Origin of the sequence: Kineococcus auxinigenes (assembly GCF_050871525.1) — a bacterium.
Taxonomy (GTDB): Bacteria; Actinomycetota; Actinomycetes; order Actinomycetales; family Kineococcaceae; genus Kineococcus.
Map to the genome: position 1 here is coordinate 1 of NZ_JBKBCT010000027.1, position 45,144 is coordinate 45,144.

The window sequence follows — 45,144 nt, forward strand, 5'->3', positions numbered from 1 at the left end:
CAACGACCGGCAGACGCGTCAGGCAATTGACTTGCTTAGTTTGACCTCTGATCTCGAAACCCCCACCCCCCTGGCGAGGAGGATGGAGGAACAACACCAAAGGAATCCCCAACAACCCACCCACAACGGGTGAGCTGCCACGGGGTTGATTGATTTGGCATCAACACTTGGCACACTGTTGAGTTCTCAAGAACCGGACGCACCCCGTACCCAACCCCCTCACGAGGACCAGCTAAACAGGGGCAACTTTCCCACTGTAACCAGGAACCAGGCCAACCTGCAACCCATTCCCGATCAAGCTTGCCGCACCACCCACCCGCAGCAGACCCCCGCGGCCTCCCGGCCCCGGCGGCCGCCCCGTCCGGGCGACGAGAAGAACAGTACGCCGCCCCGGGCCCGACCACCAAATCCACGTCGGGCCCGAGACGGACCCCCTACTGCTGCAACGGAAGTGCTACTGCCGCTAGGGACTTCCGACCGCGGCGCAGCACGGCGTAGCGCCCGTGCAGCAGCGGAGCGCCAGCCGTGGCGTCGGCCAAGGTGGCGTCCGTGTCGACGACCTTGGTGTTGTTCACGTACGCGCCACCCTCGGCGATGGTGCGCCGCGCGGCGCTGCGGCTGGGCGCCAGGCCGGTCTCAGCGAGCAGCTGCGCCACCGGCACGTCCAGGGACTCGGGCGTCGCGGTGGGCAGCTCCTCCAGGGCGCCGGCCAGGGTGCGCTCGTCGATGCCGGCCAGGTCGGCGTGCCCGCTGCCCCCGAAGAGGGCGGCGGACGCCTGCTCGACTGCCTCGGCGGCCTGGTCACCGTGCACCAGGGCGGTGACCTCGTGCGCCAGAGCACGCTGGGCTGCGCGGGCCTTGGGTGCTTCGCGCGCCTGCCGACCGAGCTCGGTGATCTCCTCCCGGCTGCGGAAGGAGAACGCCTTCAGGTAGCCCTCGACCTGGGAGTCCTCGGCGTTGAGCCAGAACTGGTAGAAGGCGTAAGGGCTGGTCAGGTCCGGATCCAGCCACACCGCCCCGGCTTCGGTCTTGCCGAACTTGGTGCCGTCGGCCTTGGTCAGCAGCGGCGTGGCCAGCGCGTGCACCGTGGCGCCGTCGACCCGGCGCACCAGCTCGCACCCGGCGGTGATGTTGCCCCACTGGTCCGAGCCGCCCAGCTGCAGGGAGCACCCGTGCCGGCGGTGCAGCTGCAGGTAGTCGTTGGACTGCAGCAGGACGTACGCGAACTCGGTGAAGGAGATGCCCGTGCTGGCGAGGCGCTTGGCCACCGCCTCGCGATCCAGCATCCGGTTCACGCTGAAGTGCTTGCCCACGTCGCGCAGCAGCTCGATCGCCGTCATCGGCCCGGTCCAGTCCAGGTTGTTCACCATGGTCGCGCCCGCCGGACCGGTGAAGTCCAGGAACGGCGCGATCTGAGCCTGGATGCGCCCCACCCAGCCGGCGACCGTGTCCGGGTCGTTCATGCTCCGCTCCGCGGACGGGCGCGGATCACCCACCAGACCGGTGGCACCACCGACCAGGACCAGCGGCTTGTGACCGGCCTGCTGCAGGCGCTTGGCGGTCAGCACCTGCACCAGGTGACCGACGTGCAAGCTGGCCGCGGTCGGGTCGAAGCCCACGTAGTACGTCAGCGGACCGGCCTGCAGCGCGTGGTGCAGCGCGGCCTCATCGGTGGAGTGCGCCACCAGGCCCCGCCACTGCAGCTCGTCCCAGACGTCGCTCACGACTCGACTCTCCTCACTCCGTGGCCGGGCGCCGTTCGCCCCGCCGGGCCCCAGCCTGCCCGATCAGGAGCGCCGGGGGCGACGCGGTACCGCGGCGCGGTACGTGGAGACGCTCGGGTCCCCGGTGATCCACGCACGCCACGGGGTGGGCGCGCCGGCACCCGCGACACCGACGCGGGGGCCCCAGGAGACGGCGGAGTCCGGTACCGGCTCACCCGCCAGGACCCGCAGGGAGCCGTCGGCGCACACGTCGGCCCCCCCCTGCTCGCGGGCGATCGCGAGCGCCTGCGTCAGGCGCGCCGGCCCTCGGGCCAGGTCGGCGTCGCGCCGTGCCGCCCGGCGGCGTCCCCGCGCCAGGTCGAGCCCCTCGACGACCTCACCCGCCCTCAGCAGCACGGCCGACGCGGTGCCCTCCTGACCGGTGACGAGGTTCACGCACCAGTGCATGCCGTAGGAGAAGTACACGTACGCGTGGCCGGCCGGGCCGAACATCACCTCGGTCCGCGGTGTGCGGCCGCGGAAGGCGTGCGAGCCGGGGTCGGCCTCGCCCGCGTACGCCTCGACCTCCGTGAGGCGGGCCGCGACGGCACCCTCGGGCGTCTCGTGGCGGACCACGCGGCCCAGCAGGTCGCGGGCGACGTCGAGCACCTCGCGGGCGAAGAACTCCCGCGGCAGGGCCGTCACGGGCACGCCCACGCCCGGTGCTCGGCCAGGACCGAGCGGGCCCGCTCGAGCTGCTCCGCCACCCGCGCCGGTGCCGTGCCGCCCACCGCGTCGCGGGAGGCCAGCGACCCGGCGGTGCTCAGCACGCCCTTCACCTCGGGGGTCAGGTGCGGGGAGATCGACGCCAGGTCGGCGTCGGTGAGGTCCCAGAGCTCGACGGAGCGGCCCTCGACCTCGCTGCGCTCCTCGCACCGGCGCACGCACGCACCGGAGAGGTGGTGCGCCTCCCGGAACGGCACCCCCTGGCGCACCAGCCACTCGGCGATGTCGGTGGCCAGGGCGAAGCCCTGCGGCGCCAGGGCGGCCATGCGCTCGGTGTGGAAGCGCAGCGTGCCGACCATGCCGGCGACCGCGGGCAGCAGGACCTCCAGGGTGTCGACGGCGTCGAACACCGGCTCCTTGTCCTCCTGCAGATCGCGGTTGTAGGCCAGGGGCAGGCCCTTGAGGGTGCTCAGCAGGCCCGTCAGGTCACCGATGAGGCGCCCCGCCTTGCCGCGCGCCAGCTCGGCGACGTCGGGGTTCTTCTTCTGCGGCATGATGCTCGACCCCGTGGACCAGGCGTCGTGCAGCGTGACGAAGGAGAACTCCTTCGTCGCCCAGAGGATCACCTCCTCGGAGATGCGGGACAGGTCCACGCCGACCATCGCGGCGACGAAGGCGAACTCGGCGGCCACGTCGCGCGCGGCCGTGCCGTCGATGGAGTTCTCCACGCTGCGCTCGAACCCGAGCTCCTCCGCGACCGCCTGCGGGTCCAGGCCGAGGGAGGAACCCGCCAGCGCGCCGGAACCGTACGGCGAGACGGCCGCGCGCGCGTCCCAGTCGCGCAGCCGCTGCACGTCGCGCAGCAGGGGCCAGGCGTGGGCCAGCAGGTGGTGGGCGAGCAGCACCGGCTGGGCGTGCTGCAGGTGCGTGCGCCCGGGCATGGCCGCACCGGGGTGCGCGGCAGCTTGCTCGACGAGCGCGTCGACGACGTCGAGGACCCCGGCGGCGACCACCCGGGCGTGCTCGCGCAGGAACATCCGCAGCAGCGTGGCGATCTGGTCGTTGCGCGAGCGCCCGGCGCGCAGCCGTCCGCCGACGTCCGGGCCCACCCGCTCGACGAGGGCCCGCTCCAGGGCCGAGTGCACGTCCTCGTCGTCCTGGGCGGGCGTGAAGGCGCCGGAGTCGACGTCGGCCTCCAGGGCGTCGATGCCGGCCAGCAGGGCCTGCAGCGTGGCGTCGTCCAGGAGTCCGGCGCGGTGCAGCACGCGGGCGTGGGCGCGCGAGCCGGCGAGGTCGTGGCGGGCCAGGCGGAAGTCGAAGTGCGTGGACTTCGACAGCGCGGCCATCGCCTCGGCGGGACCGCTGGCGAACCGCGCTCCCCACAGGCCCTTCTCGGCCTGCTGGTGCAGCTGCTGCTCGGTCACGGGGTGTCTCCTTCGTCGGGGTCGGGCGTTCGGACCGGGGTGGGGGCGTCCTCGCGACGGGCCAGGGCGAGGAAGCGCGCGGCGACGTCCTCGCCGCCCGCCGGGTCGCGGGAGATGACCAGGACGGTGTCGTCGCCGGCGATGGTGCCCAGGACCGAGGGCATGACGCAGTGGTCGACGGCGCTGGCCAGGAACTGCGCGGCGCCCGGCGGGGTGCGCAGGACGACCAGGTTGGCCGAGGCCTCGGCGGACACCAGCAGCTCCTCGCACCAGCGGGCCAGGCGCGCGTCCAGGACCTCCTGCCCGACGCCGCTGCGCGGGGTGCGGTCGCCGCCCTCGGCGGGCAGGGCGTACACCAGTCCGCGGTCCCCGTCGCGGACCTTCACCGCGCCCAGCTCGACGAGGTCGCGCGAGAGCGTCGCCTGCGTGACGGCCACCCCCTCGGCGGCCAGGTGGGCCGCCAGCTCGGTCTGCGAGCGCACCGGCGAGCGCGCCAGCACCGCGGCGATGCGGTCGTGCCGGAACGCCTTGGTGCCGCTGCCGGTGGCCGCCACGTTCACCGCGACGCCGCGAGGAGCCAGACGAGCAGGGCCTTCTGGGCGTGCAGGCGGTTCTCCGCCTCGTCCCAGACCACGGACCGCGGCCCGTCGAGGACCTCGGCGGCGATCTCCTTGCCGCGGTAGGCGGGCAGGCAGTGCAGGACGATCGCGGCGGGGTCGGCGAGCGCCAGCAGCTCGGGCGTCACGGCGTAGGGGGTGAAGCGCTGCAGGCGCTCGGCGGCGTCCAGGCCCTCCTGGCCCATGCTGATCCACGTGTCGGTCACGACGACGTCGGCGCCGGCGGCGGCCTCGCGGGGGTCCTGGGTGACGGTGACGGACCCGCCGGTCCCGGCGGCCACGGCGCGGGCGCGCTCGAGGACCGCGGCGGACGGCAGGTCGGTGGCCGGGGTGGCGATGCGCACGTGCAGCCCGGCCGTGGCGCCGCCCAGGGCGTACGAGTGGGCCATGTTGTTGGCCCCGTCGCCGAGGTAGGCCATCGTCAGCCCGCCCAGCCGGCCCTTGTGCTCGGCGATCGTCTGCAGGTCCGCGAGGATCTGGCACGGGTGGTAGTCGTCGCTGAGGGAGTTCACCACCGGCACCCGCGAGTGCGCGGCCATCTCCTCCAGGCGGGACTGCGCATGGGTGCGCCACACGATCGCGGCGACCTGCCGCTCCAGCACGCGCGCGGTGTCGGCGACGGGCTCACCGCGGCCCAGCTGGGAGCCGGCGGCGTCGATGACCAGCGGTGCCCCGCCCAGCTCCGCGACCCCGACGCTGAAGGAGACGCGGGTGCGGGTCGAGGGCTTGTCGAAGAGCAGGGCGACCGTGCGCGGACCCTCCAGCGGGCGCTCCGCGAAGCGGTCGGCCTTCAGGCGCGCGGCCAGTGCGAGGACCTCGGCCTGCTCGGCGGGGCTCAGGTCGTCGTCGGCGAGGAAGTGGCGGGTGGTCACGAGTCCTCCGCGGGGTTCTGGGCGGCGTCGAGCACGGACGGCAGGGCGTCCAGGAAGGTGTCCGCCTGGGCGGTGGTGAGCACGAGCGGCGGCGCCAGGCGGATCGTGTCGGGACGCACGGCGTTGACGATGAAGCCGCGGGCCAGCGCCGCCCGCACGACCGCGGCGGCCACCGGCGCGCCCAGGGCGATGCCGAGCAGCAGGCCCTCGCCCCGCACGCCGGCCACCAGGGGGTGGCCCAGGGCCGAGACCCCCTGGCGCAGGTGGGTGCCCACGGTGCGCACGCTCGCCAGCAGCCCGTCGCGCTCGAGCGCGTGCAGGGTCGCCAGGCCCGCGGCGGCGGCGACGGGGTTCCCGCCGAAGGTGGTGCCGTGCTGCCCCGCTCCCAGGAGCGCGGCGTTGTGGGTGCCGAAGGCGATCGCGGCACCGACGGGGACGCCGGCGCCGAGGCCCTTGGCGAGGGTCACCACGTCGGGCACGACGCCGTCGTGGCGCAGTTGCTGGTGGGCGAACCACTCCCCGGTGCGCCCGACGCCGGTCTGCACCTCGTCCAGGACGAGCAGGGCGCCGTGGTCGGCGGTGATGCGCCGTGCCGCGGCGAGGTAGCCGTCGGGGGCGGGGACGACCCCGCCCTCGCCCTGCACGGGCTCGAGGAACACCGCCGCCGTGGCGCCGTCGACGGCGCGGCCGAGGGCGCCGACGTCGCCGTAGGGGACGAACTCCACCCCGCCCGGCAGCGGCTCGAACGGTGCGCGGTAGGCCTCCTTGGAGGTGAGCGCGAGGGCGCCCATCGTGCGGCCGTGGAAGGCGTCCACCGTGGCGACGACCTTCGGCCGGCCGGTGCGGCGAGCCATCTTGAACGCGGCCTCGTTGGCCTCGGCACCGGAGTTGCAGAAGAAGACCCGGGAGCCCTGCGGGGCGCGGGCGACGTCCAGCAACCGCTCCGCCAGGGCGATCTGCGGGACGGTGGCGAAGAAGTTCGAGACGTGGCCCAGGGTCGTCAGCTGGGAGGTGACCGCTGCGACCAGCAGGGGGTGGGCGTGCCCCAGGGCGTTGGTGGCGATGCCGCCCAGCAGGTCCAGGTAGCGCGTGCCGTCGGCGTCCCAGACGTAGCAGCCCTCGCCTCGCACCAGGACGCGCTGGGGAGTGCCGTACGTGCCCATCAGGGCCGAGGAGTACCGCTGCAGCCACTGCTGCCCGCTGCCCTCGGTGACCGGCAGGGCCTCCGAGCCCCCCGCGGTCTGCACCGTGCCGTCCACCGCTCCGCCTCCCGCGTGGTTCACGGCACGACCATCGTGCCGTTGCCGGAGGTCGTGAAGACCTCCAGCAGGACCGAGTGCGCCAGCCGGCCGTCGATGACCGTGGCGCGGGGCACCCCGCCGCGCACCGCGCGCAGGCACGCCTCCATCTTGGGGACCATGCCGGACTCCAGGGACGGCAGCAGCTGCTCGAGCTCCCCGGCGGTGATCTCGCTGACGAGGGACTCGCGGTCCGGCCAGTCCGCGTACAGCCCGGCGACGTCCGTCATGACGACGAACTTCTGCGCCCCCAGGGCCACGGCGATGGCGGAGGCGGCGGTGTCCGCGTTGACGTTGAGGACGGAACCCGGCACGAGCAGGCCGTCGTCGTCGACCTCGGGGGCGATGGTGGAGATGACGGGGATGCGGCCGGCGGCCAGCAGGTCGTTCACCGCCGCGGGGTCCACGCCGACGACGTCGCCCACCAGGCCGACGTCGACGGGTTCACCGCCGACCAGGGCGGGGCGGCGGCGCGCGCGCAGCAGACCGGCGTCCTCGCCGGACAGGCCCACCGCCAGGGGGCCGTGCGCGTTCAGCAGCCCGACGAGCTCACGGCCGACCTGTCCGGTGAGGACCATCCGCACGACGTCCATCGCCTCGGGCGTGGTCACCCGCAGACCGCCGCGGAACTCGCTGGCGATGCCCAGGCGCTGCAGCATCGCGGAGATCTGCGGTCCGCCGCCGTGCACGACGACGGGACGCAGGCCCGCGGTGCGCAGGAACACCACGTCCTCGGCGAACGCGCGCTTGAGCTCGTCGTCCACCATGGCGTTGCCGCCGTACTTGAGCACGACGAGGGCGCCGTGCCACTTCTGCAGCCACGGCAGGGCCTCGACGAGCACGCCCGCCTTGTCCTCGGCCGTCAGGTTCGTCAGGTCGCTCATGTGGAGTAGGCGCTGTTCTCGTGGACGTAGGCGTGGGTGAGGTCGTTCGTCCAGACGGTGGCGGTGTGCTCGCCGGCGTGCAGGTCGATGCGCACGCGCACCTCGCGCCCGGTGAGGTCGACGGTGGACGGGTCGGCGCCGGGAGCCCCGCCGACGCAGACCGGCACGCCGTTGATGCTGACGTCCATGGCCTGCGGGTCGAACTCGGCGGAGGTGGTGCCGACCGCGGCCATGACGCGGCCCCAGTTGGGGTCCTTGCCGAAGACGGCGGCCTTGAAGAGGTTGCTGCGGGCGACCGAGCGCCCGACCTCGACGGCGTCGTCCTCGCCGGCGGCCCCGACGACCTCCACGGCGATGTCGTGCTCGGCGCCCTCCGCGTCGGCGACGAGCATCCGGGCCAGGTCGGCGCACACGCGGTGCACGGCGGCGTCCAGCTCGCCCGGCGCGGGGCGGGCACCGCTCGCCCCGCTGGCCATGAGCACGACCGTGTCGTTGGTCGACATGCACCCGTCGGAGTCGACGCGGTCGAAGGTGGTGCGGGTGGCCGCGCGCAGCGCCCGGTCGAGCTCGGCGGGCTCGGCCACGGCGTCGGTGGTGAGCACGACGAGCATGGTGGCCAGGCCCGGCGCGAGCATCCCCGCGCCCTTGGCCATGCCGCCGACGGTGAAGCCCTCCCCCTGCGCGACGGCCTGCTTGGAGACGGTGTCGGTCGTCATGATGGCCGTGGCGGCCGCGGAGCCGCCGGTGGTGGCCAGGGCGGCGTGGGCGGTGCGCACCCCTGCGAGGAGCTCCTCGCGGGGCAGCTGCACCCCGATCAGCCCGGTGGAGCACACCACGACGTCGGCCGCGCCGCACCCGCTCAGCTCACCGACGAGCTCGGCGGTGGCGTGGGTCGTCCGGAAGCCCTGCGGGCCGGTGAAGCAGTTCGCGCCGCCGGAGTTCAGGACCACCGCGCGCACGTGCCCGTCGGCGCTGGCCCGCTCGCTCCACAGGACCGGGTGGGCCTTGCAGCGGTTGGAGGTGTAGACGGCCGCGGCGGCGTCCAGCGGCCCGTCGTTGACGACCAGGGCGACGTCGGGCCGGCCGCTGGCCTTGAGGCCGGCGGTGGCGCCGGCGGCCCGGAAGCCGGCGGAGGCGGTGACGCTCACGGAGCCACCCCCACGGCGCTCAGCCCGGTGCCCTCGGCCAGCCCGAGGGCGGCGTTCACGCTCTGCACGGCTCCTCCCGCGGTGCCCTTGGTGAGGTTGTCGAGGGCCGCCACCACGACGACGCGTCCGGTGTGCTCGTCCACGGCCAGCTGCAGCACGGCGGCGTTGCTCCCCAGGACCGCGGCGGTGCTGGGCCAGCGGCCCTCGGGCAGCAGGTGGACGAACTCCTCGCCGTCGCACGCCGCCTCCCAGGCGGCGCGCACGTCACCGGCGGCGGCACCGGGGGCGAGCCTCGCGGTGCAGGTGGCCAGGATGCCCCGGGGCATGGGCGCCAGCGTCGGGGTGAAGGACACCGACACCGGCCCGCCGGCCGCCAGGGCCAGGTTCTGCTCGATCTCGGGGGTGTGGCGGTGCCCGCCGCCGACGCCGTAGGGGCTCATGGAGCCCATGACCTCCGCCGACAGCAGGTGCGGCTTGAGGCTCTTGCCGGCGCCGGAGGTGCCGGAGGCGGCGACCACGACGACGTCCTCGCCGGCCAGCAGCCCGGCGGCGAACCCGGGGGCCAGGGCCAGGCTCACGCTCGTCGGGTAGCAGCCCGGGACGGCGATGCGCCGGGCACCGGCCAGGCGCTCGCGCTGCTTGCCCCCGCCGGCCAGCGACAGCTCGGGCAGGCCGTACGGCCAGGCCCCGGCGTGCTCGGAGCCGTAGAACCGCTGCCACTGCGCGGGGTCGGTGAGCCGGTGGTCGGCCCCGCAGTCCACGACGAGGACGTCCTCGCCCAGCTCGGCGGCCACGGCCGCCGAATGGCCGTGCGGCAGGGCGAGGAAGACCACGTCGTGCCCGGCGAGGACCTCGGCCGTGGTGGGCTGCAGCACCCGGTCGGCCAGCGGCAGCAGGTGCGGCTGCAGCTCACCCAGCGCGGTGCCGGCGTTGGAGGCGCCGGTGAGCGCCCCGATCTCCACGTGCGGGTGCTGCAGCAGCAGCCGCAGCAGCTCACCCCCGGCGTAGCCGCTGGCGCCCGCGACGGCGACCCTGAGCCGACTCCCTGGATCCATGCGCATGACCATACACCGAGCTGCGTAGTCATGCACAGGGTGGTCAGGACAGCGGGTCGTCCGGGCCGTACGGCACGACGTCCAGGCTGCGGGCGCGCGGCGCCAGACCGGCGCGCGCGGCCGCGGCCAGCGACGCGGGCGTGTCCGTGCCCGCCCGCACCAGCCGACCCGCCCACGCGTCGAGCTCCCCGCGCGCCACCGCCAGCACCAGCGCCACCACGTCGGCGGGATCCGTCCACTCGGTGCGCTCGGCGTGCACCGCCATGGAGGTGGACATGGCCGTGCGGACCACGCCCGGGGACACCTCGAAGGCCAGCACGCCGTGCTCGCGCCCGGCCGCCGTCACCGCGCCGCCCAGGCGGAACAGCGCCGCCTTGCTGGCACCGTAGGCGGCGTGCAGGGGCGCGTCCTTGTGCGCCGCTCCGGAGCTGAGGTCGACCACCCGGCCGCCGCCGCGGGCCACCATGCCGGGGACCACGGCGTGCACCAGGTGGAAGGGGCCCAGCACGTTGGCCTCCAGGACGCGGCGCACCTCCTCCAGGTCCGCCTCCCACGGCACGGCCTCGTCGGCCTCGATGCGACCGGCGCAGTTCACCAGCAGCGTGGTGCCGCCGAGCTCCGCCTCCAGGGCGTGCACCGCCGCGGCGACGCCGTGCGCGTCGGCCACGTCGACGCAGGTGCCCACCGCTCGCCCGCCCGCGGTGGTGACCTCCTCCACGACCTCGTCCAGCGCCACGGCGTCGCGGGCCAGCGCGCCGACCGACCAGCCCGCACCCGCCAGGCCCAGGACCAGCTCGCGGCCGATGCCGCGACTGGCGCCGGTGACCAGCGCCACGCCCGGAGCCACGCCGGCAGCCTCAGCCACGCTGCACCGCCCCCGTGCGGCGGGCGGCCTCGGCGACCGCGGACTCGCGCGCGGCGCTCGCCTCCTCCGCGGTCAGCGTCCGGTCCGGCGCCCGGAAGCGCAGCGCGTAGGCGAGCGACTTGCGCCCCTCGCCCACCTGCGAGCCGGTGTAGACGTCGAACAGGCGCACGTCCTCCAGCAGCTCGCCGGCGCCCTCGCGCAGCGCCTGCTCCACCGCGCCGGCCGCGACGTCCTCGTCGAGCACCAGCGCGACGTCCTGGGTCGCGGCCGGGTACCCGGACAGCTGCGCCACCTGCGGGCTCGCGCCGACCTGCGCGAGCAGGACGTCGAGGTCGAGCTCGAAGGCCGCCGAGCGCGCGGGCAGCTCCAGGGCCGCGAGCGCCGCGGGGTGCAGCTCACCGGCGTACCCGACCGGGTGGCCCGCGGGCGTGCTGACGCGCGCGCACCGGCCCGGGTGCCAGGGCGCGTGCTCGGCCGCCTCGACGACCACCCGCACGCCCAGCGCCGCGGCGAGCGTGCGCACCGCGTCGACCGCGTCCGCCCACAGCACCGGCTCACCACCGCGGGCGAACCCCTCGGCGGAGGCGCCCGGGCCGCGCCGCACACCCGTCAGGACGCCGGCCACGTGCAGCGGCTGCGGGGGCACCGCGGCGCGCAGGGCGGTCAGCTCCTCCTCCGCCGGGCGGGTCGCCACGCCCGGCAGCGGAGCCGGGCCCGCGCCGGGCACCGGGTGCGTCACGGCGCCGAACTCCACCAGCGCCAGGTCGCGCAGACCCCGGGAGAGGTTGCGGCGCACCACCTCGACGAGGGAGTCCAGCACGCTGGTGCGCATCAGCGGCTGCTGCTCCGACAGCGGGTTCGCCAGTCGGAGCGCCAGTCGCCGGGGGTCGTCCGCGGGCAGCCCCTGCGCGTCGTGCACCGCCGCGGCGACGAAGGGGTAGGAGAGCACCTCGACGAACCCGTCGTCCACCAGGGCGCGCGCGGCCGAGCGCCGCGCGCGCTGGGCCGCCGTCAGGCCCCGCCCGGCGGGGGCCGCCGGCAGCACCGAGGGGATGGTGTCGTAGCCGCGCAGCCGCGCGACCTCCTCCACCAGGTCCACCGGCTGGACCAGGTCCGGGCGCCAGCTCGGCGGCACCACGCTCAGCTCCGGGCCGTCGGCCGTCACCGCGCAGCCGATCTGCTCCAGCGCCCCGACCACCTCCTGCTCCGTGAACGGGGCGCCCACGATCCGCTCCACGAACGCCACGGGCATGCGCAGCGGCTGCGCCGCGGCGGGCTCGCCGACGTCCGTGGCCGCCGGGTCGGCGGTCCCGCCGCCGTGCTCGACCAGCATCCGCACGGCCAGCTCGGCCACCCGTGCCGCGATCGCCGGGTCGACGCCGCGCTCGAAGCGCTTGCCGCTCTCGGTGTGCAGCCGGTGCCGGCGCGCCGTGCGCGCCACCGAGACCTGCGCGAAGCGCGCCGCCTCGACCAGCACGTCCGTGGTGGAGGCCGACACCTCCGTGGCGGCACCGCCCATGACGCCGGCCAGCGACAGCACGCGGGAGGTGGACGGTTCCCCGGGCACCTCGTCGGTGATGAGCAGGTCCTCGGCGTCCAGGACGCGCTCGACGTCGTCCAGGGTGGTCAGCCGCTCCCCCGCCCGGGCACGGCGCACCACGAGCTCGCCCTGCAGCGTCGCGAGGTCGTAGGCGTGCAGCGGCTGCCCGGTGGCGAGCATGAGGTAGTTCGTGACGTCCACGGCCAGGGAGACGGGACGCATGCCCGCCTGGCGCAGCCGGTCGGCCACGAACCGCGGGGTCGGCGCCGCAGGGTCGATGCCGCGCACGACGCGGGCGACGAAGCGGTCGCAGCCGGCCGCACCGCGGATCGGCGCGTCGTCGGCCAGGCGCACCGGGTACCCCGGGTCGCCCGCCCCGGGCACCTCGACCTCGACGGGGTCGTGGAACACCTGCGCCACGGGGCGGCGGGTGCCGTGCGCGTACTCGCGGGCGATGCCGCGCACGCTGAAGCAGTACCCGCGGTCGGGGGTGACGTTGACCTCGACGGTCTCCTCGGCCAGGCCCAGCAGCGCCAGCGCGTCCTGGCCCGGGGTGACCGGCGCGCCGGGCAGGAACCGCTCCAGCACGATGATGCCGGAGTGGTCGGCGCCCAGGCCGAGCTCCTTCGCCGAGCAGATCATCCCGTCGGACACGTGCCCGTACGTCTTGCGGGCGGCGATCGCGAAACCGCCCGGCAGCACCGCGCCCGGCAGCGCCACGACGACGCTGTCGCCGGCGGCGAAGTTGTGCGCGCCGCAGACGATGCCCCGGTGGCCGTCGGGACCGTTCAGCTCGGGCCCGACGTCGACGTGGCACCAGTTGATCGTCTTGCCGTTCTTCTGCGGCTCCGGCGCCAGGTCCAGCACCCGGCCGACGACGAGCGGGCCCGTCACCCCGGAGGTGTGCACGCCCTCCTCCTCCAGGCCGACCCGCACCAGGGCCGCGGCGACGTCCGCGCCGCGCGCCCCGGGTTCGAGGTCGACGTGCTCGGCCAGCCAGCTCAGGGGCACGCGCATCAGAGCTCGTCCTCCCCCGCGGCGGCGTCGGCCGGCACGCGCCCGCCCAGGACGTCGGCCACCCCCGACGCCGAGAGGTCCTCCACGCCGAACGCCCGGCTGAACCGCACGTCGCCCTCCACCATGTCGCGCATGTCCGTCACCCCGTTGCGGAACATCAGCGTCCGCTCGATCCCCATCCCGAAGGCGAAGCCCTGGTAGCGCTGCGGGTCGATCCCGCACGCGCGCAGCACGTTCGGGTTGACCATGCCGCAGCCGCCCCACTCGATCCAGCCGCGCTCGGCGTCCCGGCCCAGGGAGAAGCGCAGGTCCAGCTCGGCGCTGGGCTCGGTGAAGGGGAAGAACGCCGGGCGCCAGCGCGTCTGGACGGCGTCGCCGAACATCGCCCGGGCGAAGTGGTCCAGGGTGCCCTTCAGGTGAGCCATCGTCAGGCCCTCGTCGACGGCGATGCCCTCCAGCTGGTGGAACACCGGGGTGTGCGTGGCGTCCAGCTCGTCGGTGCGGAAGACCTTGCCGGGGCACACCACGTACAGCGGCACCCCGCGGGCGAGCAGCGAACGCGCCTGCACGGGCGAGGTGTGCGTGCGCAGCACCAGCCCCGAGGAGGTGCCGCCGTCCTCGTCGGCGACGTAGAAGGTGTCCTGCATCTGCCGCGCCGGGTGGTCGGCGTCGAAGTTCAGGGCGTCGAAGTTGAACCACTCCGCCTCGACCTCGGGCCCCTCGGCGACCTCCCACCCCATCGCGGTGAAGACGTCCGCGACCCGCTCCGTGAGCAGCGGCAGCGGGTGGCGCGCCCCCCGCTCCGGGCGGCGCGCGGGGAGGGTGACGTCCACGACCTCCGCGCGCAGGACCCGCTCCTCCTCCTGGGAGCGCAGCACCTCGGTGCGCTCGGCGACCGCCTGGTTCAGGCGGCCGCGAGCGGCGCCCACGCGCTTGCCCGCGGCGGCCTTGGCCGGGCCGGGCAGCGAGCCGATGGCCCGGTTCGCCAGCGCCAGCGGGCTGCGGTCCCCGGCGTGGGCGAGGCGGGCGGCCTTCAGCTCCTCCAGGTCGCCGGCGGCGGCCACCGCCGCGAGCGCCGCGTCGAGGGCGGCCTGCACGGCCTCCTCCCCCAGCGGGCCGTCGGCCGCCTCGGCGGCGGGTTCAGCAGGCATCGGGTGCGACGTCTCCTCCCGGTCGGCGGCCGGACGTCCCCGGCCGCGGGCATCGGGGTGATCCTCGCAGACGCCCCGGGCGCGGCGTCACCGTGGAACGTCACCGCGGGACGTCACCGCGGGACGTCACCGCGGGACGTCACCGCGGGACGTCACCGCGCAGCGGGCGGTTCGCCGGCCGGCAGCCGGACCCGGAAGCGCGCGCCCCCGGCCGGCGAGGCGGACACCTGCACGTCCCCGCCGTGGGCCTCGACCAGGCCGCGGGTGACGTACAGGCCCAGGCCCGTGCCGCTGCGGCTGCCGCCGTGCCAGAACTTGGAGAAGACGTACGGCCGGTTCTCCGGCGGCACGCCCTCACCGGCGTCGTCGACCGTCAGCACCACCTCGCCCGGCTCGGCGGGGTCCAGCGCGGGGTCGTGGGCGAGCGTGATGACCACCGTGCCGGCACCGTGCCGCACGGCGTTCTCGACCAGGTTGGTGACCACCTGCGCCAGCCGGTCCGGGTCCGCCCACAGCTCCGGCAGCCCGCCGGCCAGCCGCAGCTCGAAGCGGTCGTCCTCGTAGCCGGCCACCCGCAGCCGCTCGACGTGCTCGCGCACCAGGGCGGGCAGGTCCACCGGCCGGCGGTGCACGTGCAGGCGCCCGGTGTCGACGCGCGAGACGTCCAGCAGGTCGCCCACCAGCCGGGTGACGCGCTCGGCGTCCGCCTGCACCGTGGTGAGCATGAGGCGCTTCTGCTCGTCGGTGAAGCGGTCCCAGCGGCGCAGCAGGCTGGCCGTGAACTGCTTCACCGACGTCAGCGGGGAGCGCAGCTCGTGGGCGACGGTGGCGATGAGGCTGGCTGCGTCGGACTCGGCGCGCCGCCGCTCGCCGGTGCCGCGCAGGGCCACCACCGCCCGCTGCACCTGCCCGTCCCCGGACCGCACGTAGCGGGCGGTCACGAGCAGCTCGCGCCCGCCCGGCAGCAGCAGCATGCGCTCGGAGTGTCCGTCGGAGGAGTCGAGGGAGGGGTCGGCGACGTCCCACCAGCGCCGTCCGGAGGTGTCCTGCAGGGGCAGCGCGCGGCGCACGTCCGAACCCACGAGGGCGTGCCGCTCCCGGCCCAGCAGCGCCGCGGCGGCGGCGTTGACGGCCGTGATGCGCCCGTCCGCGCCGACGAGCACCACCCCGTCGGGCAGCTCGTCCAGCGGGACGAGGGCCGCGCCGCCGGCACCGTCCGCGCCGGCGGTGCGCTCGTGCGGGGGCAGCACCGGGAGCGCCGCCGCGGCAGCGGCCGCGGTCGTCCCCCTCGGCTCGGGCACGGGCCGAGGCTAGGGCATGGGCGGCGGATCACCGCGCCCGGCGACGCACCGGCCCGTGCGGTCTCAGCGCCGGCGCTGGGCGCGGGCGCTGGCGTACAGGCACACCACCGCGGCGGTGGCGAGGTTCAGGCTCTCGGCGCGCCCGTGCAGCGGGACGCGCACGACGGCGTCCGCGGCGGCGCGGCCGGCGTCGTCCAGGCCCGCGGCCTCGTTGCCGAACAGCCACGCCGTGGGGGCGGTCAGGTCGACCGGCGCCCCCGCACCGGCGGCGGCGGCGTCCGCGAGGTCGTCCAGGTCCAGCGCCCCGGCGCCGTCGGCGGCCAGCACCGCGCAGCCGGCGCGCTGCAGGTCCCGCACGGCGTCGTCCAGCGGCACGCCGACGACCACGGGCAGGTGGAACAGGCTGCCGGCGGTCGAGCGCACGCACTTGGGGTTGAAGACGTCCACGCTCCCGGCGGTGAGCACGACGGCGTCGGCGCCCGCGGCGTCCGCGGCGCGCAGGACCGTGCCGGCGTTGCCGGGGTCGCGCACGCGGTCCAGCAGGGCCACCAGGCGCGGGCGGCGGGCCAGGACGTCCTCCAGCGCGGTGGTCGCGGTGGGGCACACCGCCACCAGGCCCTGCGGGGTCACGGTGTCGGTCATGACCGCCAGGACGTCCTCGGCGACGGTCCACACGCGCACGCCGTGCTCGGCGGCGGTCGTCACGATCGCGGCGTGGCGCTCGGCGGCGTCCTGCGTGGCGTACAGCTCCAGCACCACCGGCGCAGGTCCGGCGACGTGCGCGGCCACGGCCTCGCGCACGGCCTGCGGCCCCTCGGCGAGGAAGCGCCCGTGCCGTGAACGCGCCGCACGCCCGGTCAGCGACCGCACCGACCGGACCCGCGCGGAACGCGGATCGGTCAGCACGGCCGCTGCCGGGCGTGCGGGGTCGTGCCGGCGCTGCTCAGGCAGCGGAACCCTCGGCGACCGGGGTGGCCGGCACGGCGGCCTTGGCGGTCTTCACCAGGGCGGCGAACGCGGGAGCGTCCGAGACGGCCAGCTCGGCCAGCATGCGGCGGTCGACCTCGATGCCGGCGGCCTTCAGGCCCTGGATGAACCGGTTGTAGGTCATGCCCTCGGCGCGTGCCGCGGCGTTGATCCGCTGGATCCACAGGCGGCGGAAGTCGCCCTTGCGCGCCTTGCGGTCGCGGTACGCGTAGACGAGGGAGTGGGTGACCTGCTCCTTCGCCTTGCGGTACAGCCGCGAGCGCTGGCCGCGGTAGCCGCTGGCCTGCTCGAGGACGACGCGACGCTTCTTCTGGGCGTTGACTGCGCGCTTCACGCGTGCCACGGGGGTTCTCCTTGCTCGTCGTGCGCGGGCGTCAGCGGGCCGTCGGCGACGGCCGCGCGCTCCGCGCGGGGGGTGTGCGGGTGGTGGCGGCGGTCAGCGGCCCAGGAGCTTCTTGATCTTCTTGACGTCCGCGGGAGCCACCACGGCGTCCATGGAGAGACGGCGGGTGCGGGTGCTCGGCTTGACCTCGAGCAGGTGGCGCTTGTTGGCGCGCTCGCGCATGACCTTGCCGGAGCCGGTGATGCGGAACCGCTTCTTGGCGCCGGAGTGGGTCTTGTTCTTGGGCACGGGGGGTCTCTCCTGTGGTCGGTGCCGGGTGGTGCCCGGCGCGGGTCTGTCGGCGCACCGGACCGGGCCCGCCGGCAGGGGGCGGGCCCGGTCCAGCGGGCCTGGCGTCAGGACGCGGTGGCGGCCGTCTGGTCGGGCTGCGCGCCCTCGTCCTGCGAGGGCTGCGACACGCTCTCGGCCTGCTCGGCGGCTTCGGAGTCCTTGCGGCGGCGCTCCTCGGCCTTGGCCTCGGCCTTCTTCTTGTGCGGCCCGATGACCATCACCATGTTCCGGCCGTCCTGGCGCGGCGAGCTCTCGACGCTGCCGAGGTCGGCGACGTCCTCCGCGAGGCGCTGCAGCAGCCGGAAGCCCATCTCGGGGCGCGACTGCTCACGACCGCGGAACATGATCATCACCTTGACCTTGTCCCCCGCCTTGAGGAACCGCTCGACGTGGCCCTTCTTCGTGGCGTAGTCGTGCGGGTCGATCTTCAGGCGGAAGCGGATCTCCTTGAGGATCGTGTTGGTCTGGTTCTTGCGCGCTTCGCGGGCCTTCATGTCGGACTCGTACTTGAACTTGCCGAAGTCCATGAGCTTGCAGACCGGCGGTCGCGCCGTCGGAGCGACCTCGACCAGGTCGAGACCCGCTTCGTCCGCCAGCCGCAGCGCGTCCTCGACGCGCACGATGCCGACCTGTTCACCGTTGGGGCCCACGAGCCGCACCTCGGGAACACGGATGCGGTCGTTGATGCGGGGCTCGCTGATGTGCTGCTCCTTCGTCGTCGGGCGGGGCCGCCGGACACGGAGAAGGCCCCCGTGCTCGGACGTGCACGGAGGCCTGCCTGATCCGGCACCGCGGCGCACGAGGGCGACGACGACGCCTTGCTCTCCCGCGGACGGGAGAGGGACCGGGACCCGCGGCGCGCGTGCGCACCGGGGTGGGAGGAGGCCTCCGCTTCACGCTCCGGCCCCACGAACGCCCGCCCGCGCCAGGCGCGGACCGGTGACGTGAGCCGGTCGGTCACCTGTCAGGGTAGCAGCATGCAGCCCGACCCCACCTCCCAGCCCGTGGACCCGGCTCACGACCCGGCCCAGGACCCGACGCGGGAACTGGCCCGCGACATCGCCGACGTGCCGGCCGTCGAGGTCGTCACCACGGCCGCCGTGCACCTCATGAGCGCCGCGGCCGTCAAGTGCGGCCTGGCCGAGGGACCCGACGCCGCCGACCACCTGGACCTGGCGGAGGCACGCATCCTCATCACGGCCCTGGCCGGCCTGGTCACGACCTCCGCGCCGGACCTCGGCGGGCAGCACGCGCGCTCGCTGCGCGACGGCCTGCGCTCCCTGCAGCTGGCGTTCCGGGAGGCCTCCCCGGTGCCGGACCCGCCGGGCAAGGGGCCCGGCGAGCGGCTGACCGGCAGCGTGGTCTGAACCACGCCCCGCCCGCCGCGCTCCCGGCCCGGCGCAGTGGTTGAGTGTCGCAGGACCGGGGCACCGGCCCCGCGGGACGGAGGACGAGGACACGGTGAGCGAGACGGTGAGCGAGACGGTCAGCTACACGCTGAGCAGCCGCACGGGCGGGACCCGCAGGAGCGACCTGGCCCGCTTGGTGCTGCGCGCGGGGGTGGGCGCGACCCTGGCCGCGCACGGGGCGCAGAAGCTGTTCGGAGCCTTCGGCGGCGGCGGGCTGGAGGGCACGCAGGGCGCCATGCACGCCATGGGCTTCCGGCCCGGCCGGCGCAGCGCGCTGGCGGCGGGCCTGGCGGAGACGGGCGGCGGGGCGCTGCTGGCCCTGGGCCTGGCCACCCCGGCGGCCGGTGCCACGGCGGCGGCGACGATGGCCGCCGCGGCCACGGTCCACGCCCCCAACGGCTTCTGGGCCACCTCCGGGGGGCTGGAGTACCCGGCCGTGCTCGGGCTGGCCAGCACCGCCCTGGCCGTGGCTGGCCCCGGGCGCTACTCGGTGGACCGCCTGCTGGGCGACGCCCTCAACAAGCCGTGGATGCCGGCGGTCGCGCTGCTGGCCGCCGGGGCCGGCGCGGCGTGGACCATCCGCCAGCGCCGGACCGCGGTGGCCGCCGACGCGCAGGAGGCGGCCGACGCGCCGGCCGACGCGCCGCAGGCCCCCGTCGCGTCCTGAGACGCCCCGACCGGCGCCCCGGAGCCCCCGCGGGAGGCTTCAGGGCGCCGGCAGGAGCGTCAGCTCCAGGGACTCCGCACGCTCGGCCACGACCCGGCAGGACCCCAGCCGCTCGGCCAGCCGGGCCGTGAGCGCCTCCACGCCGGCGCGGTCCAGCCCGGGAAGCACCCCGACGACAATGCGCAGCTCCGCGGTGCTCCCGGCTTCCAGCCGCACGCCGCGCACCTGCACCAGGTCCGCCAGCGCATCCGTCACGGCCGCCTCCACGGCGCCGTCGAAGGGCGCCGGCACCCACTCGCGCTCCTGCGCGAGCGCACGCAGCGCGGTGCCGCGCACCACGAAGCGCACCGGGCCGGCCGGGTCCAGCACGAGCACCTCGCAGCGCTCCTGGACGCCCGAAAGCGCCGCCCGGGCGGCGGGCACCGGCACGGGCCGCGCGTCCGCGCGCCAGGAGGCCAGGGCGTCCAGGTCGGTGAACAGGGGCAGGCCCCGGCGGCCGTCGGGCTGCGTCAGCAGAGCCAGCGCCATGTCGGCGCTCTTGTCCCCCGCGGGACCGGCGGCCACGACCTCCTGCTCCCCGAGGACGGCGACGACCGGGGCGAAGACCCTGCTGGCCGCCAGCTGGGCCACCACGCGCGCCTCCGCCCGCAGCAGCCGCTCCGGGGAGGCGCCGCCGGCCCGGGCCTCGGCCCACTCGCCCAGCGCCCGCGCCAGCCCGGGCGCGCGCCGGCCCTCGTCCCCGGTGAAGGGGTTGGGCAGCAGGGTGCGCCCGGCCCAGGGGACACCGGCGGAGTCGGCGCCCCCTGGGCCGGGGGTCGGCGCGGTCAGGGCCGGCCCGCGACGTCCAGGGCCTGCGGCAGGGTGAACGCCCCCGCGTACAGGGCCTTGCCGACGATGGCGCCCTCCACGCCCGCCTCGACCAGCTCACGCAGGGCGCGCAGGTCGTCGAGGCTGGAGACGCCGCCCGAGGCGACGACCGGGGCGCTGGTGCGCGCGCAGACCTCGCGCAGCAGCTCGGTGTTCGGCCCGCGCAGGGTGCCGTCCTTGGTGACGTCGGTGACGACGTAGCGGGCGCAGCCGTCGGCGTCCAGGCGGGCCAGGACGTCCCACAGGTCCCCGCCCTCGCGGGTCCAGCCGCGCGCGGCGAGCGTGGTGCCGCGCACGTCCAGGCCGACGGCGATGCGGTCGCCGTGGCGGGCGATGGCGGAGCGGGTCCAGTCCGGGTCCTCCAGCGCGGCGGTGCCCAGGTTCACCCGGCGGCAACCGGTGGCCAGGGCCGCCTCCAGGGAGGCGTCGTCGCGGATGCCGCCGGACAGCTCCACGGCCACGTCGAGGCGGCCGACGACGTCGGCGAGCAGCTCGCGGTTGGAGCCGCGCCCGAAGGCGGCGTCGAGGTCGACGAGGTGGATCCACTCGGCGCCGGCCTCCTGCCAGGCCAGGGCCGCCTCCAGGGGGGAGCCGTAGAAGGTCTCGCTGCCGGCCTCGCCCTGCACGAGACGGACGGCCTGACCGTCGGCGACGTCGACGGCGGGCAGGAGCTGCAGGCGGGGGGCTCGCGGGGAGGTGCTGGTCACGGGCGGGGAGTCTACGGACGCCCCGGGGCCGCGGGCGCCGGGCCGTGCGCGGCCAGCACCCGCGGGGCTCAGCCCAGCGAGGCGACCCAGTTGCGCAGCAGCTGCGCCCCGGCGTCGCCGGACTTCTCCGGGTGGAACTGGGTGGCCGCCAGGGCACCGTTCTCCACGGCGGCCACGAAGCGGACCCCGTGCTCGGCCCACGTCACCTGCGGCGGCTGGACGCGCCCGGCGGTGGTGTCCACGAAGTCGAAGCGCTGCACGGCGTAGGAGTGCACGAAGTAGAACCGCTCGTCCTCCACGCCGTCGAACAGCACGGAGCCGTCCGGGGGCTGCACGGTGGACCAGCCCATGTGCGGCACGACCTGCGCGGGCAGGCGCTCGACGGTGCCGGGCCACTGGCCCAGCCCCTCCTTGACCCCGTCGCCGGGCTCGGTGGAGGTCTCGAACATCACCTGCAGGCCCACGCAGATGCCCAGCACCGGGCGTCCGCCGGCCAGGCGCTGGTCGACGATGGAGCCGCCGCCGATGGCCTCCAGACCGGCGTTGACGGCGGCGAAGGCGCCGACCCCGGGCACCAGCAGCCCGTCGGCCTCCAGCGCGGCCTTCCGGTCACCGGTCAGCTCCACGTCGGCACCGACGTGCTCCAGCGCGCGCACGGCGGAGCGGACGTTGCCGAAGCCGTAGTCCAGGACGACGACGCGCCTGCTCACAGGGCTCCCTTGGTGGACGGCACGCCCTGCACGCGCGGGTCGGGCTCGACGGCGTAGCGCAGGGCGCGGGCGAGGGCCTTGAACTGGGCCTCGACGACGTGGTGGGGGTCGCGGCCGGCGAGGACGCGCACGTGCAGGGCGATCTGCGCGTGGAAGGCGAAGCTCTCCAGCACGTGGCGGGTCAGCGAGCCGGTGAAGTGCCCGCCGATGAGGTGGAGCTCCTGCCCGTCGGGCTCACCGGTGTGCACACAGTAGGGGCGGCCGGAGACGTCGACGACGACGTGCGCGAGGGCCTCGTCGAGCGGGACGGTGGCGTCGGCGAAGCGGCGGATGCCCGTCTTGTCGCCCAGGGCCTGCCGGAACGCCTGGCCGAGGACGATGGCGGTGTCCTCCACCGTGTGGTGCACGTCGATGTGGGTGTCGCCCTTCGCGCGGACGGTGAGGTCCACCAGCGAGTGCTTGCCCAGGGCGGTGAGCATGTGGTCGTAGAACGGCACCGTGGTGTCGATCTCGGTGCGCCCGGTGCCGTCGAGGTCGAGCTCGACCAGGACGCTGGACTCGGACGTGCTGCGCTCGATGCGCGCGGTGCGGCTCACTTCTTCTCCCCGTCGACCTCGGTCAGCGCCTCGCAGAACGCCGCCATCTCGTCCTCTGTTCCGATGCTCACCCGCAGCCAGCCGTCGGGGCCGGTCTCGCGGATGAGGACCCCGCGCTCCAGCAGGCCCTGCCAGACGGCGTGGCGATCGGCGAAGGTGCCGAACAGCGCGAAGTTCGCGTCGGAGTCGGCGACCCGGTACCCGTTGCCGCGCAGCCACTGCACCGTCTCGTCGCGACGGGCGCGCAGTTCGTCGACGGTGGACAGCAGCGTGGCGGAGTGCTTCAGCGCGGCACGCGCGACGGCCTGCGTGACGGCCGAGAGGTGGTACGGCAGGCGCACGATGCGCAGCGCGTCGACGAGGGCGGGGGCGGCGGCGAGGTAACCCACGCGCGCACCGGCCAGGGAGAACGCCTTGCTCATGGTGCGGCTCACCGCGAGGTTGCCGTGGCGCGGCAGCAGCTCCAGCGCGCTGGGCACCCCGGTGCGGCGGAACTCCCCGTACGCCTCGTCGACGACGACGACCGCGCGCTGCGGCAGCGCGTCCACGGCGTCGAGGACGGCCTCGACCGTGGCCGGCGGCAGGGCGGTGCCGGTGGGGTTGTTCGGGCTGGCCAGCAGCACCACGGAGGGGCGGTGCTCGGCGATCTGCGCGCGGGCGTGCTCGACGTCGAGGGTGAAGTCGTCGGCGCGCCGGCCGGTGACCCAGCGGGTCAGGGTGTCGCGCGCGTACTCCGGGTACATGGAGTAGGTGGGCGCGAAGCTCAGCGCGGTGCGGCCCGGACCGCCGAACGCCTGCAGCACGTGGAGCATGACCTCGTTGGAGCCGTTGGCGGCCCACACCTGCTCCGGCGTCAGCTCGGCGCCGGACTCGGTGCGCAGGAACGCGGCGAGGTCGGAACGCAGGTCGAGGAACTCGCGGTCCGGGTAGCGGTTCAGGCCGCTCGCGGCACGGGCGACGGCCTCGGCGATGTCGGCGACGACCTCGGGGGCGACCGGGTACGGGTTCTCGTTGACGTTGAGCACCACCGGCACGTGCAGCTGCGGGGCACCGTAGGGGTGCTCGCCGCGCAGGTCCTCGCGCAGCGGGAGGTCGTCCAGGGTGGTCCCCCGGGCCGGCGGGCGCGTGGTGTCGGTGGTCACGGCGGCATCATCCCAGAGGTGCGCAGTGCGGCCGGACGGCCCGGCCGCCGCCTAGCATCGAGGGGTGAGACGCCTCGCCACCGCCCTGACCTGCCTGGCCCTCGGCCTGGGGGCCGCCTCGTGCAGCACCTCCACCGACAGCGGCGCGAGCGCGGACTGCACCCTGGACGGCTGCACGGTGACGTTCCCGCGCGACGGCCGGCCCGAGGTGTCGGTGCTGGGCGTGGAGGCGACGCTGCTGGAGGCCGGGGACGGTTCGGCGCGGCTGGAGGTGGGCGGGCAGGAGGTCACCCTCGACGTCGGCACCGAGGCGCAGGTGGCCGGGTTCACCGCGGGGCTGGACCGGGTCACCGACTCCGAGGTCGTCGTCGTCCTGCAGCGCTGATCCCGGGGGTCAACGCAGCACCGAGGCCTCCCCCGCGGCCGCCACCGCCTCGACGTCGGCGAGCGAGGCCGCCGAGGAGTCGCCGGGCGTGGTCATCACCAGGGCGCCGTGGGCGACGCCGAGGTCCACTGCGCGCCGCAGCGGTGCGCCCTCCAGCAACCCGTGGACCAGCCCGGCGGTGAACGCGTCGCCGCTGCCGATGCGGTCCAGCACCGCGACGTCGCGCAGCGTCGGCCCCTCCACCAGGCCGGTGGGCCGCGACCACGCCACCGCCCCGAAGTCGTTGCGGGAGGCGGAGAGCACGCGGCGGTGCGTGGTGGCGACCACCCTCAGGCCGGGGTTCGCGGCCGCGTCGGCCAGGACCCGCTCGGCGGGGTCGCCGCCGTCGCCGGGCAGGTCCGCCAGCCCCGCGCCGAGCAGGACGTCGACGTGCTCGACGAGGCGCCGGTTCAGCTCCTGCGCAGCGGCCGGGCCGCCGCGCCCGGTCCACAGGCTCGGCCGGTAGTTCAGGTCGTAGGAGGTCGCGGTGCCGTGCCGGCGGGCCGCGGCGAGCGCCTCGGCGGCCACCCCGGCCGTCGTGTCCGACAGCGCGGCGAAGATGCCGCCGGTGTGGAACCAGCGCACCCCCTGCCGGCCGAAGAGGTCGTCCCAGTCGACGTCCCCGGGCCGCAGGCGGCTGACCGCGGTGCCCCCCCGGTCCGAGACGCCGACGGAGCGGCGCACCCCGAAACCCCGCTCGACGAAGTTCAGGCCGTTGCGCACGGTGCGCCCGGCGCCGTCACCGGGCACCCAGCGCACCAGCGCGGTGTCGACGCCGCCGGTGAGCACGAGGTCCTCCACGAGGCGCCCCACCTCGTCGTCGACGAGCGCGGTGACCACGGCCGTGCGCCGGCCGAAGCAGCGGCGCAGCCCCCGGGCGACGTTGTACTCCCCGCCGCCCTCCCACACGTCGAAGCGGCGGGCGGTGCGGATGCGGCCCTCGCCGGGGTCGAAGCGGAGCATGACCTCGCCGAGGGAGACCAGGTCCCAGCGGCACGCGCTCGCCGGTCGCAGCGGCACGAGCTCCTCCCCCCCGGGCCCCTCCTGCGCGTTCACCGGGCGGCCAGGGCGACGGCCTCGGCGGCGAGGGCCCGCACGGCGGCGAGGTCACCGGCGGTGATGCGCTCGCGGGGCACCATCCACGAGCCGCCCACCGCGGCGACGGAGGGCAGGGCGAGCCACTCGTGCAGGTTCCCCGGGCCGACCCCGCCGGTGGGGACGAAGCGCACGTCCGGGAACGGGGCGGACAGGGCGCGCACGGCCGCCGCTCCGCCGGAGGTGCCGGCGGGGAAGAACTTCACCGTGCCCAGGCCCAGCTCGAGCGCGGCCTGCACCTCGGTGGCGGTGACGGCGCCGGGCAGCACCGGCACGCCGTGCTCGGCGCAGCGCTCCACGACGGCGCGGCTCAGCCCCGGGGAGACCACGTACGCCGCCCCCGCGGCCACGGCGCGGTCGACCTGCGCGGGGGTCAGGACGGTGCCGGCGCCGACGAGGACGTCACCGCGCGCGGCCACCCGCCGGATCGCCTCCTCGGCGGCGGTGGTGCGGAAGGTGATCTCCGCGACGGGCAGGCCGCCGGCGACGAGGGCACCGGCGAGCGGGTCGGCGTGGGCGGCGTCGTCGAGGACGACGACGGGCACGACGCGGTGGGCCGCCAGGGCGGTGAGGACGTCCACGGGCTGCTCCTCGCGCGAGGGGTCGGGGGTCACCGGGCCAGCCACCCGCCGTCGACGGCCAGGACGTGGCCGTGCACGTAGGCGGCGGCCGGGGAGGCCAGGAACACCACGACGTCGCCGACGTCCTGCGGGGTGCCCCAGCGCCCGGCGGGGATGCGCACCGACAACTGCTCCAGGCGCTGCGGGTCCGCGAGCAGCGCCTCGTTCATGTCGGTGGCCATGTAGCCGGGGGCGACGGCGTTGACGCCGACGCCGCGCCCGGCCCACTCGTTGCACAGCGCCTTGGTCAGCTGCGCCACGGCGCCCTTGCTGGCGGCGTAGGCCGGCACGGTCAGCCCGCCCTGGAAGGACAGCAGCGAGGCGACGTTGACGACGCGCCCCTCGCCGCGCTCCAGCATCGGCCGGCCGAAGAGCTGGCACAGCTGGAAGACGGCCCGCAGGTTCACGTCCAGGACGCGGTCGAACGCCTGGAGCGGGAAGTCCACGGCGGGGTGGCGCTCCTGCGCGCCGGCGTTGTTGACGAGCACGTCCACGCGGTGCGCGTCGAGGACGGCGCGGGCCGCCGCCTCGACGGCGGACGCGTCGGCGAGGTCGACGGCGTGGTGGTGCACCCGCCGGCCGTGGCGGGCGGCCTCCTCGTGCAGCTCGCCCGGCACCTCCCGCCGGCCCAGGACGACGACGTCGGCGCCGGCGCGCAGCAGGGCCGTGGAGATGCCCAGCCCCAGCCCGCGCCCGCCGCCGGTGACCACGGCGGTGCGGCCGGTCAGGCCGAACGGGCCGCTCACCGCCGGCCGCCGTCGAGGACCTCGGGGTTCAGGACGTCGCGGGGCCGGCGACCGGCGAGCACGTCGACGACGTTCTGCACCGTGCGGCGCTTGAGCTCGCCGTAGGACTCCTCGGAGTACCAGGCCAGGTGGGGGGTGAGCACCACGGTGTCCAGCGCCGCGAGGGGGTGGTCCACCGGCAGCGGCTCCACCTCGTGCACGTCCAGGCCCGCGCCGTGCAGGCGCCCCTCGCGCAGCGCGTCGACGAGCGCGGCGGAGTCCACGACGCCGCCGCGGCTGGTGTTGACCAGGACGGCGTCGGGCCGGACGAGGGCGAGCTCCGCGGCGCCCACCAGGCCGCGGGTGCTCTCGGTCAGCGGCACGTGCAGCGAGATCACGTGCGCCCGCCGCAGCAGCTCCTCCAGCGGCACGACGCGCACCCCGGCCACGGTGCTGCCGGGTTCCAGGCGGGAGTCGGCGCCGATGACCTCGTAACCGAGGCCGGCGGCCTTGCGGGCGGTGGCCGCGCCGATGAGGCCGAGGCCCACGACGCCGAACACCCGCCCGCCGACCTGGTGCACGGGGCGCACCGCGTCCAGGCCCGCGGTGCCGGCGCGCACGCCGCGGTCCATCCAGGCGATGCGCCGCGCGGCGGCCAGCGCCAGGGCGATCGCGTGGTCGGAGACGGACTCGGTGCCGTAGTCGGGGACGTTGCACACGGCCACGCCGCGCTCGGTGCAGGCGGCGACGTCGACGGTGTCCACGCCGACGCCGTAGCGGCCGACCGCGCGCACGCCCGGCAGCGCGTCCAGGAGGGCGGCGTCGACGCGGGCGTACTGCACGACGAGCCCGTCGGCGCCCGCGGCGGCGGCGACGAGCTGCTCGCGGCCGCCGGGCGGGGCGAGCACGAGCTCGGCCCCGGCCTCGTCGGCGACGCGCTGCTCGACGGCCAGGGAGTCGTGGTCGCAGTCGGTGATGACGATCCGCATCGCCGCCCCTGCGGTGCGGGTCGCGGCGTCGGCGGTGGTGCTCATGCGCTGGTCCTGTCCTGGGTCGCGGGAGTGCTGTGGCCGAGGGCGGCGGAGATCCGCCGCGCGGTGGCGACGGCCAGGCCGGCCATCGCCTCGATCTGCTCCAGGTCGTGCTCGAGGGTGATCGTGGAGATGCTCACCCCGTAGCGGACGGTCCCGGTGTGGTCGCGCACCGGGGCTGCGACGCAGCCGACGCCGGGCACGTTCTCCTCCCGGTCGAGGGCGTACCCGCACTCCCTCACCCGCCGCACCTCATCGAGCAGCCCGGCGGCGGTGGTGATGGTGTTCGCGGTGCGCGCCGGGAGCCCCGTCCGGGCGGCGTAGCGCTGCACGCCGTCGTCGGTGAACGCCGCCAGCACCACCTTGCCGATGCCGGAGGTGTGCAGCGGGATGGCGTGCCCCACCCGGGAGGGCATGCGGTACGGCTTGTCGGAGTCGGCGCGGATCAGGTAGACGATCTCGTCGCCGTTGGCGACGCCCAGGTGCACCGTGCAGCGCACCTGCTGCACCAGTTCGTCGACGTACGGCTGGGCGAGGGCGGAGATGTCGATGCGCTGCAGCGCCTGGCCCGCCATCGACAGCAGCTTCGGCCCCGGCAGGTACCAGCCCTCGGCGGTGACGACGACGAACCCCCGCTCGGCCAGGGTCGCCAGGATGCGGTGCGTGGTGGTCTTCGCCAGGCCGGTGGCCTCGACGACGTCGGTGAACCGGCGGTGCTGCAGGGCCGCCTCCAGGACCAGCAGGGTCTTCTCGCTGGCGCTGGCTCCGCCGGGTGCACCCGCGGCCCCGCGCGGGGAACCCGGGTGCTCCTGCGGGGTTCCCGGTGCCCCGCCCCGCCCGGTCCGCACCGTCACCGCAGTTCCGTGACGGGCACGGTGTCCATGTCGTCGAAGGCCTGGTTCTCCCCCGCCATCGCCCACACGAAGCTGTAGCTGGCCGTGCCCACGCCGCAGTGCACCGACCAGCTCGGGGAGATCACCGCCTCGTCGGACGCGACGACGAGGTGCCGGGTCTCGCGCGGGTGCCCCATGACGTGCAGGACGCGCGCGTCGGCCGCGAGATCGAAGTAGAGGTACACCTCGGTGCGGCGGTCGTGGGTGTGCGCCGGGACCGTGTTCCACGTGCTGCCCGGGTGCAGGGTCGTCACCCCCATGACGACCTGGCAGCTGCGCACCCCGCCGGCGTGCACGTACTGGTTCAGGGTGCGGCGGTTGGAGGTGAGGGGGTCGCCGAGCTCACGCACGGTCCCCTCCCCCGGCAGCACGGCGGTCGTCGGGTGCGCCGCGTGCGCCGGCGCGGAGAACAGGTAGAACCTCGCGGGCCCCTCCTGCGCCCGGTGCGGGCGCAGCGAGTCGAACACGACGTCGCGCGCACCGCGCCCCACGTACAGGCACGCGCCGTGCGGCAGGTCGAACTCCTGCCCGTCGACGCGCGCCCGGCCCGGGCCGCCGACGTTCACGACGCCCGCCTCGCGGTGGTCGAAGAACCGCTCGCTGCGGACCTCCGGGAACGCGGGCACCGACAGCTCGCCGGCGGCGGGCACCAGGCCGGCGAGGACGACGCGGTCGTGGTGGGTGTGCACGGCGCGCACCTCGTCCTCGCGGAACAGGTCCTGCACGAGGTAGCGGCGCCGCAGCTCCTCGGTGTCCATGCCGGGCACCTGCTCGGGGTTCGTGGCGTAGCGCTGCTCCACGGCGGTCCTCCAGGGGTTCAGGGGGTTCTCACAGCAGGCCGAGCGCCGTGGGCAACCACAGCGACAGGCCCGGGGTGAAGATGACGACGACGAGCATCACGGCGATCGCGGCGAAGAACGGCAGCAGGCTGCGGGCCGCGCTCTCGATGCTCACCCCGGCGACCTTGGCGCCGACGAAGAGCACCGGGCCGACGGGTGGGGTGATGGTCCCGATGCACAGGTTGAACACCATCATGATCCCGAAGTGCACGGGGTCGATGCCGAAGCTGGTGACGACCGGCAGGAAGATCGGCGCGAAGATCAGCACGGCCGGCGTGGGGTCCATGAAGCAGCCCACGACGAGCAGCACCACGGCGATCAGCAGCAGGAGCACGACCGGGTTCGTGCTGATCCCGAACATCGCCTCGGCGACCGCAGCCGGGATCTGCGCGAACGAGAGGACGAAACCCATGATGGACGAGACGCCGATGAGGAACATCACGACGGCTGTCGTGCGGGTGGCGTCCATGAGGATCGACGGCAACTGCCGGACCCGCAACGCGCGGTAGGCGAACGCCAGCACCAGCGAGTACACCACCGCCACGACGGACGCCTCGGTCGGCGTGAAGAACCCCGCCAGGATGCCACCGATCACGATGACGATGAGCAGCAGCGCGGGCACGGCCGCCAGGACCACCCGGGCACTGGCAGCGATCCCCAGACCACCGGTGTACCGCAGTTCGGGCCGGCGGCGGGCGATGAGGAAGACGATGGCCATGCACACCAGCGCCCAGGCGATGCCGGGCAGGTACCCGGCGACGAACAGCGCCGCGATGGAGGAGCTGGACACCAGCGAGTACACGATGACGAGGTTGCTGGGCGGGATCAGCATGCCGGAGGGGGCTGAGGCGATGTTGACCGCCGCGGCGAAGTTCCGGTCGTAGCCCTCCTTCGCCTGCAGCGGCGTCATCGTGGAGCCGACGGCCGCCGCGGCGGCGACCGCCGAACCGCTGACGGAACCGAACAGCGCGTTCGCGGCGACGTTCGTCTGAGCCAGGGACCCGGGCGTGCGGCCGACGAGGACCTTGGCGGCGTTCACCAGCCGCAGCGCGATGCCGCCGTTGTTCATCACGACCCCGGCCAGCACGAAGAACGGGATGGCCAGCAGGGGGAAGGAGTTGATCCCCCGGAACACCTGCTGCGCCGCGGTGAGCAGCCCGTTCTCCACACCCAGCACGGCGCACATGGCCGCGGTGGACGACAACCCCACCGCGATGCTCACGGGGGCACCCACGACCAGCAGCACGAGGATCCCGCCGACGAGCACGAGGCTGGCGAGTGCGGCAGCGTCCACGGTCAGGACTCCTTCACAGGACGTCGGGATCGCCGGCGGGCACCACGTGCTGCTCGGCGCCGGTCAGCGCCGCCACGAGGTGGTGCGCGGCGTAGAAGGTCACGAGGACGCCGCACAGCGGCAGCGCCAGGTACAGCGGTCCCACGTTCACCGGCAGGCCGGTGAGGTTCTGGTCCCAGGCCAGCGCCACGACGCGGTACCCGCCCCACACCAGGGTGGTCAGGGCGAACACCAGCACGGCGATCTGCACGAGCACGGACAGGACGCGCTGGACGGGCGCCGGCAGGCGACGCGCCACGACGTCCACGGCGATGTGGCCGCGCTCGCCGAACACGAGCGCGGACCCCAGCAGCCCGAGCCAGATGAACAGGTACTTGGCGAGCTCCCCCGACCACCCGCTGGGGCTGTTCAGCACCTGGCGGGCGAACACCTGCCAGGCGACGTCGAGCACGAGCGCGGAGAACAGCACCACGCAGACGACGGTGAGCACGCGGTCGAGGACGGACTTGGCGGTCCTCACGGGAACACCTCCGGGCCGACGGGCAGCAGGGCGCTCACTCGGCGGCCGCGACGACCTGCTCGTGCAGGGCGCGCACGGTGTCGCTGCGGGAGAGCTGCTCCTCGACCAGCGGCTCGATGGCCGCGCGGAAGGCCTCCTCGTCGACGTCGTTGAACTGGGCGCCGGCCGCCTCGGCGGCGGCGACCGCCTCGCTCACCTGTTCCTCCCACAACTGCCCCTCCTCCTCGACGGCGGCGGCCAGCTCCTCCTGGAACGCCTCGAGCTGCGAGTCGGTGAAGCTCTCCAGGACGGAGGGGTTGACGATGAGGTAGTCCGGGAACATCAGGTGCTTCGTGTAGCTGTAGTACGGGGCGATCTCGGCGTGCTTGAGGCCGGAGTACACCAGCGGGTTGTTCTCCGCGCCGTCGAGGACGCCGCTCTGGATGGCGGTGTACACCTCACCCTGGCCCATCGGGGTTCCGGTTCCGCCCATGAGCCGTAGCATCTCGATGTTCGTGTCGGACTCGATGACGCGGATCTTCTTGCCCGCCAGGTCCTCCGGCGTGGTGACCGGACCGTAGGAGGTGTAGACGGAACGCACCCCGCCGTGGAAGGCGCCCAGGACGTGGATGCCCTCGTCGTCGAGGGAGGAGTACAGCTCCGAGACGATCTCCGGGTCGTTGAGGGTCTCGCGCTGGTGCTCCTGCGAGGTGAACGTGAACGGCAGGTTGAAGGCGACGAAGTCGGGGTTGAAGTTCTCCAGCAGCGGCCCGGCAACCAGCGCCATGTCGATCGTGCCCGCCTGGACGAGTTCGACCGTCTCGCGCTGCGCGCCGAGGGTCTCGTTGGGGTAGACCTCGAGGTCGAGGGCACCGTCGGTGCTCTCGGCGAGGCGGTCGCCCATGCGGTCCAGGGCGATGTACTGCGGGTGGTCCTCCGGTTGGTTGAAGGCGACGCGCAGGACGCGGTCGGCGCTCGAGCCGCTCTCCTCGCCGCCGGCCGTGGCGGGGGAACCCGTCCCGGCGCTGCAGCCGCTGACGGTGAGGACGGCCGCGCCCACGAGGGCGGCGATCCGGGGTGCCGTGGCGCTCACGAGAACTCCTTCGTTCGTGCTGCTCGGTCCGTGCTGCCGGGAGGTGACCGGCACGTGCGGGGCTCGCACCGGCCGCTGCTCGCGACGACCGGCGCCGGTGCCACCCGCTCCTGCGCGGGACGACGACCCCTGCTGCACGTGGAACTCGGTTCCACGCCACGGAACCTAGAACAGCATCCGCCCTGCTGGCAACTGTCCACGTCCTTGGACACCTTGGAGGCGTGCGCGTGCCGGGGGCACCACGAGGTGGAGAGCACGCCCGGCCCGTCGGCGCTGACGGGTCGGGTCGGTCAGGACTCCGGGCGGCCCTTGAACAGCTTCCAGAACGCCCCGAGGCGGTTGCCCTCGCCGCCCTGCGCGGCACCCGCCGCCTCGGCGGGGTCGAGGCGGCCGAGCACGAGCTGCTGCACCTGGTCCGGCCACACCGACAGCAGCAGGCCGGGCTTGGGGTCCTCGCCGCGCTCGCCCGCGGTCCAGCTCTGCCCCTCGATGGACTCCTCGCGCACGGTCAGCAGCAGCAGCTCCACCTGGCGCAGCACCGCCGACAGCTTCTGCGCATCGTCCTCACCGGTGGCCGGGTCGTGGGTGACCAGCACGCAGCCGAGGCCGCGCACGGGGACCACGTGCGCGCGCACCCCGGCGAGCGTGCACACCTCGGCGAGCTTGCCGGCGTCCGCGACCGGCACCACCAGCACCGAGCGGACCGGCGGTTTCGGGCCGAACTCGCGCTGGAAGGCCGCGTCGAAGTCGAAGTCCTCCCCCAGCCCCGAGGGCTCGTCGCCGGGCTCCTCGCCGGGCCCCGCGCCGTGCGGCTGCCCGCTCACGAGAACCTCGCCGTGACGGCCTGCCCGTGGGCGGGCAGGTCCTCGGACTCCGCCAGCGCCACCACGTGGCCGGCGACCTCCCGCAACGCCGCCTCGTCGTAGTCGACGACGTGCACCCCGCGCAGGAACGTCTGCACGCTCAGGCCCCCGGAGTGCGCCGCCGTGCCGCCGGTGGGCAGCACGTGGTTCGAGCCGGCGCAGTAGTCGCCCAGCGACACCGGCGAGTGGGCCCCGACGAACACCGCGCCGGCGTTGCGCACCCGCGCCGCGACCGCGCGCGCGTCGGTGGTCTGCACCTCCAGGTGCTCGGCGGCGTAGGCGTCCACGACCGCGACGCCGGCGTCCACGTCGTCGACCAGGACGATGCCCGACTGCGGGCCGCCCAGCGCCTCGGCGATGCGCGCCGCGTGCCGGGCCGCCGGCACGCGCTGCGCCAGGGCGGCCTCGACCGCGTCGGCGAGCGCCTCGGAGGGGGTGACCAGCACGGCCGCGGCCAGCGGGTCGTGCTCGGCCTGGCTGATCAGGTCCGCCGCCACGTGCTGCGCGTCGGCGGTGTCGTCGGCCAGCACCGCGATCTCCGTGGGGCCGGCCTCGGAGTCGATGCCCACGACGCCCTGCACGTACCGCTTGGCGGAGGCGACGTAGACGTTGCCCGGCCCGGTGACCACGTCGACCGGCTGCACGACGACCTCGCCGGCGGCGTCACGGGCGCCGTAGGCGAACATCGCCACCGCCTGCGCACCGCCGACCGCGTACACCTCCTGCACGCCCAGCAGCTCGCACGCGGCCAGGACCGCGGGGTGCGGCAGACCCCCGTGGTCCTTCTGCGCGGGGCTCGTCACCGCGATGGAGGCCACGCCCGCCTCCTGCGCCGGCACCACGTTCATCACGACGCTGGAGGGGTACACCGCCCGCCCTCCCGGCACGTACAGGCCCACGCGGTCCACCGGCACCCAGCGCTCGGTGACGGTGCCGCCGGCGGCCAGGCGGGTGGTGGTGTCGGCGCGGCGCTGGTCGGCGTGCACCAGGCGCGCGCGGCGCACGCTCTCCTCCAGGGCCTCGCGCACCCGCGGGTCCAGCTCGGCCAGGGCGGTGCGCAGCGCCTCGCGCGGCACGCGCACGTCGCCCAGGCGCACGCCGTCGAAGCGCTCGGTCAGCTCCACCAGGGCGACGGCGCCGCGGGCGCGCACGTCCTCGCAGATCGGGGCGACGGTGGCCAGCGCGGCGGCCACGTCGACCTCCGCCCGGGGCAGCACCGAGCGCAGCGCCATCGCGTCGAGCGCGCGGCCGCGCAGGTCGGTGCGGCGCAGCGCGGGGACGGTGCCCGCGGCGGGCGCCGGGGCGGCGGGCTGGGCGGCGGTGGTCACGGCACGAGTGTACGGACGCGGCGTCACGGCCCGGTCGCCCGGCGGGCGCGGACCCCTAGACTGCGCCGGTGCCCCAGCGCCTGCCCCTGTTCCCCCTCGGCAGCGTGCTCTTCCCCGGGCTCGTGCTGCCGCTGAACGTCTTCGAGCCGCGCTACCGGCGCCTCGTGCAGGACCTCGTCGCCGAGGACCGCGACGGCCTCAAGGGCTTCGGGGTCGTGGCGATCCGCGAGGGCCACGAGGTCGGCGACGGGAACGCGCGCGCCCTGCACGAGGTCGGGTGCGTCGCCGTGCTGCGCGAGGTCACCGAGCTGGACGACGGCCGCTACGAGATCGTCACCGTCGGCGCGACCCGCTTCCGCCTCCTGGGGCTGGACGACGAGGCCGGCACCCCCTACCTCACCGGCCTGGTCGAGGCGTACGGCGAGGACGAGGACGAGGACGACGAGGACGCCCCCGTCCCCGGGGACGTCGCGGCGCTGGCCGCGGCCGTGGAGTCCCGGTTCACCGAGTACCGGGAGCAGCTGGGCATCGGCGGGGCCACCGCCCCGGAGGACCCCGGGGTGCTGTCCTACCTCGTGGCCGCCGCGGCCGTGCTGCCGCTGGGCGAGCGCCAGCGGCTGCTGGAGGCGCCGGACACCCGCGCGCGGCTGACCGAGGAGCTGGCGCTGCTGAAGCGGGAGATCGCGCTGGTCGCCGCGCTCGGGACCGTGCCGGCCTCCGAGCCGCCCGGCGAACCGCCCAACCCGAACTGAGACCGACCCCGACCGAGACCGGAGGACCGTCGTGGCCAAGCACCGCGGTGCGCGCGCGGAGGCCGGCACCCCCGCGCTGCGCCTGCTCGCCGAGCGCGGCACCGCGCACACCGCGCACCCCTACGAGCACGACCCCACCAGCACCGCCTACGGCGAGGAGGCCGTGCGCGCGCTGCGGGAGCAGGGGGTGGAGGTCACCGCCGAGCGGGTGTTCAAGACGCTGCTCGCCGACGTCGACGGCCGGCTCGTGTGCGCCGTCGTGCCGGTCGCCGCGATGCTCGACCTCAAGGCGCTCGCGGCGGCGGCCGGCGGGAAGAAGGCCGTCATGGCGGATCCGGTGCGCGCCCAGCGCTCCAGCGGGTACGTCGTCGGCGGCATCAGCCCGCTGGGGCAGAAGACCCCCCTGCCCACCCTCGTGGACTCCTCCGCGGCGGGGTTCGGCACGGTCCTGGTCAGCGCCGGACGGCGGGGCCTGCAGGTGGAACTGGCCCCGGCGGACCTGCTGGCCGCCACGGGCGGGCGGTACGCGGCCGTGGCCCGGGGCTGAGCGCCCGGCTCAGTCCGGGGTGCGCACCCAGTCGACCAGCGCGGACGACAGGGTCGCCACCGCCACGACGCCGCTGAGCACCAGCGGCTGGACCAGCACCACCGCCCACGCGTACACCGACACGTGCGCCACCTCGGCGGGGTCGGACGGCGGCAGGACGCCGGCCACGGCCACCGTCAGCAGCGAGCCGGCCAGCGCTCCGGCCAGCGCGGCCAGCAGCACCCGCACCGGGTCGGGGCCGGCGCAGCGCAGCACGACCAGGCCCGCCGCCACCCCGGCCAGCGCGGTGAGCACCGCGAAGGCACCGTCGCGCGCCACCGGGTACTGGGCCGCCGACAGGAGCACCGGCTCACCGACCAGCCAGGCGGCGGGCCGGCGGGCCACCGCCCACCACAGCACCCCCAGCAGCGCACCGGCGACGGCCTGGCCGAACAGCAGCCCCAGCGGCACGCGCAGGGTTCGGCGGGGCCGGGCGGCGGACCCGGCCTCCGCCGTCGCACCGGCCGTCGCGCCCGGCGTCACACCAGGCACGTCGGCCCGAGCAGCGCCTTGAGGTCGCCGAACAGCGCCGGGCTCGGCGTCACCCGCAGCGCGTCGTCCAGGCGCATCAGGGTGCCCGCCCCGCCACCGGCCTTCGTCAGGCGCAGGCGCACCTCGGTGGTGCCCGGGTGGGTGGTCAGCACGTCCCGCAGGCGCTCCACCACCGGCGGGGTGCAGCGGGTCGTCGGCAGCGACACGGTGACGGGCAGGCCGTCGGTGGCGCTGACGTCGGGCACCTGCAGCTCGGAGGCGTAGATCGTGGGCACCTCGTCGCGGCGGTTGATCCGGCCCTTGACCACGACCACGAGGTCCTCGGCCAGCAGCGGGGCCACGGCCGTGTAGGCCTGCGGGAAGAACAGGCACTCGATGGCGCCCTCGAGGTCCTCCACGGTGACGATGGCCCACTGGTTGCCCTGCTTGGTGGTCTTGCGCTGCAGGCCGGTGATCATGCCGGCGACGGTGATCTGCGAGCCGTCCGGGCGCGAGTCGTCGGCCGTCAGCGACGCGATGGAGCAGTCCGAGGCGTTGGCCAGCAGGTGCTCCAGGCCGAACAGCGGGTGGTCGGAGACGTACAGGCCGAGCATCTGCCGCTCGTGGGCCAGCAGCTCGCCCTTCTCCCACTCGGGCAGGTCGGGGATCTCCACGGTGAACCCGGCACCGGCCGCCGCGCCGTCCTCACCGCCGCCCAGCCCCGCGAAGAGGTCGAACTGGCCGATGGCCTCGTTGCGCTTGACGTCCACGACGGCGTCGACGGCGTCCTCGTGCTTGGCGACCAGCGCGCGCCGGCGGTGCCCCAGGGAGTCGAACGCACCGGCCTTGATGAGCGACTCGATGGTGCGCTTGTTGCACACCACCGCCGGCACCTTGGTGAGGAAGTCGGTGAACGACTCGTAGCGGCCCTTCTCCGCGCGGGCGGCGACGATCGCGTCCACGACGTTGGCCCCGACGTTGCGGATCGCGGTCAGCCCGAAGCGGATGTCCTTGCCGACCGGGGTGAAGTTCGCGTCGGACTCGTTGACGTCCGGCGGCAGCACCTGGATGCCCATGCGGCGGCACTCGTTGAGGTACAGCGCCGACTTGTCCTTGTCGTCGCGGACGCTCGTGAGCACCGCGGCCATGTACTCGGCCGGGTAGTTCGCCTTGAGGTAGGCCGTCCAGTAGGACACCAGCCCGTAGGCGGCCGAGTGCGCCTTGTTGAACGCGTAGTCGGAGAACGGCACGAGGACGTCCCACAGGGCCTTCACCGCGGCGGCGGAGAACCCGTTCTCCTTCATGCCGGCCTCGAACCCGACGTACTCGGCGTCCAGGACCTCGCGCTTCTTCTTGCCCATCGCGCGGCGCAGCAGGTCGGCCTTGCCGAGGGTGTACCCGGCGACCTTCTGCGCGATCGACATGACCTGTTCCTGGTACACGATCAGGCCGTGGGTGGTGGAGAGGATCTCCTCGAGGGGCTCGGCCAGCTCCGGGTGGATCGGGGTGATCTCCTGCTGGCCGTTCTTGCGCAGCGCGTACGCGGTGTGCGAGCCGGCACCCATGGGACCCGGGCGGTACAGCGCGCCGACCGCGGAGATGTCCTCGAAGTTGTCCGGGCGCATCAGCCGCAGCAGCGAGCGCATCGGGCCGCCGTCGAACTGGAAGACGCCGAGGGTGTCGCCGCGCCCGAGCAGGGCGTACGTCGCCGGGTCGTCCAGCTCCAGGGAGTCCAGGTCGACGGGGTCCTTGCCGTTGAGCACGACGTTCTTCAGGGCGTCGTCGAGGATCGTGAGGTTGCGCAGGCCCAGGAAGTCCATCTTGACCAGCCCGAGCGTCTCGCACGTCGGGTAGTCGAACTGCGTGATGATCGCGCCGTCGGCCTCGCGCTTCATGATCGGGATGAGGTCGATCAGCGGGTCCGAGGACATGATGACGCCCGCGGCGTGCACGCCCCACTGCCGCTTCAGCCCCTCCAGGCCACGGGCGGTGTCGACGACCCGGACCACCTCGGGGTCCGTCTTGTACAGCTCGCGGAACTCACCCGCCTCGGAGTACCTCTTGTGGTTCGGGTCGAAGATGCCCGACAGCGGGATGTCCTTGCCCATGACGGCCGGCGGCATCGTCTTGGTGATCCGCTCGCCCATCGAGAACGGGAAACCCAGGACCCGGGAGGAGTCCTTGACGGCCTGCTTGGCCTTGATGGTGCCGTAGGTGACGATCTGGGCGACGCGGTCGGTGCCGTACTTCTCCACGACGTACTGGATGACCTCACCGCGCCGGCGCTCGTCGAAGTCGACGTCGAAGTCGGGCATCGACATGCGCTCGGGGTTCAGGAACCGCTCGAAGAACAGGCCGTGCCGCAACGGGTCCAGGTCAGTGATCTTCATGGCGTACGCAGCCATGGACCCGGCGCCGGAACCACGGCCCGGCCCCACCCGGATGCCGTTCTCCTTGGACCAGTTGATGAAGTCGGCGACGACGAGGAAGTACCCCGCGTACCCCTTCGAGACGATGACCTCGATCTCGTAGTCGGCCTGCTTGCGCACGTCGTCGGGGATGCCGCCCGGGTAGCGCGCCGCCAGGCCGCTCCAGACCTCCTTGACGAACCAGCTCTCCTCGTCCTCGCCCGGCGGGCAGGGGAAGCGCGGCATGTAGGCGCCGGTGGACTCGGTGAACTCCACCTCGCACCGCTCGGCGATGAGCAGGGTGTTGTCGCAGGCCTCGGGGTGGTCGCGCCACAGGTGGCGCATCTCCGCGGGGCTCTTGAGGTAGAACTCGTCGGCGTCGAACTTGAACCGCTTGGGGTCGGCCAGCGTGGAACCGGACTGCACGCACAGCAGCGCCGCGTGCGCCTGGGCGTCGGAGGCCTGCGTGTAGTGCAGGTCGTTGGTGGCCACCAGGGGCAGGTCCAGGTCCTTGGCGAGCTTGAGCAGGTCGTCCTGGACCCGCTTCTCGATGTCCAGGCCGTGGTCCATGAGCTCGCAGAAGAAGTTGCCCGCGCCGAAGATGTCGCGGAACTCCGCGGCGGCCGCGCGCGCCTCGTCGTACTGCCCCAGCCGCAGGCGGGTCTGGACCTCGCCGGAGGGGCAGCCGGTGGTGGCGATGAGGCCCTTCGCGTAGGTGTTGAGGAGTTCGCGGTCCATGCGGGGCTTGTAGAGGAAGCCCTCCAGGGAGGCCAGCGAGCTCATCTTGAAGAGGTTGTGCATGCCGGCGGTGTTCTCGGCCAGCATGGTCATGTGGGTGTACGAGCCCGAGCCGGAGACGTCGTCGCCGGGCCGGGTGCTCTGGTCGCCCCACTTGACGCGCGTCTTGTCCTGGCGGGCGGTGCCCGGCGTCAGGTAGGCCTCCACGCCGATGATCGGCTTCACGCCGTGCTTCTTGGCGGTCTTCCAGAAGTCGTAGGCGCCGAAGACGAAGCCGTGGTCGGTGGTCGCCACCGCGGGCATGCCCATGGCCGCGGCCTCCCGGAAGAGGTCGTCGACCTTCGCCGCACCGTCGAGCATGGAGTACTCGGTGTGCACGTGCAGGTGGGCGAAGGAGTCGGCGGGTGCCATGGTCGGGCGCCTCCTGAGCGGTGCAGCGGGGGTGGTGCGGGAACGATCGTAGGCGGCCCCCCGGACAGAGCCGGGCAGCCTCGCCGGAGCCGGGCGGGCCTCAGTCCGCCAGGCGCTCCAGCGCGGTGGCGAGGTCGGCCGGGTAGGAGCTGGTGAACTCCACGGGCCGCCCGGTGCCCGGGTGCTCGAAGCCGAGGCGCACCGCGTGCAGCCACTGGCGCTGCACGCCCAGGCGGGCCGCCAGGGTCGGGTCGGCGCCGTAGGTCAGGTCCCCCACGCACGGGTGGCGCAGCGCGGAGAAGTGCACGCGGATCTGGTGGGTGCGTCCCGTCTCCAGGTGCACCTCCGCCAGAGCCGCGGCGCGGAACGCCTCCAGGACCTCGTAGTGGGTCACGGACGGCTTGCCCTCGGCGGTCACGGCGAACTTGTACGCCCCGCCGGGGTGGCGGCCGATGGGGGCGTCGATCGTGCCGCGCAGCGGGTCCGGGTGGCCCTGGACGAGCGCGTGGTAGACCTTCTCGACCGTGCGCTCCTTGAACGCGCGCTTGAGCGCGGAGTAGGCCTGCTCGCTCTTGGCCACCACCATCAGGCCCGAGGTGCCCACGTCCAGGCGGTGGACCACGCCCTGGCGCTCGGCCGCCCCCGAGGTGGCGATCCGGTACCCAGCGCCGGCCAGCCCGCCGACGACCGTCGGCCCCGTCCAGCCCGGGCTGGGGTGGGCGGCCACACCGACGGGCTTGTCGACGACCACGAGGTCGTCGTCGTCGTGCACGACCACCAGGCCCGCCACGGCCTCGGCCACCACGGCCGGCGCCGCGGGCGGGTCGGGCACCTGCACCTCCAGCCAGGCCCCCGCCCGCACCCGGTCGGACTTGCCGACCGGGGCGCCGTCGACCAGCACCCCGCCCGCCGCGGCGATCTCCGCGGCCCGGGTGCGCGACAGGCCCAGCAGCCGGGACAGGGCGGCGTCCACGCGCTCGCCCTCCAGGCCGTCCGGGACCGGCAGGCTGCGGACCTCAGGCACGGGACCCCTCCCCCGCGCCGCGGGCGGCGCCCTGCTCGCGCGCGCCGTCCAGGCCGACACCGCGCAGCGAGAGCACCGCGATGAGCACCGCGGCGGCGCAGATGCTCGCGTCGGCGACGTTGAAGATCGGCCAGTGCGGCAGCTCGAGGAAGTCGACCACGTGGCCGCGGGCGAACCCGGGCTGGCGCAGGAGGCGGTCGGTGAGGTTGCCGGCGGCTCCGGCCAGCAGGAACCCGAAGGCGAGCGCCCAGGCCGTGCTGCGCAACCGCCGCGCCAGCCACAGGGCCACGACGACCACCGCGAGGGCCAGCACGGTGAACACCCACGTGCTGCCGGTGGCCAGGCTGAACGCCGCCCCGGGGTTGCGGATGAGGTGGAACTGCAGCAGCTCCCCGACGAACGGCTGACGGACCCCGGGCTCGAGGTGGGCGACGGCCAGCACCTTGGTGACCTGGTCGAGCGCGTACACGAGCGCGGCGACGGCCAGGGCCAGGGCGGTGCGGCGCGGTCGCGCGGGGGCGGGCGGCGGGGAATCGGTCATGACCCCGGCAGTCTCCCACGCCGCCCGGACCGGGCGCGTCCGTCACCGGCCGCACCGGGCACCCGCCACCCCCGTCCGGCGGCGGGCCTCAGCGGCGCTCGCCGCGGGCCTTGCAGGTCACGCAGAGCGTCACGCGCGGGAACGCCTGCAGCCGCGCCTTGCCGATCGGACCCGAGCACGTCTCGCACACGCCGAACGCACCGGAACCCAGGCGGACCAGGGCCCGCTGGGTCTGCTCCAGCAGGTCCCGGGCGTTGTTGGCGATGGTCATCTCGTGCTCGCGCCCCGCCGTGGCCGCACCGTGGTCGACCTGGTCGTCGCCGGCGCCCTCACCCCCGGCGACCAGGGCGGAGAAGGAGCTCGTCGCGTCGTCCAGGTGTCGCGCCAGGCGGTCGACCTCGGCCTCCAGCTCGCTGCGGACCTCGGCCAGCTCGGCGGTCGTCCAGGCGTCCTCGGTGTCCTTGACCGGCAGTTCGCGCACCGCCGCGGCGCGCACCGCGCCGCCCGAGCGGGAAGGCGCGGGAGCGCTCGCCGCCCCGCCCCGTCGCGTGGTCGCCGTCCCCGTCGCCGCTGTGCCCACCGTGGTCCCCCTCCGTTCGGCGCGGCCGCCTGCCGCGTGCCGGGAACACTAGGGATATGACTGTCTGTAAGCAAATGGAAGCAGGAAGTAACTCACTTGTTCGCTCGCAGCGATCACCACCCGCGCAGGACGCGACGAGCCGCCACCCCGGGCGGGGTGGCGGCTCGTCGAGCGCGGAACGGGGCGGTCCTGCGTCAGCCCGCGACGGCGTCGTCGGGCAGGACGCGCTCCGCCCGGCGCAGGTCCTCCAGCTGAGCGGCCATGAAGGACTCCAGCTGCTCGCGGTAGGCGCTCTCCCTGCCGTGCAGCTGCGCGATGGCCTCCTCCAGCTGGCGGCGGCGCTCCTGCAGCTCCTGCAGGGTCCGGTCGCGCTGCGACTGCGCCTCCGAGATCGTGCGCTCGGCGCGCTCGCGGGCCGCCGCCAGCAGGGCGTCGCGCTGCTGCTCACCCTCGCGCACGTACTCGTCGTGCAGGCGCTGAGCGAGGGCGATCACGCCGGCCGCCTGAGCGGCGGGGTCGCCACCGGGAGCCGCTGCAGCGGCTCCCGACGGCACGGCCACCGGGGAGGGCCCAGCCGCGTCGGCAGCCGCGTCGACCGGGGGGACCTCCAGGGCGTCGCCGTCGAGCGCACCGCCGGCCGGCGCACCCGCCCCGCCGGACAGCTCGGCCACCTGCGCGCGGCAGCCGTGCAGCTGCGAGCGGAGCTCGTCGTTCTCGGCGTGCAGGCGGCGCAGCTCGGTGACGACCTCGTCCAGGAAGTCGTCCACCTCGTCCTGCGCGTACCCCTCGCGAACCCGCGTGGGGTTGAAGCGCTTCTCGACGACGTCTTCCGGGCTCAGCGGCATGGGGCTCACCTCTGTCGACGGCCGCCCCGGCCGGACGGCGCACGAGGCGACACCGTAGCGGACGGGCCCTGCGGGACCACCGCGCCGCGAGCACCACCCGGCGCTCGCACGACCGGTGGCGGACGGGTGCTCAGGCCGCGGCGGAGGCGCTCAGGGCGCTGAAGACCGACATGAGGATCGAGCACAGGATGGCCAGGACCAGGAAGGCCAGGTCCAGCTGGACGGCCCCCAGCCGCAGCGGCGGCAGGACGCGCCGCAGCACCTTCAGGGGCGGGTCCGTGACCGTGTAGACGGCCTCGGCGCCCACGAGCACGACGCCACGCGGACGCCACTCGCGCGAGAGGGCCTGCACCCAGTCCAGGACCAGCCGGGCGATCAGGCAGAGGAAGAAGAGCAGGACGAGCAGCTGCAACAGCGAGAACACCAGGGCCACCACACCATCCTGCCTGACGCGGGGGCGTGCGGGGGCCGCACGCGCGGGTCCACAGCCGGGGCACGGCCGGGACCCAGCGGTCAGGACTGGTTGAAGAACGTCCGCTCCGGCGGCCGCTCCTCCTCCTGCGAGGCCACCTCGACGTTCTGCGGCGAGAGCAGGAACACCTTGTTCGTCACCCGCTCGATCGAGCCGTGCAGGCCGAACACCAGACCGGCGGAGAAGTCGACCAGGCGCTTGGCGTCGCTGTCGTCCATGTCGGTGAGGTTCATGATCACCGGGACGCCCTCGCGGAAGCTCTCCCCGATGGTCTTGGCCTCGTTGTACGTGCGCGGGTGGATCGTCGTGATCCGGTGCAGTTCCGGAGCACTGCTGACCTGCGGCACCACGTGCGCCACCTGCCTCCTGATCGGGGTCACCTGACCCGTGGTCTCCGCGCGGCGCTCCGCGATCGGAGTGGGATCGACCGAACGCACCTCGGGCCGGGGCTCGTGGCGCGGCTCCGGGCGGGGCGCGGGGTGGGCCCCGCGGACGGCCTCGGCGCGCGCGGGCTCGGCCTCCGCCTCCTCGGCGTAGCGGTCGTCCTCGGCGAGGCCGAGGTAGACCATCGCGTTGCGCAGTGCGCCGGCCATCGCAGTCTCCTCGGGTGGGTCGGTCCTGGGGTCTCTCGCCGCGGTGACGGGCACCGGGCTGCGGTGACGTTACCGCGCGGCCGGACGCGCGCCCAGGACCGCGCTGCCGACACGCAGGTGTGTCGCTCCCGCGGCGACGGCGGCCTCCAGGTCGCCGCTCATGCCCGCCGACAGGTGGACCGCGCCCGGGTGCGACTCGCGCACCCGGGCGGCCGTGCGCGCCAGGGCCGCGAAGGCGCGCGCCGAGTCCTGCCCGCGCGGGGCCACGGCCATGAGCCCGGCCAGCCGCAGCGCCCCGGCCGCGGCGACCGCGTCGGCCAGGCGCAGCACGTCCTCGCCCGCCGCACCGCCGCGCGCGGGGTCGACGGTCGCACCCAGCTCACCGGCCAGGTCGACCTGAACGAAGCAGTCCAGCCGACGGCCCGCCGCGGAGGCGCCGGCGGACAGCGCCGTGACCAGGCGGGGGCGGTCCACCGAGTGCACCGCGCGTGCGTAGCGGGCCACGGAGCGGCACTTGTTCGTCTGCAGCTGCCCCACGAAGTGCCAGCGCAGGTCCGGGTGCTCCGGCGCCAGCTCGGCCGCCTTGGCCGAGGCCTCCTGGTCGCGGCTCTCCCCCACGTCGCGCACGCCGAGCCCGGCCAGGGCGTGCACGTCCTCGGCGGGGAAGAACTTCGTGACCACCACCACGGTCAGCTCCGCCGGGTCGCGGCCCGCGGCGCCGGCCGCGGCGGCCACCCGCGCGCGCAGCCGCTCCAGCGCCACGCCCAGCTGCGCGACCCGGTCCCCACCGGGACCGGCGACCGGAGCGGTGGTGGAGCTCACGGCCGCCCCCTCACGGGAGCACCACGACACCGGCGCTGCGGCCGGTGGTGCCGTCGCGGCGGTAGGAGAAGAGGTCGGCGCGCTCGACGGTGCAGGGGCCGGGCCCGGACGCCCGCACGCCGGCCTGCGCGAGCTGGGCGAGCACGCCGGCCGCGACGTCGACGGCCGGGGTGCCCCGGCGCGTGGTGGCCCGCGCCGCCGGCACGACGGAGGCCACCTCGTCGGCCATCGCGGCAGGCACCTCGTAGCAGCCGCCGCACACGGCCGGGCCCAGGGCGGCGACCACCTCGCGCGCCCCCGCGGCCCGCATCGCGGCGAGCACCGCGGGCACCACGCCGGCCACCAGCCCGGGGCGCCCGGCGTGGGCCACGGCGACGACCCCGGCGGCGGGGTCGGCCAGCAGCACGGGGACGCAGTCGGCCACCACGACCGCCAGGGCGAGCCCTCGGCGGCGGGTCACCAGGGCGTCCGCGCGCGGCGGCCGGGGCGGTGCCGCGTCCACCTCGACGACGTCGGCGCCGTGGACCTGGACGGGCACGACGAGCTCGTCGGCCCGCACGGCGGCGCGCAGCGCGGCGCGGTGCGCCTCGACCCGCGCGGGGTCGTCACCGACGTGGTCCCCGAGGTTGAAGCCCGCGTACGGGCCGTCGCCGGCGGCGCCGGCCCGGGTGGTGAAACCGCCGCGGGCACCGGCCGGCAGGCCGGCGTCCAGCAGCGGGACGACCCCGGGGATCACGCCGGGGTCACCCGCCGCGCCCGGGGCGCGGGGGGGGCGCGGGGGGGGGGGGGGGGGGGGCCTGGGGGGTTGGGGGGTGGTGCTTGGGAGGGTGCGCGCGTC

General features: G+C 75.1%; 48 protein-coding genes. 5 read left to right on the top strand and 43 right to left on the bottom strand.

Annotation, left to right across the window (positions count from 1 at the left end):
* Positions 1-434 precede the first annotated feature (434 nt).
* The 17 genes from tyrS to infC form a co-directional block, all read right to left on the bottom strand.
* On the bottom strand, positions 435-1,724 hold the full coding sequence (gene tyrS, locus ACRYR9_RS09535) for a tyrosine--tRNA ligase (RefSeq protein ID WP_432498718.1): 1,290 nt from the start codon (positions 1,722-1,724) through the stop codon (positions 435-437).
* 63 nt (positions 1,725-1,787) lie between these two features.
* The gene (locus tag ACRYR9_RS09540; protein WP_432498716.1) at positions 1,788-2,420 is read right to left on the bottom strand and encodes a DNA-3-methyladenine glycosylase; all 633 of its coding nucleotides are present in this window, start codon (positions 2,418-2,420) and stop codon (positions 1,788-1,790) included.
* Complete coding sequence (argH, locus tag ACRYR9_RS09545) at positions 2,405-3,838, bottom strand: argininosuccinate lyase (RefSeq protein WP_432498723.1); 1,434 nt, start codon at positions 3,836-3,838, stop codon at positions 2,405-2,407. The genes ACRYR9_RS09540 and argH overlap by 16 nt, the downstream gene beginning before the upstream one ends.
* An 11-nt stretch (positions 3,839-3,849) precedes the next feature.
* Entirely contained in the window at positions 3,850-4,413 is a 564-nt protein-coding gene (locus ACRYR9_RS09550) for an arginine repressor (protein WP_432498713.1), read from the bottom strand.
* A complete protein-coding gene (argF, locus tag ACRYR9_RS09555) occupies positions 4,410-5,342 on the bottom strand; it encodes an ornithine carbamoyltransferase (protein ID WP_432498710.1) in 933 nt (310 codons plus the stop codon). Before argF ends, ACRYR9_RS09550 begins: the two co-directional genes overlap by 4 nt.
* Entirely contained in the window at positions 5,339-6,601 is a 1,263-nt protein-coding gene (locus ACRYR9_RS09560) for an acetylornithine transaminase (protein WP_432498721.1), read from the bottom strand. Before ACRYR9_RS09560 ends, argF begins: the two co-directional genes overlap by 4 nt.
* Before the next feature lie 20 nt (positions 6,602-6,621).
* Complete coding sequence (gene argB / locus ACRYR9_RS09565; RefSeq protein ID WP_432498707.1) at positions 6,622-7,524, bottom strand: acetylglutamate kinase; 903 nt, start codon at positions 7,522-7,524, stop codon at positions 6,622-6,624.
* Positions 7,521-8,672: a bifunctional glutamate N-acetyltransferase/amino-acid acetyltransferase ArgJ gene (argJ, locus tag ACRYR9_RS09570; RefSeq protein ID WP_432498704.1), complete on the bottom strand. Its 1,152-nt coding sequence runs from the start codon at positions 8,670-8,672 to the stop codon at positions 7,521-7,523. The genes argB and argJ overlap by 4 nt, the downstream gene beginning before the upstream one ends.
* Positions 8,669-9,727, bottom strand: coding sequence for an N-acetyl-gamma-glutamyl-phosphate reductase (gene argC, locus ACRYR9_RS09575; protein ID WP_432498701.1), 1,059 nt, complete (start codon positions 9,725-9,727; stop codon positions 8,669-8,671). Before argC ends, argJ begins: the two co-directional genes overlap by 4 nt.
* A 43-nt stretch (positions 9,728-9,770) precedes the next feature.
* On the bottom strand, positions 9,771-10,592 hold the full coding sequence (locus ACRYR9_RS09580) for an SDR family NAD(P)-dependent oxidoreductase (protein WP_432498698.1): 822 nt from the start codon (positions 10,590-10,592) through the stop codon (positions 9,771-9,773).
* Positions 10,585-13,149 carry a phenylalanine--tRNA ligase subunit beta gene (pheT, locus tag ACRYR9_RS09585; RefSeq protein WP_432509654.1) on the bottom strand — a complete coding sequence of 855 codons (2,565 nt, stop codon included), beginning with the start codon at positions 13,147-13,149 and terminating at the stop codon, positions 10,585-10,587. Before pheT ends, ACRYR9_RS09580 begins: the two co-directional genes overlap by 8 nt.
* Positions 13,149-14,300 carry a phenylalanine--tRNA ligase subunit alpha gene (pheS, locus tag ACRYR9_RS09590; RefSeq protein WP_432494276.1) on the bottom strand — a complete coding sequence of 384 codons (1,152 nt, stop codon included), beginning with the start codon at positions 14,298-14,300 and terminating at the stop codon, positions 13,149-13,151. The genes pheT and pheS overlap by 1 nt, the downstream gene beginning before the upstream one ends.
* A gap of 152 nt (positions 14,301-14,452) precedes the next feature.
* Entirely contained in the window at positions 14,453-15,601 is a 1,149-nt protein-coding gene (locus tag ACRYR9_RS09595) for a sensor histidine kinase (RefSeq protein ID WP_432494274.1), read from the bottom strand.
* A 63-nt stretch (positions 15,602-15,664) separates the two neighbouring features.
* Positions 15,665-16,471 (bottom strand): TrmH family RNA methyltransferase, encoded by an 807-nt coding sequence (locus tag ACRYR9_RS09600; RefSeq protein ID WP_432494272.1) that lies wholly within the window; start codon positions 16,469-16,471, stop codon positions 15,665-15,667.
* A 73-nt stretch (positions 16,472-16,544) separates the two neighbouring features.
* Complete coding sequence (gene rplT, locus ACRYR9_RS09605; protein ID WP_432494269.1) at positions 16,545-16,931, bottom strand: 50S ribosomal protein L20; 387 nt, start codon at positions 16,929-16,931, stop codon at positions 16,545-16,547.
* A gap of 93 nt (positions 16,932-17,024) precedes the next feature.
* A complete protein-coding gene (gene rpmI / locus ACRYR9_RS09610; RefSeq protein WP_432494267.1) occupies positions 17,025-17,219 on the bottom strand; it encodes a 50S ribosomal protein L35 in 195 nt (64 codons plus the stop codon).
* A 107-nt stretch (positions 17,220-17,326) separates the two neighbouring features.
* On the bottom strand, positions 17,327-17,962 hold the full coding sequence (infC, locus tag ACRYR9_RS09615) for a translation initiation factor IF-3 (protein ID WP_432494290.1): 636 nt from the start codon (positions 17,960-17,962) through the stop codon (positions 17,327-17,329).
* Positions 17,963-18,238: 276 nt separating this feature from the next.
* Between infC and ACRYR9_RS09620 the strand changes: the two genes are divergently transcribed.
* Both ACRYR9_RS09620 and ACRYR9_RS09625 read left to right on the top strand, forming a co-directional pair.
* Complete coding sequence (locus ACRYR9_RS09620) at positions 18,239-18,628, top strand: DUF1844 domain-containing protein (protein WP_432494265.1); 390 nt, start codon at positions 18,239-18,241, stop codon at positions 18,626-18,628.
* A 94-nt stretch (positions 18,629-18,722) separates the two neighbouring features.
* A complete protein-coding gene (locus tag ACRYR9_RS09625) occupies positions 18,723-19,337 on the top strand; it encodes a DoxX family protein (RefSeq protein ID WP_432494263.1) in 615 nt (204 codons plus the stop codon).
* Between the two features lie 39 nt (positions 19,338-19,376).
* Here the strand turns inward: ACRYR9_RS09625 and ACRYR9_RS09630 are convergent, their stop codons facing one another.
* The 5 genes from ACRYR9_RS09630 to ACRYR9_RS09650 form a co-directional block, all read right to left on the bottom strand.
* Positions 19,377-19,970 (bottom strand): SseB family protein, encoded by a 594-nt coding sequence (locus tag ACRYR9_RS09630; protein WP_432494261.1) that lies wholly within the window; start codon positions 19,968-19,970, stop codon positions 19,377-19,379.
* 191 nt (positions 19,971-20,161) lie between these two features.
* Positions 20,162-20,911 carry a bifunctional 1-(5-phosphoribosyl)-5-((5-phosphoribosylamino)methylideneamino)imidazole-4-carboxamide isomerase/phosphoribosylanthranilate isomerase PriA gene (priA, locus tag ACRYR9_RS09635; protein WP_432494259.1) on the bottom strand — a complete coding sequence of 250 codons (750 nt, stop codon included), beginning with the start codon at positions 20,909-20,911 and terminating at the stop codon, positions 20,162-20,164.
* A 68-nt stretch (positions 20,912-20,979) separates the two neighbouring features.
* Positions 20,980-21,621 (bottom strand): imidazole glycerol phosphate synthase subunit HisH, encoded by a 642-nt coding sequence (gene hisH / locus ACRYR9_RS09640; RefSeq protein ID WP_432494257.1) that lies wholly within the window; start codon positions 21,619-21,621, stop codon positions 20,980-20,982.
* Positions 21,618-22,217 (bottom strand): imidazoleglycerol-phosphate dehydratase HisB, encoded by a 600-nt coding sequence (gene hisB, locus ACRYR9_RS09645; RefSeq protein ID WP_432494255.1) that lies wholly within the window; start codon positions 22,215-22,217, stop codon positions 21,618-21,620. The genes hisH and hisB overlap by 4 nt, the downstream gene beginning before the upstream one ends.
* Positions 22,214-23,359, bottom strand: a complete 1,146-nt coding sequence (locus ACRYR9_RS09650) for a histidinol-phosphate transaminase (protein ID WP_432494253.1) — start codon at positions 23,357-23,359, stop codon at positions 22,214-22,216. The genes hisB and ACRYR9_RS09650 overlap by 4 nt, the downstream gene beginning before the upstream one ends.
* 64 nt (positions 23,360-23,423) lie before the next feature.
* Between ACRYR9_RS09650 and ACRYR9_RS09655 the strand changes: the two genes are divergently transcribed.
* The gene (locus ACRYR9_RS09655) at positions 23,424-23,744 is read left to right on the top strand and encodes a hypothetical protein (protein ID WP_432494251.1); all 321 of its coding nucleotides are present in this window, start codon (positions 23,424-23,426) and stop codon (positions 23,742-23,744) included.
* Between the two features lie 9 nt (positions 23,745-23,753).
* On the opposite strand, the gene ACRYR9_RS09660 is transcribed toward ACRYR9_RS09655, so the two are convergent.
* The 11 genes from ACRYR9_RS09660 to hisD form a co-directional block, all read right to left on the bottom strand.
* Positions 23,754-24,746: a sugar kinase gene (locus ACRYR9_RS09660; RefSeq protein ID WP_432494288.1), complete on the bottom strand. Its 993-nt coding sequence runs from the start codon at positions 24,744-24,746 to the stop codon at positions 23,754-23,756.
* An 89-nt stretch (positions 24,747-24,835) separates the two neighbouring features.
* Positions 24,836-25,492: a bifunctional 4-hydroxy-2-oxoglutarate aldolase/2-dehydro-3-deoxy-phosphogluconate aldolase gene (gene eda, locus ACRYR9_RS09665; protein ID WP_432494249.1), complete on the bottom strand. Its 657-nt coding sequence runs from the start codon at positions 25,490-25,492 to the stop codon at positions 24,836-24,838.
* Positions 25,489-26,244 carry a glucose 1-dehydrogenase gene (locus tag ACRYR9_RS09670; RefSeq protein ID WP_432494248.1) on the bottom strand — a complete coding sequence of 252 codons (756 nt, stop codon included), beginning with the start codon at positions 26,242-26,244 and terminating at the stop codon, positions 25,489-25,491. Before ACRYR9_RS09670 ends, eda begins: the two co-directional genes overlap by 4 nt.
* Complete coding sequence (locus ACRYR9_RS09675) at positions 26,241-27,257, bottom strand: C-terminal binding protein (RefSeq protein ID WP_432494246.1); 1,017 nt, start codon at positions 27,255-27,257, stop codon at positions 26,241-26,243. Before ACRYR9_RS09675 ends, ACRYR9_RS09670 begins: the two co-directional genes overlap by 4 nt.
* A complete protein-coding gene (locus ACRYR9_RS09680) occupies positions 27,254-28,108 on the bottom strand; it encodes an IclR family transcriptional regulator (RefSeq protein ID WP_432494244.1) in 855 nt (284 codons plus the stop codon). The genes ACRYR9_RS09675 and ACRYR9_RS09680 overlap by 4 nt, the downstream gene beginning before the upstream one ends.
* Complete coding sequence (kduI, locus tag ACRYR9_RS09685) at positions 28,105-28,947, bottom strand: 5-dehydro-4-deoxy-D-glucuronate isomerase (protein WP_432494242.1); 843 nt, start codon at positions 28,945-28,947, stop codon at positions 28,105-28,107. Before kduI ends, ACRYR9_RS09680 begins: the two co-directional genes overlap by 4 nt.
* Positions 28,948-28,975: 28 nt before the next feature.
* Positions 28,976-30,280, bottom strand: a complete 1,305-nt coding sequence (locus tag ACRYR9_RS09690; protein ID WP_432494240.1) for a TRAP transporter large permease — start codon at positions 30,278-30,280, stop codon at positions 28,976-28,978.
* Positions 30,281-30,293: 13 nt separating this feature from the next.
* Positions 30,294-30,800, bottom strand: a complete 507-nt coding sequence (locus ACRYR9_RS09695; protein ID WP_432494238.1) for a TRAP transporter small permease — start codon at positions 30,798-30,800, stop codon at positions 30,294-30,296.
* 34 nt (positions 30,801-30,834) lie between these two features.
* Positions 30,835-31,872: a TRAP transporter substrate-binding protein gene (locus ACRYR9_RS09700; RefSeq protein ID WP_432494236.1), complete on the bottom strand. Its 1,038-nt coding sequence runs from the start codon at positions 31,870-31,872 to the stop codon at positions 30,835-30,837.
* Positions 31,873-32,162: 290 nt separating this feature from the next.
* Positions 32,163-32,696, bottom strand: coding sequence for a hypothetical protein (locus ACRYR9_RS09705; protein ID WP_432494234.1), 534 nt, complete (start codon positions 32,694-32,696; stop codon positions 32,163-32,165).
* Complete coding sequence (gene hisD / locus ACRYR9_RS09710; protein ID WP_432494286.1) at positions 32,693-33,967, bottom strand: histidinol dehydrogenase; 1,275 nt, start codon at positions 33,965-33,967, stop codon at positions 32,693-32,695. Before hisD ends, ACRYR9_RS09705 begins: the two co-directional genes overlap by 4 nt.
* A 164-nt stretch (positions 33,968-34,131) precedes the next feature.
* Here hisD and ACRYR9_RS09715 point away from each other — a divergent pair, with 164 nt between their 5' ends.
* Together ACRYR9_RS09715 and ybaK are read left to right on the top strand one after the other, a co-directional pair.
* A complete protein-coding gene (locus tag ACRYR9_RS09715; protein ID WP_432494232.1) occupies positions 34,132-34,815 on the top strand; it encodes an LON peptidase substrate-binding domain-containing protein in 684 nt (227 codons plus the stop codon).
* A gap of 31 nt (positions 34,816-34,846) precedes the next feature.
* Positions 34,847-35,362 carry a Cys-tRNA(Pro) deacylase gene (ybaK, locus tag ACRYR9_RS09720; protein ID WP_432494230.1) on the top strand — a complete coding sequence of 172 codons (516 nt, stop codon included), beginning with the start codon at positions 34,847-34,849 and terminating at the stop codon, positions 35,360-35,362.
* 9 nt (positions 35,363-35,371) lie between these two features.
* On the opposite strand, the gene ACRYR9_RS09725 is transcribed toward ybaK, so the two are convergent.
* The 10 genes from ACRYR9_RS09725 to pgeF form a co-directional block, all read right to left on the bottom strand.
* The gene (locus ACRYR9_RS09725; protein WP_432494228.1) at positions 35,372-35,884 is read right to left on the bottom strand and encodes a hypothetical protein; all 513 of its coding nucleotides are present in this window, start codon (positions 35,882-35,884) and stop codon (positions 35,372-35,374) included.
* Positions 35,881-39,429, bottom strand: coding sequence for a DNA polymerase III subunit alpha (gene dnaE / locus ACRYR9_RS09730; RefSeq protein WP_432494226.1), 3,549 nt, complete (start codon positions 39,427-39,429; stop codon positions 35,881-35,883). Before dnaE ends, ACRYR9_RS09725 begins: the two co-directional genes overlap by 4 nt.
* A 100-nt stretch (positions 39,430-39,529) precedes the next feature.
* A complete protein-coding gene (locus tag ACRYR9_RS09735) occupies positions 39,530-40,453 on the bottom strand; it encodes an RluA family pseudouridine synthase (RefSeq protein ID WP_432494224.1) in 924 nt (307 codons plus the stop codon).
* On the bottom strand, positions 40,446-40,994 hold the full coding sequence (lspA, locus tag ACRYR9_RS09740; RefSeq protein WP_432494222.1) for a signal peptidase II: 549 nt from the start codon (positions 40,992-40,994) through the stop codon (positions 40,446-40,448). Before lspA ends, ACRYR9_RS09735 begins: the two co-directional genes overlap by 8 nt.
* A gap of 88 nt (positions 40,995-41,082) precedes the next feature.
* Positions 41,083-41,574, bottom strand: coding sequence for a TraR/DksA family transcriptional regulator (locus ACRYR9_RS09745; protein WP_432494220.1), 492 nt, complete (start codon positions 41,572-41,574; stop codon positions 41,083-41,085).
* Between the two features lie 194 nt (positions 41,575-41,768).
* Positions 41,769-42,419 (bottom strand): DivIVA domain-containing protein, encoded by a 651-nt coding sequence (locus tag ACRYR9_RS09750; protein ID WP_432494218.1) that lies wholly within the window; start codon positions 42,417-42,419, stop codon positions 41,769-41,771.
* A gap of 130 nt (positions 42,420-42,549) precedes the next feature.
* Positions 42,550-42,852: a YggT family protein gene (locus ACRYR9_RS09755; protein WP_432494216.1), complete on the bottom strand. Its 303-nt coding sequence runs from the start codon at positions 42,850-42,852 to the stop codon at positions 42,550-42,552.
* Between the two features lie 80 nt (positions 42,853-42,932).
* Complete coding sequence (locus ACRYR9_RS09760; protein ID WP_432494214.1) at positions 42,933-43,484, bottom strand: cell division protein SepF; 552 nt, start codon at positions 43,482-43,484, stop codon at positions 42,933-42,935.
* Positions 43,485-43,553: 69 nt separating this feature from the next.
* Entirely contained in the window at positions 43,554-44,306 is a 753-nt protein-coding gene (locus ACRYR9_RS09765) for a YggS family pyridoxal phosphate-dependent enzyme (protein ID WP_432494212.1), read from the bottom strand.
* A 10-nt stretch (positions 44,307-44,316) separates the two neighbouring features.
* Positions 44,317-45,042: a peptidoglycan editing factor PgeF gene (gene pgeF / locus ACRYR9_RS09770; RefSeq protein WP_432494210.1), complete on the bottom strand. Its 726-nt coding sequence runs from the start codon at positions 45,040-45,042 to the stop codon at positions 44,317-44,319.
* Between the last annotated feature and the right edge of the window lie 102 nt (positions 45,043-45,144).

Bases quoted from the DNA above. Each gene is read 5' to 3' on its own strand.
- ACRYR9_RS09750 (WP_432494218.1), bottom strand. From the start codon at position 42,419: ATGCCGCTGAGCCCGGAAGACGTCGTCGAGAAGCGCTTCAACCCCACG.
- ACRYR9_RS09660 (WP_432494288.1), bottom strand. From the start codon at position 24,746: ATGCTCCGCTTCGACCCCGGCGAGGGCCGCATCCGCACCGCCCGCCGC.
- pheT (WP_432509654.1), bottom strand. From the start codon at position 13,149: ATGCGCGTGCCCCTGAGCTGGCTGGCCGAGCACGTCGACCTCGAACCC.
- dnaE (WP_432494226.1), bottom strand. From the start codon at position 39,429: ATGGCACCCGCCGACTCCTTCGCCCACCTGCACGTGCACACCGAGTAC.
- argC (WP_432498701.1), bottom strand. From the start codon at position 9,727: ATGGATCCAGGGAGTCGGCTCAGGGTCGCCGTCGCGGGCGCCAGCGGC.
- argB (WP_432498707.1), bottom strand. From the start codon at position 7,524: ATGAGCGACCTGACGAACCTGACGGCCGAGGACAAGGCGGGCGTGCTC.
- hisD (WP_432494286.1), bottom strand. From the start codon at position 33,967: ATGGCGCTGCGCTCGGTGCTGCCCCGGGCGGAGGTCGACGTGGCCGCC.
- ACRYR9_RS09675 (WP_432494246.1), bottom strand. From the start codon at position 27,257: ATGAGCACCACCGCCGACGCCGCGACCCGCACCGCAGGGGCGGCGATG.
- lspA (WP_432494222.1), bottom strand. From the start codon at position 40,994: ATGACCGATTCCCCGCCGCCCGCCCCCGCGCGACCGCGCCGCACCGCC.
- ACRYR9_RS09760 (WP_432494214.1), bottom strand. From the start codon at position 43,484: ATGGCCGGCGCACTGCGCAACGCGATGGTCTACCTCGGCCTCGCCGAG.
- ACRYR9_RS09620 (WP_432494265.1), top strand. From the start codon at position 18,239: ATGCAGCCCGACCCCACCTCCCAGCCCGTGGACCCGGCTCACGACCCG.
- pheS (WP_432494276.1), bottom strand. From the start codon at position 14,300: ATGCCTGCTGAACCCGCCGCCGAGGCGGCCGACGGCCCGCTGGGGGAG.